The sequence below is a fragment of the Autumnicola aciditolerans genome (assembly GCF_041679265.1).
Taxonomy (GTDB): Bacteria; Bacteroidota; Bacteroidia; order Flavobacteriales; family Flavobacteriaceae; genus Autumnicola.
Genome location: NZ_JBGFSM010000003.1, coordinates 230,119 through 287,789 on the forward strand (window position 1 = coordinate 230,119; position 57,671 = coordinate 287,789).

At 37.9% G+C, this 57,671-nt stretch carries 57 protein-coding genes and 1 pseudogene (2 of these 58 only partly in view); 2 read left to right on the plus strand and 56 right to left on the minus strand.

The annotated features are described in order from the left end of the window. The 43 genes from AB8M93_RS04470 to AB8M93_RS04675 all read right to left on the minus strand — a co-directional run. Positions 1-1,051 carry the 5' portion of a type IV secretory system conjugative DNA transfer family protein gene (locus AB8M93_RS04470; RefSeq protein WP_373056373.1) on the minus strand. It extends 536 nt beyond the left edge of the window, so only the first 1,051 of its 1,587 coding nucleotides appear in the window; it begins with the start codon at positions 1,049-1,051; its stop codon lies beyond the left edge, outside the window. 10 nt (positions 1,052-1,061) lie between these two features. Next, positions 1,062-2,093, minus strand: a complete 1,032-nt coding sequence (mobB, locus tag AB8M93_RS04475) for a MobB family relaxase (RefSeq protein ID WP_373056473.1) — start codon at positions 2,091-2,093, stop codon at positions 1,062-1,064. Between the two features lie 10 nt (positions 2,094-2,103). Continuing rightward, complete coding sequence (locus AB8M93_RS04480) at positions 2,104-2,454, minus strand: BfmA/BtgA family mobilization protein (protein WP_373056374.1); 351 nt, start codon at positions 2,452-2,454, stop codon at positions 2,104-2,106. 500 nt (positions 2,455-2,954) lie between these two features. Beyond that, on the minus strand, positions 2,955-3,407 hold the full coding sequence (locus AB8M93_RS04485) for a JAB domain-containing protein (RefSeq protein WP_373056375.1): 453 nt from the start codon (positions 3,405-3,407) through the stop codon (positions 2,955-2,957). A 119-nt stretch (positions 3,408-3,526) separates the two neighbouring features. After that, on the minus strand, positions 3,527-3,883 hold the full coding sequence (locus tag AB8M93_RS04490) for a single-stranded DNA-binding protein (protein WP_373056376.1): 357 nt from the start codon (positions 3,881-3,883) through the stop codon (positions 3,527-3,529). Positions 3,884-4,631: 748 nt separating this feature from the next. Continuing rightward, positions 4,632-5,624 (minus strand): transposase, encoded by a 993-nt coding sequence (locus AB8M93_RS04495; RefSeq protein ID WP_373056377.1) that lies wholly within the window; start codon positions 5,622-5,624, stop codon positions 4,632-4,634. Positions 5,625-6,370: 746 nt separating this feature from the next. Further along, positions 6,371-7,594 carry an MFS transporter gene (locus AB8M93_RS04500; RefSeq protein ID WP_373056378.1) on the minus strand — a complete coding sequence of 408 codons (1,224 nt, stop codon included), beginning with the start codon at positions 7,592-7,594 and terminating at the stop codon, positions 6,371-6,373. Further along, positions 7,594-9,633, minus strand: coding sequence for a copper-translocating P-type ATPase (locus AB8M93_RS04505; RefSeq protein ID WP_373056474.1), 2,040 nt, complete (start codon positions 9,631-9,633; stop codon positions 7,594-7,596). The genes AB8M93_RS04500 and AB8M93_RS04505 overlap by 1 nt, the downstream gene beginning before the upstream one ends. 159 nt (positions 9,634-9,792) lie before the next feature. Continuing rightward, positions 9,793-10,086, minus strand: coding sequence for a phosphoribosylpyrophosphate synthetase (locus tag AB8M93_RS04510; protein ID WP_373056379.1), 294 nt, complete (start codon positions 10,084-10,086; stop codon positions 9,793-9,795). Between the two features lies 1 nt (position 10,087). Continuing rightward, positions 10,088-10,663 (minus strand): hypothetical protein, encoded by a 576-nt coding sequence (locus AB8M93_RS04515; protein ID WP_373056380.1) that lies wholly within the window; start codon positions 10,661-10,663, stop codon positions 10,088-10,090. An 83-nt stretch (positions 10,664-10,746) separates the two neighbouring features. Further along, positions 10,747-11,640, minus strand: a complete 894-nt coding sequence (locus AB8M93_RS04520; RefSeq protein ID WP_373056381.1) for a ribose-phosphate pyrophosphokinase — start codon at positions 11,638-11,640, stop codon at positions 10,747-10,749. Between the two features lie 11 nt (positions 11,641-11,651). Next, positions 11,652-13,154: a thymidine phosphorylase family protein gene (locus AB8M93_RS04525; RefSeq protein WP_373056382.1), complete on the minus strand. Its 1,503-nt coding sequence runs from the start codon at positions 13,152-13,154 to the stop codon at positions 11,652-11,654. A gap of 28 nt (positions 13,155-13,182) precedes the next feature. Continuing rightward, on the minus strand, positions 13,183-14,559 hold the full coding sequence (locus AB8M93_RS04530; RefSeq protein WP_373056383.1) for an MBL fold metallo-hydrolase RNA specificity domain-containing protein: 1,377 nt from the start codon (positions 14,557-14,559) through the stop codon (positions 13,183-13,185). A gap of 15 nt (positions 14,560-14,574) precedes the next feature. Next, entirely contained in the window at positions 14,575-14,829 is a 255-nt protein-coding gene (locus tag AB8M93_RS04535) for a hypothetical protein (protein WP_373056384.1), read from the minus strand. A 39-nt stretch (positions 14,830-14,868) separates the two neighbouring features. Beyond that, entirely contained in the window at positions 14,869-15,711 is an 843-nt protein-coding gene (locus AB8M93_RS04540) for an ATPase (protein ID WP_373056385.1), read from the minus strand. Between the two features lie 2 nt (positions 15,712-15,713). Next, positions 15,714-16,544 (minus strand): universal stress protein, encoded by an 831-nt coding sequence (locus AB8M93_RS04545; protein WP_373056386.1) that lies wholly within the window; start codon positions 16,542-16,544, stop codon positions 15,714-15,716. Positions 16,545-16,662: 118 nt separating this feature from the next. Then, positions 16,663-17,724 carry a class I fructose-bisphosphate aldolase gene (locus tag AB8M93_RS04550; protein ID WP_373056387.1) on the minus strand — a complete coding sequence of 354 codons (1,062 nt, stop codon included), beginning with the start codon at positions 17,722-17,724 and terminating at the stop codon, positions 16,663-16,665. A gap of 11 nt (positions 17,725-17,735) precedes the next feature. Next, positions 17,736-18,749, minus strand: a complete 1,014-nt coding sequence (locus AB8M93_RS04555) for a type II glyceraldehyde-3-phosphate dehydrogenase (protein ID WP_373056388.1) — start codon at positions 18,747-18,749, stop codon at positions 17,736-17,738. Between the two features lie 18 nt (positions 18,750-18,767). Continuing rightward, a complete protein-coding gene (locus AB8M93_RS04560; RefSeq protein WP_373056389.1) occupies positions 18,768-20,129 on the minus strand; it encodes an NAD(P)/FAD-dependent oxidoreductase in 1,362 nt (453 codons plus the stop codon). 23 nt (positions 20,130-20,152) lie between these two features. Further along, positions 20,153-20,365 (minus strand): universal stress protein, encoded by a 213-nt coding sequence (locus tag AB8M93_RS04565; protein WP_373056475.1) that lies wholly within the window; start codon positions 20,363-20,365, stop codon positions 20,153-20,155. Beyond that, positions 20,359-20,625 carry a universal stress protein gene (locus AB8M93_RS04570; RefSeq protein WP_373056390.1) on the minus strand — a complete coding sequence of 89 codons (267 nt, stop codon included), beginning with the start codon at positions 20,623-20,625 and terminating at the stop codon, positions 20,359-20,361. Before AB8M93_RS04570 ends, AB8M93_RS04565 begins: the two co-directional genes overlap by 7 nt. A 25-nt stretch (positions 20,626-20,650) precedes the next feature. Next, complete coding sequence (locus AB8M93_RS04575; RefSeq protein WP_373056391.1) at positions 20,651-21,163, minus strand: hypothetical protein; 513 nt, start codon at positions 21,161-21,163, stop codon at positions 20,651-20,653. Between the two features lies 1 nt (position 21,164). Further along, positions 21,165-21,887 carry a lycopene cyclase domain-containing protein gene (locus AB8M93_RS04580; protein ID WP_373056392.1) on the minus strand — a complete coding sequence of 241 codons (723 nt, stop codon included), beginning with the start codon at positions 21,885-21,887 and terminating at the stop codon, positions 21,165-21,167. A 4-nt stretch (positions 21,888-21,891) separates the two neighbouring features. Continuing rightward, positions 21,892-22,674 carry an AlbA family DNA-binding domain-containing protein gene (locus AB8M93_RS04585; RefSeq protein ID WP_373056393.1) on the minus strand — a complete coding sequence of 261 codons (783 nt, stop codon included), beginning with the start codon at positions 22,672-22,674 and terminating at the stop codon, positions 21,892-21,894. Positions 22,675-22,706: 32 nt separating this feature from the next. After that, the gene (locus tag AB8M93_RS04590) at positions 22,707-22,982 is read right to left on the minus strand and encodes a DUF5676 family membrane protein (RefSeq protein WP_373056394.1); all 276 of its coding nucleotides are present in this window, start codon (positions 22,980-22,982) and stop codon (positions 22,707-22,709) included. Positions 22,983-22,999: 17 nt separating this feature from the next. Beyond that, positions 23,000-23,218, minus strand: coding sequence for an SHOCT domain-containing protein (locus tag AB8M93_RS04595; protein WP_373056395.1), 219 nt, complete (start codon positions 23,216-23,218; stop codon positions 23,000-23,002). A gap of 5 nt (positions 23,219-23,223) precedes the next feature. After that, positions 23,224-23,454, minus strand: a complete 231-nt coding sequence (locus tag AB8M93_RS04600; protein WP_373056396.1) for a heavy-metal-associated domain-containing protein — start codon at positions 23,452-23,454, stop codon at positions 23,224-23,226. A 64-nt stretch (positions 23,455-23,518) separates the two neighbouring features. Next, positions 23,519-23,752: a hypothetical protein gene (locus AB8M93_RS04605; RefSeq protein WP_373056397.1), complete on the minus strand. Its 234-nt coding sequence runs from the start codon at positions 23,750-23,752 to the stop codon at positions 23,519-23,521. Between the two features lie 36 nt (positions 23,753-23,788). After that, a complete protein-coding gene (locus AB8M93_RS04610) occupies positions 23,789-24,373 on the minus strand; it encodes a WG repeat-containing protein (RefSeq protein ID WP_373056398.1) in 585 nt (194 codons plus the stop codon). A gap of 207 nt (positions 24,374-24,580) precedes the next feature. Next, the gene (locus tag AB8M93_RS04615) at positions 24,581-25,162 is read right to left on the minus strand and encodes a helix-turn-helix domain-containing protein (protein ID WP_373056399.1); all 582 of its coding nucleotides are present in this window, start codon (positions 25,160-25,162) and stop codon (positions 24,581-24,583) included. A gap of 173 nt (positions 25,163-25,335) precedes the next feature. Further along, positions 25,336-25,755, minus strand: a complete 420-nt coding sequence (locus AB8M93_RS18760; protein WP_489671753.1) for an HYC_CC_PP family protein — start codon at positions 25,753-25,755, stop codon at positions 25,336-25,338. 300 nt (positions 25,756-26,055) lie between these two features. Then, on the minus strand, positions 26,056-26,220 hold the full coding sequence (locus AB8M93_RS04620; protein WP_373056400.1) for a hypothetical protein: 165 nt from the start codon (positions 26,218-26,220) through the stop codon (positions 26,056-26,058). Between the two features lie 167 nt (positions 26,221-26,387). Beyond that, entirely contained in the window at positions 26,388-26,522 is a 135-nt protein-coding gene (locus AB8M93_RS04625; RefSeq protein ID WP_373056401.1) for a hypothetical protein, read from the minus strand. A 104-nt stretch (positions 26,523-26,626) separates the two neighbouring features. Next, a complete protein-coding gene (locus AB8M93_RS04630; protein WP_373056402.1) occupies positions 26,627-27,064 on the minus strand; it encodes a hypothetical protein in 438 nt (145 codons plus the stop codon). 73 nt (positions 27,065-27,137) lie between these two features. Then, positions 27,138-27,650, minus strand: a complete 513-nt coding sequence (locus AB8M93_RS04635; protein WP_373056403.1) for a DUF3347 domain-containing protein — start codon at positions 27,648-27,650, stop codon at positions 27,138-27,140. A gap of 39 nt (positions 27,651-27,689) precedes the next feature. After that, positions 27,690-29,525 (minus strand): efflux RND transporter periplasmic adaptor subunit, encoded by a 1,836-nt coding sequence (locus tag AB8M93_RS04640; RefSeq protein ID WP_373056404.1) that lies wholly within the window; start codon positions 29,523-29,525, stop codon positions 27,690-27,692. Next, on the minus strand, positions 29,509-30,816 hold the full coding sequence (locus AB8M93_RS04645; protein WP_373056405.1) for a TolC family protein: 1,308 nt from the start codon (positions 30,814-30,816) through the stop codon (positions 29,509-29,511). The genes AB8M93_RS04640 and AB8M93_RS04645 overlap by 17 nt, the downstream gene beginning before the upstream one ends. 3 nt (positions 30,817-30,819) lie before the next feature. After that, a complete protein-coding gene (locus AB8M93_RS04650; protein ID WP_373056406.1) occupies positions 30,820-34,644 on the minus strand; it encodes an efflux RND transporter permease subunit in 3,825 nt (1,274 codons plus the stop codon). Positions 34,645-34,749: 105 nt separating this feature from the next. Next, positions 34,750-35,163, minus strand: a complete 414-nt coding sequence (locus AB8M93_RS04655) for an HYC_CC_PP family protein (protein WP_373056407.1) — start codon at positions 35,161-35,163, stop codon at positions 34,750-34,752. Positions 35,164-35,763: 600 nt separating this feature from the next. Further along, positions 35,764-36,489, minus strand: coding sequence for a PepSY domain-containing protein (locus AB8M93_RS04660; RefSeq protein WP_373056408.1), 726 nt, complete (start codon positions 36,487-36,489; stop codon positions 35,764-35,766). Between the two features lie 71 nt (positions 36,490-36,560). Beyond that, positions 36,561-38,009, minus strand: coding sequence for a RagB/SusD family nutrient uptake outer membrane protein (locus AB8M93_RS04665; protein WP_373056409.1), 1,449 nt, complete (start codon positions 38,007-38,009; stop codon positions 36,561-36,563). Between the two features lie 18 nt (positions 38,010-38,027). Continuing rightward, complete coding sequence (locus AB8M93_RS04670) at positions 38,028-41,108, minus strand: SusC/RagA family TonB-linked outer membrane protein (protein ID WP_373056410.1); 3,081 nt, start codon at positions 41,106-41,108, stop codon at positions 38,028-38,030. 131 nt (positions 41,109-41,239) lie between these two features. Then, positions 41,240-41,662: an HYC_CC_PP family protein gene (locus tag AB8M93_RS04675; protein ID WP_373056411.1), complete on the minus strand. Its 423-nt coding sequence runs from the start codon at positions 41,660-41,662 to the stop codon at positions 41,240-41,242. 209 nt (positions 41,663-41,871) lie between these two features. Between AB8M93_RS04675 and hutH the strand changes: the two genes are divergently transcribed. Both hutH and hutU read left to right on the plus strand, forming a co-directional pair. Beyond that, positions 41,872-43,356: a histidine ammonia-lyase gene (gene hutH, locus AB8M93_RS04680; protein ID WP_373056412.1), complete on the plus strand. Its 1,485-nt coding sequence runs from the start codon at positions 41,872-41,874 to the stop codon at positions 43,354-43,356. 51 nt (positions 43,357-43,407) lie between these two features. Then, positions 43,408-45,461 (plus strand): annotated as a pseudogene (gene hutU / locus AB8M93_RS04685) (urocanate hydratase). Positions 45,462-45,791: 330 nt separating this feature from the next. Here hutU and AB8M93_RS04690 read toward each other — a convergent pair. The 13 genes from AB8M93_RS04690 to AB8M93_RS04750 all read right to left on the minus strand — a co-directional run. Beyond that, positions 45,792-47,693 carry a heavy metal translocating P-type ATPase gene (locus AB8M93_RS04690; RefSeq protein ID WP_373056476.1) on the minus strand — a complete coding sequence of 634 codons (1,902 nt, stop codon included), beginning with the start codon at positions 47,691-47,693 and terminating at the stop codon, positions 45,792-45,794. An 80-nt stretch (positions 47,694-47,773) separates the two neighbouring features. Next, positions 47,774-48,676: a cation diffusion facilitator family transporter gene (locus AB8M93_RS04695; protein WP_373056413.1), complete on the minus strand. Its 903-nt coding sequence runs from the start codon at positions 48,674-48,676 to the stop codon at positions 47,774-47,776. Between the two features lie 4 nt (positions 48,677-48,680). Next, the gene (locus AB8M93_RS04700; protein WP_373056414.1) at positions 48,681-49,037 is read right to left on the minus strand and encodes a SpoIIAA family protein; all 357 of its coding nucleotides are present in this window, start codon (positions 49,035-49,037) and stop codon (positions 48,681-48,683) included. A gap of 23 nt (positions 49,038-49,060) precedes the next feature. After that, positions 49,061-49,237, minus strand: a complete 177-nt coding sequence (locus AB8M93_RS04705; protein ID WP_373056415.1) for a hypothetical protein — start codon at positions 49,235-49,237, stop codon at positions 49,061-49,063. Positions 49,238-49,247: 10 nt separating this feature from the next. Then, positions 49,248-50,564: an APC family permease gene (locus AB8M93_RS04710; RefSeq protein ID WP_373056416.1), complete on the minus strand. Its 1,317-nt coding sequence runs from the start codon at positions 50,562-50,564 to the stop codon at positions 49,248-49,250. A gap of 59 nt (positions 50,565-50,623) precedes the next feature. Beyond that, positions 50,624-51,064 carry a Fur family transcriptional regulator gene (locus tag AB8M93_RS04715; RefSeq protein ID WP_373056417.1) on the minus strand — a complete coding sequence of 147 codons (441 nt, stop codon included), beginning with the start codon at positions 51,062-51,064 and terminating at the stop codon, positions 50,624-50,626. Between the two features lie 47 nt (positions 51,065-51,111). Then, positions 51,112-53,646, minus strand: coding sequence for a heavy metal translocating P-type ATPase (locus tag AB8M93_RS04720; protein ID WP_373056418.1), 2,535 nt, complete (start codon positions 53,644-53,646; stop codon positions 51,112-51,114). A gap of 4 nt (positions 53,647-53,650) precedes the next feature. Further along, the gene (locus AB8M93_RS04725) at positions 53,651-53,848 is read right to left on the minus strand and encodes a SpoIIAA family protein (RefSeq protein WP_373056419.1); all 198 of its coding nucleotides are present in this window, start codon (positions 53,846-53,848) and stop codon (positions 53,651-53,653) included. Between the two features lie 3 nt (positions 53,849-53,851). After that, positions 53,852-54,004: a hypothetical protein gene (locus tag AB8M93_RS04730; RefSeq protein ID WP_373056420.1), complete on the minus strand. Its 153-nt coding sequence runs from the start codon at positions 54,002-54,004 to the stop codon at positions 53,852-53,854. An 18-nt stretch (positions 54,005-54,022) separates the two neighbouring features. Beyond that, the gene (locus AB8M93_RS04735; RefSeq protein WP_373056421.1) at positions 54,023-54,457 is read right to left on the minus strand and encodes a Fur family transcriptional regulator; all 435 of its coding nucleotides are present in this window, start codon (positions 54,455-54,457) and stop codon (positions 54,023-54,025) included. An 11-nt stretch (positions 54,458-54,468) separates the two neighbouring features. Continuing rightward, a complete protein-coding gene (locus AB8M93_RS04740; protein WP_373056422.1) occupies positions 54,469-54,807 on the minus strand; it encodes a P-II family nitrogen regulator in 339 nt (112 codons plus the stop codon). Positions 54,808-54,836: 29 nt separating this feature from the next. Next, a complete protein-coding gene (locus AB8M93_RS04745) occupies positions 54,837-56,063 on the minus strand; it encodes an efflux RND transporter periplasmic adaptor subunit (protein WP_373056423.1) in 1,227 nt (408 codons plus the stop codon). Positions 56,064-56,084: 21 nt separating this feature from the next. Then, positions 56,085-57,671 carry the 3' portion of a CusA/CzcA family heavy metal efflux RND transporter gene (locus tag AB8M93_RS04750; protein ID WP_373056424.1) on the minus strand. It continues 2,853 nt past the right edge of the window, so 1,587 of the gene's 4,440 nt are visible here — the last part of the coding sequence; its start codon lies off the right edge, out of view; its stop codon occupies positions 56,085-56,087.

Genomic DNA, 57,671 nt, shown 5'->3' on the forward strand with positions numbered 1-57,671 from the left:
CACTCATTTGCTTGGTAATAGTATGCAGTATAGTTGCTATTACAGGAGAATAGGCTGTTTCGTACTTGGGATTGTTCACCAGGGAAATAACCGCTGGATTTTCCGGATGATTTATATTGAGGGGAACTTCATCTGCAGATAAGGCCATGAAAATTTGTTTAGTACTGATCTTTTTCAGGGCATTGGCCAGCGTACTTTTTACCCCTGCCGTCTGCCTTTCCGAATCTTTCCCACTAATAAATGCGCTGGCCATGGCGCGGGAAGTAGGATTGGTCTCTAAAAAAGCAATCAGGCTATCGGTATCCAGAATTTGATAAATCAGAATTAAATGTGGCAGGCTGCAGTATTGGGGATAGGAAGTCTTAAGTTTCCAAATGAGTCCGCCTACCAGGCCTTCCGCAGCATCATTAAAGAACTTATTGGTACCGGTCGCACCTGATTCTTTTTGCTCCAAAAGATTTTCAATGAGCACCCTGGAAATCTCGTTCACACTCTCCTCATTTTCCAGATATCTGGGTGCGATGGGATTTACTCTATGCAGTATTTTATCAAAGGAAACCACATAAAAGGGAATATCGGGATTATTGAAAAGTGGATAGGCCATTTCCGTAATCTCAAAATTTTTATAATCGTGGATCACCCCACTAAAGGAGTAGTTGCTGAAATGTTTTAAAAAACCATGAACCACACTTTCCGTTTTACCACTTCCGGAAGCTCCAATAATTGAAGCTCCTCGCATGATATTTTTAATTTGAAATTTTCCGTGATTTATTTTAAAAACCACCTTGTATTTTGCTTCAGAAGCCCCATCATCGTCCCTATTAATGAATACATAAAGGGCGGTATTTCCCAATAATAGCGGACAGCCATAATAAAGCACGAGACTAGATAAATCGCTTAAATCCAGACCCGGGTATGCCATAAGAAATATCATAATGACGGTGATCATTAGGTTAATCATAAAAGCAAACTTGGAGATCCTGTAAATCAGAAAAAACAGGATATGAAGTACTAACAGTATGGCAATTATAGTGAATAGCGTCGTTATCATAATTCTTAAATTAGATTCCTATTGAACCAGAGCGGATAGCCGTATCTACCCCTTGTTTTATTTTATTGAATACTTTTAAAGCCAACTGTACTTTGTTGGTAGGGATCTTTGGTAGCATGGGCATCCCGGATTCCCTTAACATCTTAACTGCGATTGCTTTTTCACTGGTCGGTAAACCAATAAGTGCGGAGAAATACATTTTCGGATTTTTAATAAACTCTTTCCTGGCCTGATAGGTTTCGACAAAATTTCGCTGATACTGAAAGGTTCTATCAAAGGTTTGTTCTGCCCTGGAAAAAAACTGATCACGGTCAAAACCCCTTTTCACCAGTTTCCCGTTCATTTCCACTTCCGAAGACTTGTATTTGCTTCCCGGGGACAGACTATAGGAATTGGAGACATCCTTTCGGCTAACAATAATGTGGATATGGCTTTGGTTACCTTCCTTGGGCATCCCCTGAACAATTCGTTCCCCACCCTGCTGATGTGGTGCTTGCTTTTCCAATTTGATGATCTTTTTTTCAAGGCTTGGAATATTACCCTCTATTTCACCACGTTTAATTTTTTGAATGTCGTCTTTACATTTTAGAATTCTGGTGGCATAAGGCTGGTTTTCTTTTACCTGACGATCCGTTCCTTTAAAAGCACGCTGATGTTCGATTTTTGCATAATATTTAATATCATTTGCTGTAATGGCCCTACCATTGATTTCACGGTTAAAGCAGGCCGCATAATCTTTTATGAGCTCGCGGGTATAGCGTTTGAGATCTTCACTACTGTTTTGCAATCTTTTTAGTTCATATGGAGACGGGCTTACGGTAATGGCATAAAACTTAGGCTCGACTTTTTTCAATTTTGCAATATTTCCGTCAATTTCCTGAACTACTTCCCTCGCAGAAATACCCTCCCTGTCCTGATTAAAGAAATGTTCCAGATCCTCCTGTTCCACACCTTCATTCTCTTTTTCCAGATAATCCACATAATCTCCTGAACTCTGTGAAAACGTGCCGCCTAATTTTTGAGCTGAAATAGTGATATACATATTTCGATTTTTAATATTTATTCTGATCATCCTTCCGAGAACTATTTTTTTCCAGTATCAGGGTTTTCTTTTTTGGTTCATTCCCTTCCAAAAGGGATTGCAAAATCGCCAGGGTGGGATTGGCTTTATTTTTTTCCACATCCTTCATAATGGCGATAATGGCGTTCATTCTTTTTTTCAATGAGTTCTCTATTTTTCTTCCAGTTGGACCTAATTTTTCTTTCGGAGAAATCTCGTTGTAGAAGAAAAAATCAAGCATGGTAGCCAGGGCTTCTGAATGGGTTTTAAAATGGGTACGTGAGAATTCCTGAAAACGTTCCGCGGTTTTTTTCTTAAATCGAATATTCTTAAAAGGCTCCATATGTTCGCTGTTTTGATCAATTTGCCGCAAATACCTGCCTGTTTACTGGGGTTTCAAGCCCATTTGCCGCAAATACCTGCCTGTTTACTGGGGTTTCAAGCCCATTTGCCGCAAATTTTAATTTTCAGGAAGTCTTAAACGATTTTAAATAACTGATTTACAGTGTTTTAAAATTAAAAGGCAATGTCTAACATCGCATAGCGTGTTACCCTCTTGCTATTCCTTTTTGTCCCGCCAGGCGGACAAAAAAATTATACAATCTGGCTAAACGCCAATTGCCTTTTTCTTAGAATTCAAGATTCCTTATAAAATAAATTGATGGGTATAGGGAGCAGCGAAAGTCAAAATAATAGGCTCACTATACGTAAATATAAACGCTGAAGATCAGCATTTTAAAGATAAGGAATTTTTATCAATTGAAATTTTCAAAGCATAAAAAAACATCTATGGAATTTCAGAGATGTTCTTTAGGTAATTTTTGCGATTATATATAATAGCATTTAAAGTATGCCTTCATCTGCAAAACTAAAATAATCACCATCGGGGGTCAGGATTAAATGATCAAGGATTTTAATGTCTAAAAGTTCCCCTGCCTTTTTAATTTTTTCGGTCAGGCGTTTATCTGCCTCACTGGGTTTTAAAGTTCCTGAAGGGTGATTATGAGAAATTATCAAATTCACCGCTAATGACTTTAATACTACCGCAAACAGGATGCGCAGATCTACAAGGGTGCCCGTAATCCCTCCGGTAGAAACTTCAAAAATACCCTTTACTCTATTGGCATTGTTCAAGAGCATGACTTTAAAACATTCCTGCAGTCCTATCTGGTCTTTATTCCACATATCAAATAATAGCTCTGCGGCATTTACTGAAGAAGTTATTTTTGGTGCCTGTGAGATTTTAAAATTACCCTGATATTTTATCGATATTTCATTAACTTGTGCTTTACTCATAGCTTAATATTTTTAAGGAAATCGTGAATCTTCGATTTCATTTTAATTTGATTTAAAGGGTTGAAATGAAAAAAGAGGGCGTTACCGTGAGCAAGTTCCAGCCCTCTTTTATTTAACTGCTAATGAGTATCATTATTAGCATTCCCACCTCCCAGCAAAAGAATTTCACTTACTACCACTTCGGTTACGTATCTTTTTTCTCCTTCCTTATTTTCATAGGAGCGATTGGTTAGTTTACCTTCAATGGCAATTTCTTTGCCTTTGGCCACATAACTTTCTACGATTTCAGCGGTTTTGCCCCAGGCTACGATGTTATGCCATTGGGTATCCTGTATTTTTTCGCCCTTTGAATCTTTATAAAATTCATTGGTGGCAATGGAGAAACTGGCTACTTTTTTGCCACTTTCAAGATTTTTGATTTCCGGGGTCTGCCCCACATTTCCGATTAACTGAACTTTGTTTCTAAGCGTTCTCATAATTAAAAGATTTAAAGATTAATAATTGATTTACTTATTATATCCGGAGCTTTTCTTTTTTGATTTTTTTTTGTTCTACTTCCGGATAATTTTGTTTTTATTGATTTCATCACGTTTTTATTTAGATTTACTTCCTATAGAGCCGTATGCTGTTTCCTTTTTGATGCTGATACATTTTCAGCATATAGAATTAGGGAGGACTTATAAAAGGGCAGACGAAGTCAACCGGCTTATGTATCCTATGATAATTCCAAATTTCCTGTGATAATTTTTTTCTATTATTCTGTCTTTCCGCAACTCGATTAAATCGACTTACTTTTTATATCCAAAGCATTTTCCTTTTTGATTTTTTGTGCTCTTGTTATTTTTTGTATCTGTTTCGATTTCATAATTTTTTAAATTGACTTACTTCTTATAGAGCCCTCACATTACCTTTTTTGATGCATTTTTTCTACAACATCCGAGATTGGTAAAGCGTATAAAAAGAGTAGGCGAAGCCGGAACGGCCTTATGCCGCTGTCCAAGAAAGAATGTTGTTTTTTCGCAGTTTAAAAAAGGTGTTGTGGGAACTATGGATAGAGTAGGTCAAATATTAGCTATGTAGAGAATCGGCATGCAAAACAAGAGCACAAATAGCGTTAAGGACTTCCTAATAGGCATTGATAGTTAACTACTAGGCATGATCTTCCTTATCCACTTTTCTTAGAGAACTTAAGTAGTTAATGAATTCAGTAATTAAGATATACTTTTAAGAGGCGTACTTCATAATATCAACATAGGGCGTTCCTCTTCCCACAATAGAGAATGCTCTAGACAATAATTTATTTCTGATAATATTTAAAGTACTCATTTTATTTTTTCCTTGACTCACTCTATTTTCGTAATAAGCCTTTAATTCAGGATTATACTGGATGGAACCAGCAGCACATAAATGCAATAGCGCCTTACCTTCAGTGTTTGCTAATCGACTTACCTTTGTTCTTCCTCTAACACTTGTACCTGATCTATAAGGAAATGGTGCTATACCACAATAAGAAGCAAATTTTCTCCAGGTTTTAAAAGTGGTAAAACCATTAGTATGGATAATCAAAAAACGCGCAGTTACTTTTCCTATTCCCTTGATGCTAAGCAACAGTCGAAACAGCTTGTTAAGCTCTGCATCTTCTAAAATAATATTGTCCATTTCTTTTTCAATAGTTCTAATCTCTTGGGTAAGTAGATCTATAATTCTTTTCTGAACTTCAAAGAGTATGGTTTCATTTTCTAATACTCTTTTTTGCTCTTTCAAAGTTGCCTTATGACCTGCTCGTTGAGAAATCAATTTTCTACGCATAGAAGCCAGGCGTTTCAGCCGAGCTAATGGCACACTCATTATTTTTGCTGGTTTAATTTCCTCCCTTCTTCGATAGCCATATAAGGCAATTCTCTTAGCATCGGTTTTATCATCCTTTCCACGCAAAATACCCAAGGATCGCTTAACCTCTAAACCAGATGCTATATAGAAGATACATTCTTTTCTGCTCAAAACTGCTGATAACTGATTTGTATAAAGCCCTGTGTGTTCAAAAACAAATAATATGTCATCTTTAAACAATTTAGTGCTATTCATTACCCATTCAACCATTTGATCAATCCCATCAGGATCATTGCTGAATGTTAACTGCAATTCTTTCATATGAATACAACAGTCCAATACTAGCTTGCTGGCATCAATGCCGATAACCTCCTTTATTTTCATCATTATAATAAATTAAAGGTTGCCTAAACTAAAACCTTTAAAAGCAAAGGCTATAATCCTATTTGGTTCTTAGCAACCGGTTATAAAGAATGAGGACTAATACATAAGAGAGGTCATTAACCTAGCAGTCCGGAAAGTTCACCTCATTCTTTTTAATTCTAAAGTTATACACAATTTTCATAAGTTATCAGTCTCCCCCAGCCCCCCTCTTTTCAACATTATCATTATAAGTTTTATTTATTTTACAAATCTAAAGGCAGTCCGGCTAACTTATATATGCTGGTATTTTGCATTTATAAAAAGGAAAAAACAGTAACGGCTGAGAAGTAAATGGAGAACGGGAAAATGAAAAACAAAACGGGTAGGAGAATAATGAGCTAATATTTAAAATCCTAATGAATCAAAGATGTTAGATACTTACTATAAAAGATATGGTGGTTTTGAAATTTTAGGTTTTAGGGTAGAGACAGCGATAATATTTTACCTTGAAAGGAATATATTATTCATTAAATTTTGGTTTAAAAAAATATCAAATTTTGAAATTATATTTTATTCTGGAGGACATCTGATAAAATGTCTCTATACTCTTTAAATAAAAAACTCTCCTTTAAAGGTCCAGAGGTTTGTCTGACATGGTTCATAAAGTCCATGAATGGTTATTCTTCATAAAACATATATCATCATATAATAGGTTTAGGGTATAAATTTCTATAGAACTAAATTTCATATGGTGATAATCTTCATTTATTCTAATTTGGAGATTTAAAATGTTTTAAAAAATACAATACTCCAATAGCGGTCAATATGATGATCCCTGCAATAATAAATGGATAGTAAAAACTACCAGTAATCAGCCAAGTTCCTAAGACCGGACCTAGAATCTGACCAATACTATTAGTCGAGCTCTGAATAGAAATGTTTCTGCCTGTGTTTTTCTTTGATATTAATGAAACCGCAGAAAGTAAATTTGGCGTTACCATAGCACCTCCAGCAGCAAAAACAACAATTAATCCATATACCAAAAATTCATTTTTAAAAAAAGGAAATGCAATTAAGGATAAACCAGATATTAACAATCCTAGAGCAATTTGTTTTCTGGCGGCTAAGACTTTCTCTCCGTAAGTCGCAAATACCGGCTGCATAACAGCCATTATTGATCCACATAGCATAAATCCAATACCAACTTGTTTACTATTAAATCCTAATTCATCTTTCCCATATATTGAAAAGACAGTTTCAAACAACGTCACTACAAATTGGATGACAAACGACAGAACTAGTAAGACGATAAAATATTTGGTAAACGTAAATTGTAAGCTCCCCTTTTGTGTTGTAAACTTATGTACGCGAATGGTGTTTTTTAACCATTTCATTACAACAAATAGGACAATCAATCCTAGTATGGCTGCAAACAAAAAAGGTACTGAAAATCGGTCTAAATGTAGCAGACCAATTGTGTATTTTAAATGAAGGTCAGTCTGGGACAGAAAACTACCAATAACAGGTCCAAAAATAACTCCAGAACTAATGGCAACACCAGACCAGGCCATTATTTTTTTTCTCCGTTTTACAGAAGTAATATCACTTAAATAAGCATTACTAACCGGAATAACCGACGATGTGAATATTCCACCAAATATGCGAGCCACATATAACATTGTCAAGGATGTAGCAAGACCAGTGAGTAATTGCATAATTACAAAACCGATAAGACCATAAATAATAATAGGTTTCCGACCATATTTATCTGAAAGGTTTCCCCAAACCACTACAAACAATAACTGAAAAAGCGGATAAATGCTCGTGAGCAATCCAATATGGAAATTGATAAGGTCGCTGTCGAGATTGTCTTTTAATGCTAATCTTTCGGTGTAGTAAGGAAGGGTTGGTAATAAAATACCATATCCAAGCATTACCACAAATAAACTTAGCAGGACTAAAAAAATCCTGCTAAGCATCCTATTCTCTTGCATTATTTCTTTCCGATTTTCTTTTTCAACAATTGGGCATTAATAGCAACAATAATGGTACTTAAACTCATAAATACGGCACCAACGGCTGGGCCCAAAACAAATCCGGAAGAATAAAGCACACCCGCAGCCAACGGAATGGCAACAACATTATAACCCGTAGCCCATACCAGGTTTTGAATCATTTTGTTGTAGGTAGCTTTTCCAAATAATATAAGATTTGCAATATCTTGTGGATTACTGTTTACAAGAATAATGTCTGCAGTTTCTGCAGCCACATCGGTTCCTGAACCCACTGCGATTCCTACGTTTGCCTGAGCCAAGGCCGGAGCATCATTTACCCCGTCTCCAGTCATCGCAACAAACTCATTTTTACCTTGTAGCTCTTTAACGATTTCTACTTTTTGATGGGGCAATACTTCAGCATAATATCCATCCAATCCAAGTTTTTCACTTACAGCTTTGGCAGTTTTTTCGTTATCCCCCGTCGCCATCAACACTTTTATTCCATTCTTTTTGAATACGTTGATCGCATCAGAAGATTCCGGTCTAATTTCATCGGCAAGAGCGATGTATCCTGCTAATTTTGCATCAATCAAAACAAAAACAACAGTTTCTGCGGCATCGCTATAGGCATCCTCAGGGATAGTGATTTTTTCATCCCTTAAATAGCCGGGGCTTACAACTTTTATTTGTTTACCTTCTACATTAGCCTCTACCCCTTTCCCGGTGATTGCATTGAAATTCTCGGGTTTTGGGATACTCACTTTATCCTCTTTTACTTTTTTTATGATACCCACTGCAATAGGATGTTCCGAACTTTGTTCTAAAGCACTTGCAAGCCTTAATATTTCGTTCGTTGAAAATTTTTGATTTACAGATTCAATTCGGGTTACCCCGAAATCCCCTTTGGTCAGGGTTCCTGTTTTATCAAAAAGCAAGGCTGAAATTTTACGTGATTCTTCAAAGGCGGTTCTATTACGAATCAATAAGCCGTTCTGTGCAGAAACAGCAGTGGATATTGCAACCACCAGTGGAATTGCCAAACCTAATGCGTGAGGACAGGCAATAACCATTACCGTCACCATTCGTTCCAATGCATATACAAATGGGAAACCTAAAATCAACCAAACTGCTAGTGTTCCAAAACCAATGGTCAAAGCTATATAGGTCAACCATTTTGCAGCTCTATCGGAAAGGTTTTGCATTTTGGACTTCGTCTTTTGGGCTTCCTCGACCATTGTAATGACTTTGTTAAGATAACTGTCTTTTCCCGTATGCTCTACTTTTACTTTTAGCGTACTATTGCCATTAACCGAGCCTCCAATTACTTTGTCATTTTTATCTTTTTTAACGGGCTTCGATTCTCCGGTTAGCATTGATTCATTTAAATAACTCGAACCTTCTGTTATAACTCCATCGGCAGGGACTTTCTCTCCAGGTTTAACTAAAATGATGTCATCTTTTAATAAATCTTCCAATGAAATATCTTCAATGCTATCGCCTTTTACCCGATGTGCTTCCGCTGGCATCATACTTACCAATAGTTGCAATGCTTTTGATGCGCCCAGGACACTTTTCATCTCTATCCAGTGCCCTACAAGCATAATAGCGATAAGCGTAGCTAGTTCCCAGAAGAAATCGACACCTTTTAAACCGAATACCGTGGCCGAGCTATATACGTAAGCCACTGTGATTGCCATTGCAATAAGCGTCATCATACCAGGTGCCCCTTTTTTGAATTCGGACAAAAATCCTTTTAAAAATGGCCAACCACCATAGAAATAGACCACGGAGGACAGAGCAAATAGGATATATTGATTTCCTGGAAGCAGGAACTCATACCCGATAAAGTCCTGAATCATTGGTGAGAAAATTAGTATAGGAACAGTAAGGACAAGCGTTACCCAAAACCGTTTTCTAAAGTCCTCAATCATCATCTTATGGTGGTCGTGTCCCATCTGGCCGTGGCCAGGGTTATGGCCCGAATGATCACCATTGCTGTGGTTCCTTTTTGAATGGTCCATCTTACTATGGTCCATCGCTTCGCTATGGCCATGTTTTGTTTTTTCGGCTAAATTATTTTTTATTCCAGCTTCTTTTTTTAATGCTTCGCTCTTTATTGAACCTTTCTCTTTGTCCTTATGGCTGTGAGAATGATGTTTGTGATTTTCCATAGTTCTATTATTTAAGGTTGATCGTTATCTTAATTTTTTTCTCATCTCGTCTGAAATGTGTTCAGCATAAACACCATAGGCATCAACCAAAGTTCCCTTTATCCCGTTTTTGGAAGAAATACCATATAAAATACTGTTATCATCAGTACTGCTCATTCCTTCAAACCGATAGGTTTCATCTACAATAAAATCTTCCGGGTGTATTTCCAGTTTTAAGGATGGGCATTCCAAACAACGGGGTTTTAAGTTAAAATCATAGGTATAACCCCGACTTTGAAGGTCATTAAGTGCTTCTGAAAGGGTATCGTAATTTTTCATTCTATAAGTTTTTATAAGTCATTGTAAAATAGCTCCTGTCATTCTCTGTAAACTTTTGATAGGTTAAAAATCCAAGGCTGTTTAATTTTTCGGTGACGGTGTAGTTGAGTTGTTTGATCCTGATTCCAAGTGCATAAGCTTTTACATTGACTTTTGATTTGAGTTGTTTATGATTCCCTATAGACTCTAAACGCCTATCATAAATCTTTATCGTACTCTTAGAACCAAAAAAATTCAACAGGCCCGAGTCAAAATTCATTTCCAGTTCGATATCTTTCAGGTTATCCAAATCATACAATTCTTTAAAGTTTTTAGAAGTGGTATTGATTTCGGTTTCATTTGAGTTTGGTTTTGAAAACAGAAAGGCCATTACCATTATGCTAGATTCACTTGGGTCACACCTATAGGTTGTGATATATTTATCAGTAGATTTTCCTTTTTCATCAAAAAGTTCTGTCAGGACATCCAGTTCATAATCTCCATTGACCTCCCTAACTTTTCCTGTGTTGAAAGTTTGTTTATTCAAAAAATCACCTTCCTCATCATAATTTTCACGTATAACCAATTTATTTTCCAATTGCCCTATAAACATTTTATTCTGGGCATTAACACCGAAGCAGTTAAATATAAAAAGAAACAGTGATATGTAATTTAAAAAGCTCATGTATGCTGCATCAATTCTTTAACTTCTTTTGTAATCACATCACTTAAATCAATAGTATTTGAAGGATGTGGAATAGTATTGCAGGTTACTATCTTTTCTACTCCAGAATCCAGTAAATTTTGATATGCATTATCTGAAAATACAGCGTGAATACCAATACAAATAGGAGGCTTCATACCCGCTGTCTTCAAATGGCTCACCGTTTCAATCATTGTACGTGCCGTAGAAATAATATCATCGACCAACACCGGTGTAGCATTTTTATATTTATCTACATCTGGAACCGATACTTCCACATCACGATCACCATGACGCACTTTTTGCAATACCGTAAAAGGTGCTCCTGCATTTTTAGCAACTTCAGAAACCCATTGTTCACTTTCAGAATCGGGGCCTATAAGCACCGGGTTTTCTACATTGCTTTTAATCCATCTTGAAATGTCGTCTGCTGCATGAATGACTGTATTTGGAATATGATAAACTTGACCCAAGGAGTTTATCCTGTGCAAATGAGGGTCAACCGTGGTAAGGCTATCTGCAAAACCTGAAATCAAGTTTCCGAAGAAACCAGAAGTAATACCTTCCCCTTCATTAAAGATTTTGTCCTGCCTCATATAAGCCAGATATGGTGCCACCAAACAGGTACACATTGCACCCAGTGATTTGGCTGTATGGCTTAAAAAATAAAGAGGTAATAGTTTTTCATCTGGTTCGTGGAGTGTGCAAACCAGTACCACACATTTATCTTTAACATGAGATAAAATACGTGTATAAGATTCCCCATCTGGAAATTTCCGTAAGGTAGCCTCGCCAATTTCAGCATCCATTTTTTTTGCTAAAAGTGCTGTGAGTTCTTCATTTCCCGGAAGGCTGAATAATATCATTTTCATGGCATACTTTCTTAAATAATGGTTATAATATTATTGTGGTAATTTTTATATTCCAAAGCATAGTTAAGTTCGCCTTTGGATTCCGCATAAATGGTATATAGTACCTGGTTCTCTTTAATATTTTCTCCCAAATGGGTATTTAAAAGAATCCCTGCAGATTTAGATTTAGGTGCGCCCGAAAGTTTAGCGAGTTTTGCAATCTTTCTGTTATCGATTCGTTCTAAAATACCTGACTTTTCTGCTTTGATATCAAATGTGTAAGGTGCTAGAATCGGTTCTGTAAAACGCCCTTGCGCTTTGCAAATGGCAAGGAATTTTCCATAAGCCTTACCAGATTCGAGTATTTGTTGAGCGGTTTCCATTCCTTTTCCTTTTTCAACTTTTCCAGAAAGTTCTAATAGTCCTCCTGCCAAAAGCAAGGCTCTTTCCGCTAGGTCATTCGGTGCATCCACTTCATTTTTTAAGACCTTTAATATATCGATAGCTTCCAAAGTAGGGCCAATACCTCGTCCAACAGGTTGTGTGCCATCTGTAATAACAACTTTCACATTCAGCCCGACAGCGTTGCCTACAGTTTCCATATGATTCTTTAGTTTTTGCGCCATTTCAGTACTACGTACTTTTGCGGTTTCACCCACTGGAATATCAATGACTACGTGTGTGGATCCTGCAGCAGATTTTTTTGAAAGCACCGAAGCAATAAGCTGCCCTTCGCTATCAATATCTAAGGCTTTTTCAATTTTTATGAGCACATCATCCGCAGGACTTAATTGAGCTGTCCCGCCCCAAACAAAACAACCCCCTTCTTTTTCAACCACGGTTTGTATCTCTTCGGCAGAAAGCGTCACATTGGTCAATACTTCCATCGTATCTGCTGTACCTGCTGGCGAAGTAATGGCTCGTGACGAAGTTTTGGGCATTGTAAGTCCGTACGCAGCGACAATGGCAACCACTAATGGCGTCGTTCTATTGCCCGGTAATCCACCAATACAATGTTTGTCGACCACAACTTCTTTATCCCAATTCAGTTGCTTTCCAGAGGCTATCATTGCCTTGGTGAGATCTGATATTTCATCTATATCCAGACGGTCTCCTGCGCAGGCTGTTATAAAGGCGGAAAGGTGGATGGTGGAATAATCACCTTCAACAATATCGGTTATGATTTCATTGAATGCTGAATAGTTCAGTTTTTGATTATAAATTTTAGCCCGCACGTAGCTTAATGAATCAATAGGCTCCAAATGTGAAACATACAAGGTGTCATGTGGGGAAGCATTCAATTTTTTTGCAGCAGAATCCGATAATCCAATTTCATTAGGCATCAGAATATCTGAATTTAAAACATTAAGACTTGCTACGATTGAAGTATTTGCATTGGATATTCTAATTCGGGTAAGAGCCTCAAATCCTTCAGAAATACAGACATGGCAATCTTCTCGCATATAGACTACGTTTTCGTTTTGGGTATAAATACCGAGATGTTTGTATTTTAATATATTCGAGGGCTGTTCCATAATATTCAATTTTCGTGATTTCCAAAACCTATTCTATTTCTTCAATGCTATATAGTTGCGGGATTTCCGCATCCCAACCATCGGTGTCCTTTATTCCTTTTTGTAGGGCTTCCGCACCTTCTTTCTCGCCGTGAACAATGAAAATTCTCTCTGGCTTTTGCTTGATTTTGCTCATCCAATCCATAAGTTCAGCATGGTCTGCGTGTGCCGACAGTCCTTCAATTTCAGCAACCTCCATGTTAAATGGCACCCATTTTCCGTACACTTTTACTTCTTTATCGCCTTCTAGCAATTTTCTTCCACGAGTGCCTTCAGCTTGATACCCAACAAAAAGCAAAGTGTTATTCGGGTTTTGCGCTTGTGTTTCAAGATAGTTGAGCATTCTTCCACCAGTAAGCATTCCGCTTCCGGCAATTACAATTTTTGGTTTATTATCTGTTCGTAATTCCATAGTTTCCCGATAACTGCTTACTACTGTAAAGTGGGAACACATTTCATCACACTCATTATCTTCCAATCTGTGCCAATCCCGCGTACGATGGAAGAGTTCTAGAACACTAGCGCCCATTGGACTGTCCATTATCATAGGTATTTTTGGAATTTTCTTTTCTTTCAGTAATTTCCAAAAAATGAGCATCATCAATTGGGCACGTTCTACCGAAAAGCTTGGGACAAATAAGCTTCCTCCTTTATTGATGGTGTCGTTGACCAATTTTTCAATCTGCGGAATGGCTTCCACTTCATCAGGATGAAACCTTCCACCATATGTTGATTCTATGAAAAGTACATCAGCTTTTTTTGGTTTCAGTGGTGGATAGAGCAATAAATCATTTGTTCTTCCAATATCTCCTGAAAAAACAAAACGTTTTCCGTGTACATCCAACTCGATGTAGGTAGCACCTAGAATATGTCCGTTATATTGAAAACGTGCCTTGATATCATCATATAATGGAATCCATTGTGCTTGCGGAACACCCTTAAAATGAGGAATGGTTTTTTCTACATCCTTTAAATCGTATAGTGGTTCTGCCGGGCTGTGTTTGGAATAACCTTCCTTATTGGCCCGCTCAGCTTCCTGTTCCTGTATTTTTGCACTATCGTTAAGTATAATTTTTGCAATGTCCAAGGTGGGATTGGTGCCGTAGATTGGCCCATTGAAACCTTGTTTGACCAATCTCGGCAGATAGCCCGTATGGTCCATATGGCCGTGGGTGAGCAAAACCATATCAATTTCTGAAACCTCTACCGGCGGATATTCCCAGTTTTTAAGGCGCAGCTCTTTCAGGCCTTGAAAAAGCCCACAGTCGATAAGTATTTTTCTATCCCCGGTATCCAGAAGGTATTTTGAGCCGGTAACCGTCCCTGCTGCTCCCAAAAAGTGGATGTTTATTTTATCGTTTTTCATTTTTATAGTATTTATTTAATGGCCACTACAGCAGGAAGGGGTATTTCCCATGTTCTGGCTCGATATGTACAACTCCACAATCCCATTGTATAAATTGCGGGAATCCTTTTTGATAAGTAGGGCCAGCTTATTTATGGATTTTGGCTCGGAGTTTACCATTTCCAACAATATTTCCAATGCTTCTTCAAGTAGCCGTGGGTCATCTTCCAAGGCCTGGTAAAATGGTTCGAAATCAATGCTGTCCTGGGGTTTCAATTCTTCAGTTTTCATAAGTTTTGTTTTTGAGATTATTAAACCTTTTATTATTCATTAAGTACTTTTACATAGGGCCTCTGAGTCTTCTAAAATCTTTTTGTGTCTTTTTTTATCAATTTCTATTTGCTCCAATAACCCAGGGTTTTCGTGAAGCTCTTTGCAGAGTACAATGCCTTTATCCAATAGTTTTGTTTTTTCGGCTTTCGTTATAGTTGTTAAAGCAGTTAGTGGGTGTAAGCCAGATTTATCTATTCTATCTTTTAAACCGTTTCCCACAGGGTAATCCCAACTTGTCAATAATAATCCTACACATTTACCATATTGAATGGCATCTTTGGTAAAACGGGTATTGGTATAAAGCCCTCCATGATGGGATTTAGTTTCGTAACCTTTTTGATGTTTCCACTGTTTCTCCACATCCAAAAATCTTGAGTGTATATACAAGGGAATCTTTACATTACAAAACCTACCTTGATCACTATGGTATTTACATTCAATCATATAATGTTTCTCCTCTTTTTGTGCTATCACATCTACTTCGTGTTGTACGCAATTGCCCTGGACAATTATCCCAACCTCGGTATCAAAACCTTCATGTTCCAATAGTTTGCCTACCAATTTTTCAAAAGGAAAACCAGTTGGCCCCAATTCCATCAAGGCTTTTTTTAGCTTATATTTTGAAGCACTTACTCGTGATTTACCTTTTAGCATCTTGAAAGCCAATTGATAGATTTTTTTAGTGGACATTCCTTCTTCAATCTGCCCTTGCACCTTCCGGGCTATATCCTGAATAATATCCTCATCTGCCCGTGAACGCCGTAGGGAGTTGATGAGTTTGTTTATATCAAAAGCCTGGTACTCACCGGAATATTTTTTTACTAGAACTGATTTCTTCATTGTTATACTTTAATAGTCATCACCGGCAATTCGGAATGATTGGTTACGCCCTCGGCGATACTCTTAGAAAACAAGCTTAAAAAACCTGTGTGGCCATGGGTACACATAGCGATCAAGTCGGCATTCCCGTACTTTAAGAAATTGTTTATACCAATTTCTACGGTAGGTTCATTATAGACGTTCATTGAATACTTATCCAGATCCGGGAATTTTTTTAGAAACTCTTTGATGGGGTTTAAACCTTGTTCAATACTATTAAAATCGGTTTGTGTGTTGATCCTCAACAAATGGATATGTGCACCACATTTTTCAGCAATAGAAATAATGTGCTTAAATGCTTCGCTTACATCTTCTCTAAAATCTGAAACAAAAACAATATCCTTAAAAGGAAAGGATACTTCTTCATCCTTGACCACAATTACCGGTACATCAGCTTTTCTCACAATTTTCTCCACGTTGCTTCCCAGTAATTCACGTACTCCACCTCGGGTACCGCTGCTTCCCGTAACTATAAAATCATGATGGAAGTGACCAGAATGTTTAAGGATATTTCCCTGACCACCATCAAACTCCAAAAAGGTCCTGCATTCAAGCCCTTGTCTTTCAGCTTTTTTCCCCAGTTCCCTCAAATCGGCTTTTGCACTTCCTATTTGTTTTACTGTTTCCGGATACCGCTTTTCTTTTTCTTTATCAAGCTGTACCCATTCTACCGGGGTCTTCATTAAATGGAAAAAATGAATTTCAGAATTATAAAGCTTGGCCATTTTAATTCCAAGTTCAGCTGCCTTATTGCAGTTTTCTGAAAAGTCTGTTGGTACGAGTATGTTTTTCATAATTTACTGAATTTTAGTTGCAATGGTATTGTCAGATTTTCTCTTTGTCTAAACCGTTTAAATTATAAAGGTTAGGAGGTTTAAGCCTATTCCTGAATTTTAAATTATTAGCTTATAATCAAGCCACCGTGATACTATTTTCCAGATACACCTGTTGCACGGCCTGTAATAACTCCACACCGTCCTTAAAAGGTCTCTGAAACGCCTTCCTTCCCATTATCAACCCGGAACCTCCGGCTCTTTTATTGATTACTGCTGTGGTTATGGCTTCCTCCATATCTGAAATTCCTTTAGAGCCACCGCCTGAATTGATCAATCCTATTTTTCCCATATAACAATTGGCAACCTGTAGCCTGCACAGATCAATAGGATGTTCGGTTGCAAGTGTCTCGTACATCGCGTCATCATACTTACCAAATCCTATTTCTTTAAATCCGAAATTATTGGTTGGTAATTTTTGTTTGATGATATCTGCCTGAATGGTTACTCCAATATGGTTGGCCTGCCCCGTTACATCGGCCGCTGCGTGATAATCTTCTTTGTCGGTTTTAAAAGCTTCGTTCCGGGTATAGCACCATAAAATGGTAGCCATACCTAAATTGTGAGCTTCTTCAAAGGCTTCGGCAATTTCTTTAAGCTGCCTGTTGCTTTCCTCCGAACCAAAATAGATGGTGGCACCCACGGCAACGGCTCCCATATTCCAGGCATCTTTAACCTTTCCGAACAAGGTTTGGTCATATTTATTTGGATAGGTTAGTAATTCATTATGATTGATCTTAAAGATAAACGGGATTCTGTGGGCATATTTTCGCGAACTTAAACCTAAAACACCAAAGGTCGAAGCAACCCCGTTGCAACCGGCCTCAATGGCAAGTTTTATAATATTCTCCGGGTCAAAATAGTCAGGGTTTTTATAGAATGAGAAGGCTGCGCTATGTTCAATCCCCTGGTCCACTGGAAGGATGCTCAAGTAGCCAGTCCCACCAAGGTTCCCGTGTTCATATAATTGGGAGAGACTGCGCAATGCTTGGGGATTACGATTACTATTTATAAATACCTTATCAATAAAGTCTTTTCCTGGCAATTGCAATTCGTCCTTGGTTATTTTTTCGCTGATGTGATCTAGATAGAAAGAAGCTTTATCCCCTAAATGGTCAACAATATTTTTGTAAGGTTCCATAATTTCTTTTGTTAATTAACACCTAAACTATTATTGGTCAAGGCAATAGATTTTGCCCCATCGGTTTCAATTCCGGTAAGTGCCCTAATGGCATCGATGGTCTCCGGTATTACGATGGCCTGGTTATCGACAACGTAGGCATAAAAAAGTTCGTCTCCCTGTACCTTCAGCATATCCTCCCAGAGGGCAACTTCATACATGTCTCCCCAAGGCCTGCCCATATCCAGGAACATTTCCTTAATGGTATTGTTGGAAACCAAACCTTGATCATAGTGTATTAGTTTAATACGGCTGGAAGTCTTAAACGCATTCAGCACTTCTTCTTTCGTGGCTTGTTTTTTTAACTTCACGTTCCAGTAGTGCATATGGCTTAAGGTTTCAGGTACTTTTACTGCGGAAGTGATGACATCCAAATCAGGATCGACACTTTTAGCGTCAGGACCTTGATGGCTCGGAATATCTTTTTCGGGCACCATGGTGTTCATAATACCACCTAAATGACTTTCCCAGGGATCTGTAGCTCTTCTTAAAAGCGTACCTCTCGCATAATCCAATAAACCGGCTCTTTTTAAAGCAGTCAGCGTTCTTAAAATAGAGGTGGTGTTGCAGGAAACAACCCTTGTGGCATCCAGATTTATAGCCGATTGATAATTGTTTTCAGCACTAAAGGAATGCCCGGTGGTTTCGTGTTTTTCACCTCCCTGTAGAATGAATTTTATCCCTTGTTTTTTATAGAGTTCTACATTTTTCGCCGCGATGTTCTTTGGAGTACAATCCACCACCAGGTCCACTTTATCCAACAGGTCCTGCATAGTGCCCTTTACCGAAATACCGGAAGCCTTCATTTGTTTTTCGGCTTCGGCCGTTGCCGCATAGATATTATATTCTTTTCTCACGGCGTTCTGTATGCGCCAATCACTAATGACATCGCACACGCCGACCAGATTCATATCATCTTGTACATTTATGGCATCGGTCACTCTTTTCCCTATGACTCCATATCCTATAACTGCTATATTTTTCATTCGTTTTTTATTTTAATGTTATTTTTTAGTTGAAGGTTTCTCTATTTTTTTATTTGATTTAAAATCCCTAATAATCAGTCGGTTACTCTTTTCATAAGTGAAATAGCTTATCGCCCAATTAAAACCAACCATCAATTTATTTCTAAACCCGCTTATGGACATAAGGTGCACGATAGACCAAAGCAACCAGGCGAAATAGCCCGTAAATTTGAATTTACCCAAGTCTGCAACAGCTCTACGTTTTCCTACTGTAGCCAACGAGCCTTTGTCTTTATATTCGAAGGGTTTTATGGGTTCGTTATTTAGAATATTGAGTATTGAATTGCCGAGGTATTTTCCTTGTTGAATAGCTGCCTGTGCTACTTGTGGATGGCCATTTGGGGTGTCCTTGGAAATAAGGGCTGCTATATCGCCTATAGCAAATATATTTTTATAACCTTCTACTTTTAAATTGACAGTTGTTTTAATGCGGTTGCCCCTAACCACGTGTTTTTCATTAATACCATTTGGAAATTGTCCTTTAACACCCGCAGTCCAGATCAGGTTTTTGGCCAAAATGTTCTTGCCACTTTTGGTAGTGACTTCGTTACCATCATAATTGCTTACGGCTTCATTCAGCAGTACCTTTACATTTAAATCCTTCAAATATTTAAGGGTTTTTGAAGATGCTTTCTCAGACATTGTACTTAACAATTCATCAACGGCCTCTATTAAATAAATGTTCATAATGGAAGAAGGGTACTCCGGATAATCCTTGGGTAGAATATATTTACAGAATTCAGCCAAAGCTCCTGCCATCTCCACACCAGCCGGGCCACCACCAACAATTACAAAGTTGGTGAGCGCATCACGTTCTTTATCATCACAGGTAATGGCTGCCTGTTCCAAATTTTGCAGCATCATATGGCGGATGTTCAGGGAGTCGCGAATGTCTTTCATCCCAAGACTGTGGGACGCAACGTTATTCATCCCAAAAAAATTGGTGGTTGTTCCCGTTGCCAATACGAGATAGTCGAAGTGAACCTTTCCCTTATTGGTTATAATGGTGTCTGTAGAAGGCTTGATTTCTTCGACTTCGGCCAAACGAAACAATACATTTTTATATCCATTGATTTGTTTCCTAAAAGGAAATACAATACTGTCAGGCTCTAAAGCACTCGTTGCCACTTGATAAAATAAAGGCTGAAACTGATGGAAGTTATTTTTATCGAACAGTACCACCTGCACCTTTTTATGTTTCAGTTTTTTAACCAAGGCTAAACCTGCAAATCCCCCGCCGATGATAACCACACGAGGTAGGTTAGAATCCGGAAGGCAGATTTCATCTGTTATCTTGCAAGCAGTTCCTGTAATAGTATTATTTGAATGGTTGACGTTCATATTTATTTTTTATATCATTGGTATTAGCCATAGTTTACTATGCGTTCTTGTCTTTTCCAATCATTACTGAGCATTTTGCGTGTGTTGCTAAATACTGGGGAAACAGAACCCAATAAAAGACGTGAAAATGCTCCTTGCCCCTGAGAACCCACTACAATTAAATCGGCATTAAAGGATTCAGCTTTTTCTAAAATTTCTTTTTTGGGAAGACCGCTAACTACACTCGTTGTTATAATAAGCGAGCCTTTTTTTCATTTAACACCTTGATGGCTTCAGAAATAATTTTATTTCCTATTTTATTTGCGTTTTTTAAAGCTTCATCAGGGTATTTGCGGAATGTTGCTTTTGTTGAATGTAACCCTGATGTTGGCAACGCACGATGGTCATAAACGTTTATGACGCAAATTTCACTATTACTTGGTAAATGCAATTTTGCAAGTTCTTTTACTGCTGCGTTACTAAAATCAGAACCATCTATTGCTAACAGTATTTTCATAATTTGAAACTTTATTTGAAGGTTTCTATCCTTCATTCTTATTTATAAATGATTGAGCACCTTCTTGAGAGGCAAAGTAAAAAACACTTCCGCTGTCTTTATCTGGAACAATAATTGCTAAAGCTTTATCTACTTTTTGAACATTAAGAGGATTACTTCCGAAGCGGACATCATCCAGATTCCTTTGTAATTTTTCAAAACAGTTCTCATAACAACCATAGTTGGTAGTACCGTTGGCTTCAATAGGGATTTGAGACACACCCATGTATCTATCGTTGACCATACAAACTTTTTCGTTGGGAACGATTTCATAATTTTGGACTGATGCAATTGCTTCTTTTGCTGTTTGGAATATTTCAGCATTTAAATGTGTTACGTTTTCTACAACTTCTTTTTTTCCTGAACAGGATAGAAGCAATAGCGACAGCAATGAGAGCATCAATGTAAAAATTGCCAATCGATAAATCTTATCTTTAGGATTTTTACTAGCAATAACTTGAGCTTTGCTGTTTTTTTGAAAGGAAGGTTTTTGTTTCATTTTATATTGATTTAAATTCATTATGTGGTTTGTTGAATGTTATAAGTTTTCGCCAATAGACGTGCTCGTAAAGGCCAGACCAATACATCCCAAAGGTAAAGGCGAACAATAATTCTTCCATGGGAATGCCCAAAACAAGAATATGGGTCAGGTTGGCAAGCTTCCAGTATAGCTCTACATATTGGGGATAGAACGGAAGGATGCTTCCGAAATAAATGAAATACAATATGGAAAACAAGATTCCCCCAACCCATATTTTACCTTTTAAATCTGGGCGGCAGTAAAGTGTTGCCAAACCACCCAAAAACATTGCAATGATGCCGCAATAAATGTGATTGAGCGACGTAGATAGCGCCAAAATGATGAAGACGTATGCTGGTATAAAAAGTATGTAAATATGCAATCTATGCCTTTGGTGACTTCGTTCGCTATATGGTATTTCAGCAAGCCCTCTTTTAAAAATCAGGTTGTACAGTACCGTGCCAATGCCGCCAATGGCAAAAGAAAAGATAAAGCTCTCAATATCGAAACCTGTTTTTTCTGCCAAATCAAATAGAGACGGCGGAAACCAATATTCTGGCACAAAGAACGGTTCCGTTAAACCAAAGGGCATAGTAATCAGGCTCATTTTAAGCATTTCTTTTCTATTCCTTTTTTTAGATATATAGATAACTACCCAAAGAGCAAGAATAATCAGCGACCATATAAACCATACGTACTGCATACTTTTATGTTTTTTGAGTTTTTAAATAATCTACTGTCTCTTTTACGGTTAAAGGATAAGTAGCGTTTCCTGTTCGTACATAAAAAGTTGTATTTTCACCATTGTTTACATACACCGGTTTTTTGGATGGTTCAATATCTACAACACAGATGTTCTTTTCGTCCAAAACATAAAATGATATGTGATTGCTGAAACAGGCTTTGTGGCTTAACTGTGTTGAAATGATCCTAAATATCTCACGCTCGTAACCATCCTTGTTTTTGTGCTTGAGGGTCTTAAAATCCTTTTCAAGTCCCAAGATCTTTCCATCATCGTCAACACCTAAGATTAATCTTCCGCCTTTGGCATTCATAAAACCTACAATGGTTTTGGCAATGACCAACTCCAGTTCCCGGTTGGTTATTTTACGGTAATAATCATAGCGTATGGAGGATTTAAATTCCACCCGTTCATTTTCACCAGCTTGAATCAATTCTTCAATATCACGAACGAGCAGCCGCTGTTGTGTGCCAATAAGTTCATTTTTCTTTTTAAGATTTATCCAAAACAAACCAGAAACTATCCCCAAGAACGCTCCTAATAAAGTTAATAGGCCGCCCATTCCCTTCATATTGAAAGTGAAGGATTCTAAAAAACGTTCTATCAAGACTTTCTGGAACAAAGAGAATGAAAAGGCCGTGTTACTGAATTCAAACCAATAGAGTACCATAGTAAAAGGATGTACCAGGAAATAAAACACGCCTGCTCCCAATAATAAATGAACGAATATGATTTTTATTTTTGCCATAGCACTTTCTCAACTTTCACAACTTTCACAATTTATTTGTTTTTTAATTGGGCATTATAAAATGCTGCAATGCACGCACCAACCAACCAGCTTATAATGAAGGTTTGAACAATTCCCAAAAAGGCTTCCAATAATGGCACGTCCATTCTAATAATTTTGCTTGTGTCCAGACCATGTAAAAGACTGTTGAAAAATGTAATTGTTCCTTTTTGTCCTGCTGTAGCCATAACGATCATACAGCCTAGGTAAATTAGTGCTCCTGTTAGACCAAGGGCAAAACCAAATTTTTTTACGTTTAACCGATACATAATATTATAGTTTAAGATTAGTTTTCCGAGTTTAGGATTTTCTTGGATTCTTCAAATTCTTCCCTGGATATTTCGCCTTTTGCAAAACGCTTTTTCAAAATTTCCAGTGGGCTTTCTTTCTTTGCTTTTTGATATGGAATATCTATTGGGATAAAGAAAATCCATACGATAAACGCTAACCAGATGAACCACCATATAAGGTGCATACCCCCGAAACTTCCGTCGTAAAAATGCATAGTGTTTAGTTTTTAGGTTGTTTTTTAATTTCTTCTATAGTAAAGCCCTCTAAAATGTTGAGTTGCTTTTGTAGTTCATCAACTGGAAGTGTTTCCTTCATAGTGATGATAGTGGCTCCTTTCGGAATTAAAAAAACTTCTGTTCTTTCAATAGTCGGGTGCGTTTCCAAAACTTTTTTTATCCTGGTCACGCATCCGCCGCACCCTATTCCATTGATGTGATATTCCCGTTTCATTGATTTTGTATTAAATGCCCAACACCGTAAATGCTTTTAATTTATAGGCTTTTATGATTTGTGTTTAATGATCATGTCCTTTTTGACCTTTTCCTTTATTTTCTTTCTTTAAATTTTCATTAGATAATCCATGTGTGTGGTTTCCATGCTGCATGGGCATTAGTAAGTGCATGGCGAACATTATTATAATGAACGCAAAAAGCCAATTGCCTCCTCCAATCCCAATTGAGGGTGCTAAAAAGATTAATAATAGTGGAAGCCCACAACCGATAACCATCCATAACCAGTGATTTTTCATTTTTTTTATTTTTGAAGTTGATATTATACCTGACTATTAATTGATGTTTTTGATCCTCCATTTTTTATTGTTGTCCCTGATCGCAATTAGGTTAGCAGAAATAAATTTGGACGTAATTCCAGGAGGCTTATTTAAATACTCTTTCGAAAGTGTGATGTGTGTGGGATCCTTAGTTAAATATTGATCTATTTCCCCATCACTATCAATAACCACTTCGAAATAATGATAGTTCACTACATTTTTCATCAGCACATCATTGACACCAAGATTTTCCTTAATTAATTTTAGTACAATGGTTTTATTTTTTTTGAAATTGGTAGCATTTAAAAACTGCGGTTCGATGACCGTCTTCCCCAATTTATCTATATATCCGAAATATGAGATGCCATTTTTTTTATTAACGATCAGGCTTCTTTCATTGCTGAATATTGGATAAGTAGCACTGTCTGTTTTGGTAAGTACCAGGTCGTCTCGATAATTGATGACCAGGGTGCCTTTTTCATCGATAAAACCCCATTTAACCCCTTTTTTAACTGCTGCATATCCATTATTAAAGGGCGAGATATAATCAACATTTTCAATGCTTTGTGTCAATCCTAAAAGTGGACTAAGCAAAATCATGATTAATAATTTTTTCATTGTTTTTATTTTTTAAGTTGGTTTATATTCTTCGTTTATATGATACTATTCAAACTGTATCCCTGTTTGTGAGTTAACTGCCCAAACAAAAGAGAATGTTCACATCTAAAACCTACTGCCTAAAAATTTATTCATATTGTTAATTTACCTGCTTTAGAACATCCCCTCCTTCATAATTTTCTATCTTATTTATATAATTTCATCATAGAAATTTCTTTTCCATTCTCTTAAATTTTTATAATCGGTCATAGGCATTCCAGCGATCTCCTTAAATTGTCTTGATAAATGGTTTATACTACTATAATCAAGCATATAGGCAACATCTGAAAAAGAGTATTGCCTTAATTGAATGAGCTCTTTTACCTTTTCGACCTTAAGCTTGATAAAATATTTTTCAATAGTGGTCTCTTGGTTTTTAGAAAATAGTTTGCTTAATGTTTTATAGTCTTTGTTTAGGTTTACCGATAAATACTCTGAAGTATTTACCTTTAGCTGAAGGGGTAATTTATTAAGCAGTTCTATCAATATTATTTTTATTTTTTCTACAAGTATTTCCTCGTCACTTTGTACTATTTCAAAACCATTGGAATGAAGTACTCTAGCCACATTTTTAGTAATATCTCTATCCGTTTTTTTTGACGCTTCCACTAATAATTTGCCCAATTCCAAAGAGAACACGATTATTCCTAGCTCTTCCAGTTCTTGTTTTATAACTTTTAAGCAGCGGTTACATACCATATTTTTGATCCAGAATTCTTTCTGTAAATTCATAGTATTATATATTGTATTTTAGAAGATGTTGTTCTAACAAATTTTGACAATTTGTTCTTTTTCATCCAACTGAGAGTGCAAAGCATTCAGACAGTGCTGAGCTAATAGCTAGGCCGGTTCTACTGAAGATTGGGAAAAGTGCAGGATATTTAAATAGCCTGCTTCTGAGGAACTCAAATTAAATAAACCTCGTAAAATACATGAAGGTTTTTCGCTAGGCGGGGCGGATTATAATTTAAAAAAGGGGAGGTGTTTTCCTCCAGGCCTTCGAATAAATCTATGTACCTGTAATAAAATATTTGGGGAGAAATCAGATTTTGATTTTCCCCTTCAAATGAAGTAATTTGAAGATTGTCTGTACCTTTTTTTACGAAAGATTTATTATCACAGCAGCCTTTTTTTTCAAACGAACATTTTTGTGTAGGATTATTTTGAGCCTGAAAAGGGGCCTCACAAACCTTTACTTTAGTAAAAACAGCCATATCTACAAGTTTATTGCTGCAGAAATGCATATTCACAGTAAAGGACGAGGTGGCGAACATTACGGCGAATATTAGAATGATAGCTGTTATTTTACTTATTAAGTGTTTCACTTTTAATAATAAAATTCCTATTTGTAAAAAGTTTGAGGCAATTCATTGTAAATGTAGATTGCTTCTGATCGAATAGAGGAGATATCTATATCTTTTCTCAAACTTAACCCAGAAATACGAGATGAAATATGATAATTATCATGTTTAAGGATTATCGCAATATATTCATTGATATTAAAATAATTCATTATAATTTATCACGTTATTTTTAATTAATTAGACATAGTGTTAAAATATCCTAAACATCTTTAACAGTGAAGTAGTATCGAGGCAAGACCATATATACATAATTATGAGTACCTAATTTATAGCCATTATTACTGCTAAATAGGCCGCCAAAAGAAATACTCCAACAAAAGCTATTATAGCAATGAGCTTATCTTTAAGGCTAATACTGGTGGTAGTTTTTTTGGTTCTTCTTGATCTTTTCCTGTAACCTTTTCGGTGTTTTTGGTATGATTTCATGATTCATACTTTTTGCGATTTATGTAATTGTTTGGATTTTTAGAACCTATTTAAGGTTTTATTGGTCAATAAACTGGTAAAGAATTTCTCTGGATATAACGAGATTTCAGTTTTAGAGTTACTCACTATTATCTTCTCCTGTCATGACCTTGAAAATATGCTCCACTTCAGAAACATACTAGTTTGCTCATTTTACTATGGGTAAGTGGAAATTTTAAAGAAGGCATGGCATTACGGCTGGTATACCTGCCGGTTCCTTCCACTTCGGTTACCGTAATGCTTATAAAGTCATTGGCACGCAAAGCTTTGATTACTTCGTTGGTACGCTTCCTTCTAACAAATGCTTTTATTTCTTTCCGTATTGGTTTACATCCTTAAACAGGCTTCATATATAGTAGTTCCTCCCCTAAGCTTTTTCGCGGTGTTCCAGGTAATTCTTTTTGGATTCGTAATATGTTACATTTCCCTTATGGTCTCGCAACACGATATAAGCCTGGGATTTATCTATCACATTTCCACTAAAAGGGTCAATGACCATTCGGGCTTCATCTTCCGTGGTCAACTTCTTTACGCACATGTCGCAACAGCCGTAATAGGTTTTATCGTCCACCGGAATAGGTATTTGCGGCTCTCCCATATAAGCATTGTTGACCATACAAACCAGTTCATAAGGTATCTGGTCCCCTATCTGGTAACCACTTGTTGCTTTTAAGCTATTTGCGGTTTCTACAGTAGTTTCCATTCTGGTGGTAGCTTTTTCTTCTTTTTCCTCTGTGTAATTGCAAGCTGATAAAATTACTGCACCCAATAGTGCAAGGATGAAAAATTGAATATTTGTTTTCATATTTTTTGTGCCTGCCGTATGGGCGGAAGAACCTTGGGGATGATTTTACCGCCCATATCCTGCAGGGCTTTATTTAATTTATTGTCTCTTTTATGCTGCCACATTTGAGCATTCTATCACCCAAATATGGATTCCTGATGTCCTTTTGATTGGAAAGCCAAAAAGCACCTTCATTATTATTGGCCATTGGGCAGTATTCCAGATAAATCTCCCCCATGGAGAGCTTTCCGTTTTTTACCAGATCGGCCATTTCATTACTTAGGCCATTAAAAGCAAGTCGCTGATCTTCCAGGGAAGTAGCATTCGATATTTTTCCGGCTTCTGTCTGCGCCTTTTTACTACCTTCAACTTTTTCTAGTGATTTGTCAAGTTGTGAGGCGGTTTGCTTTGCTTTCTCTTTATCTGATGCTACTAAGGCATCTTTAAGGCTCAGGTAATTGAAATAGGCTATTCCTAAATACTTATTCTTAAATTTAGGTTCCATTTGCATATTCCCATCTTGCATCGCATGGCCACCATGATCGTGTTGCGCATAGCTTCCTAGGCTCATTAGGGCCAGGGAAAGCATCATCATTGTTTTTTTCATTTTTATTTATTTAAAAGATTACTAATTAATTATTCAATACTATTCTATAGTGTCCCTAATTTCCCCGCAAGTAGACATAGCCTGTCCCATATAAGGGTTCTGGATTTCTTCTGAAAGACTCAGCCAGGTAGCACCTTTGTTATCATCGGCCATAGGGCAAAACTGCTCATAAACCTTTTTGTTCACTCCGAATAATTTTACGGCTTTGCTGAAATGGGCAGATAGATGTTTAAAATGTTTTCTTTGTGCTTTTAATTCTGAAGTTTTTGAAATAGAATTGGCCGAGGCTGAAATTTCTTTTTCAATGGTCATCCAGTGGCTATGTGCCTCAGGGCTGTTTAAAAGTTTCATATCGATCTGGGAAACTGACTGGTACAAATCCCTTGCAGAATTTGCAGCATTAGTTGCATTGTCCTGGGCAAAGGCATCCTTTAAGTTGAGATAGATTTTAAACGCCTGGTTTAGCTGATCTTTAAACTCCTTTGCCACCTCGTTCCTTTTTTCCATTTTAGAATGGTCCACCTGGCTTTGTGGCATGCCGGTGTTCTTTTCCATTTCCATTAGGGCATCGGGACTATCCATATCCCCATGGTTATGGCCTGTATTTACCTTTCCTCCTTCAGCATTCATCATACTTCTTTTTCCACCTAATTGGGCGGCGGCATCTACTTTGAAAACGCCATTTACCACAACTTCTTCTCCTGCATTTAAGCCTCCCAGGATTACATACTGGTCACCGGCTTCAGGACCTAAGACCACTTCCCTGTACTCAAAAGTAGGTTCATCCCTAGATTGGTCCTTTACATATACAACAGCATTTTTACCTGTCCAGAGAATAGAAGATTTTGGCACCACCAATGAATTCTCCAGGACTTTCAATTTACTAGTGAGAATCCCTTGCACGAACATATCGGGTTTTAGGCTCCCGCCTGGATTATCAACCTCTGTCCTTACCAGGGCTACCCTTGTTTGGGGGTTGATCACCGGGTCTATAAATGTCACCGTACTGGTGAAGGTTTGGCCGGGCATGGAGGCAGCAGAGAATTCCACTTTATCTCCTTTTTTGATCCATGGCAAATCGCTTTCATAAGCGTCAAAAAGAACCCACACCTTCTTTAAATTTGCGATATCCAGTAATGCCTGCCCTTCGCTTAAGTAATCTCCTTCACTTACGTTCCTGGAAATAACGGTGCCAGACTGTGTGGAATAAATATCGAAATTATACTGGACTTTTCCATTCTTTTCGATATTGGCAATTTGACCATCTGTAAGGTTCCATAATTTCAACTTATTTATTGCAGCTTCGTAGAAGGATGGGTTGGTTTCTCTAAAACTTACCGCTTCCAGCAGTTCTTTTTGCGCCTGGACCAGCTCCGGGGAATATATAGAAGCCAGTCTCTCCCCTCTTTTTACTTGCTGGCCAGTAAAGTTTACATACAGCTTTTCTATACGACCTGGAAAACGGGAAGTAACATTGGAAACCAATCTTTCATCTGCTTTGACTTTTCCAGGTAAGTATACTTCTTTTATCGGGGAAGATTCCTGTACCCTAAACGTTTCAATATCGGCTATCTTCATTGCCGCTTCGGTCATCTGAATTTCTCCTTCTCCAACCATTTGCCCACCTGAAGCTACCGGAATAAGTTCCATGCCACATATTGGACATTGTCCCGGACCGTCTTCTCTTATCTGGGAGTGCATGGCACATGTCCATACTTCTCCTTCTCCTTCATGGGAATGAAGTTCTTCATTACTATTGGCTTCTAAGGTTGTTTCCGTACCTGAAGAGCCGCCAAAAAAGAGCCATCCAAGGATTAAACCAGCTAGCAAAAAGCCAATAGCGATATATCCTGTTTTATTATCTATTCGTTTCATATTGTTGTCCCATTAAATAGTTAATCCTATATATACTGTTGTTTTGTTCTGTTTGGGCCCGGACTAATTCAAGGTTGTACCCTAGTAATTGCCTTTCCATCCTTATAATTTCAAAAACATTATTTTGTCCGGTGGAAAGTTCAGTTTGCAATAATTCCAGGGATTGCCGTGCAATATTAGTGAGCCTATCATACAGCAACACTTTACGTTGCGCATCCAGATAGTTTCGGTAGAATTCTTCCATCTCCGTCAGGAGCTGGTTTTCCAGGTTTTTTTTCCTAAATATAGCTGCCTCTTGCTGTAACAAGGCTTGCTGCCTCATCGCCTTGTATTTTTTGCGATATAAAGGCAGCCGGATCCCTACCTGGGGAAAAATAAACGCGTCACGCCCATTATCCTCCAATCCTACCTGCGGATCAATATCGTTTCTGGGTGATATATTGGTATAACTTGCGCCAAGGTTAATAGAGGGAAATCCCTGCTTTCGGGCCACTTCCACCTGCTCTTTAAAACTTTTTGCTTCATATTCAAGCTGATCCAGCCGTGGATTTTCCTTTAAAATGTTCTGAAAGATCTCCTGCTTTCCTAACAGGAGTTGTTCTTTCCACAACACTTCTGGCAAAAAGACAGGTTCTTCCAGACTTATGTTCAAAAGCTGTTCGAATTGTGTTTCTAAAGGTTGCCGGCTATCCTCCAAATAAGCGAGCCGGGTTTGCAGTTCTTCTTCCTCCATTTCTACCTGTAACACAGAGGAGAAACCGGATCTTCCGCTTTCAAACTGCACTTCAGCCAGGCCTTTAAAAGATGCTAAAAGACCTAGGTTCTCTTTTGTAATCCTAATGGCCTCATTTAAATAATACAATTCATTATATGTGGTTTTCACATCCCTAAAAAGTTCCAGTTTTGCATCTTCAAAAGCCTCGAATTTTGATTTGGCCTGTTCTACAGCAACCTTTTCCTGCGCGTCAAGCGTTCCAAACCATGGAAACATCTGGCTAAATGAAGCGGATCCCCGTTGCGCACCCAACCTTGTTTCCACAGGCTGGATAAAATAGCCTAGATTGAGCTGTGGATCCGGCAATGCACCATCCCTCGTCACCTGTTCCAATGCAGCCTGATATTGGTTGTACAGCGATTTTAACTCCGGGTTATTCTCTGCTGCAATAACCAGGTATTTGTCCAAATATTGCTTTTCCTGACTGTTCTCCTGAGAATAAATACTCGTAGTAAGAAAAAACAAGCAGATTAACATTAGCCAGTAAACCTGTTTAATATATGTTCTATTTTTCATCTCCTATTTTTTTTCTTTTAGCTTTAAGGTCTTCTTTTCCCATTTTTTCTCTTGCCACATGCTATATAAAACAGGTACTACAAACATGGTAATGATCTGGATAAGCATCCCTCCAAAAGTAGGGATCGCCATAGGGATCATAATATCCGAGCCTTTACCTGTGGAAGTCAATACGGGCATTAGGGCAATAATGGTGGTTGCGGCAGTCATCATTGCAGGACGAACCCTCTGGCTCCCCGCAATCAGTACCGCCTGCCGTATATTTTCTTTTCCTTCAGGACTTTCCCTTTCAAAGACCTGTTTTAAATAGGTTCCCATAATTACCCCATCATCGGTGGCGACCCCAAAAAGAGCGATAAATCCAACCCATACGGCCACACTAAGATTAACCGGCCCTATTTGGAATACATTCCGCATACTATCCCCAAAAAGGTCAAAATTCAAGAACCATTCCTGGTTGTAAAGCCAAAGCAGGATGAACCCGCCGGAAAAAGCTACAAACACCCCAGAAAATACCATTAATGTACTCTGGACATTGCCAAACTGGAAATAAAGGATCAACAGGATAACCAGCAAACTAATGGGGATTACGATCGAGAGGGTTTTAGCCGCTCTTATTTGGTTCTCATAATTACCCGCGAACTTGTAACTTACCCCGGCCGGCACGTTAAATTCACCGTGGGAAATTTTCTCATTAATAAGCTCCTGCGCATTCTCCACCACTTCTACTTCAGCATACTCGCTCTCTTTGTCAAAGATCACATATGAAAGCAGGAAAGTATCTTCACTTTTAATTACCTGTGGTCCCTGGACATATTGCACTTCAGCAAGTTCCCCCAGTGGGACCTGCACACCTACCGGGGTTGGTACCAGGATATCTTTTATATCTTCCGGGTTGTCCCTGAACTCACGCGCATAACGTAAACGAACCGAATAGCGCTCCCTGCCTTCTACAGTGGTTGTCATTGCCATACCACCCACGGTGGCACTTATTATTCGTTGTACCTCTCCAATAGAAAGGCCATAACGGGCGATGGCCCGCCGGTTTATGTCCAGCTCCATATAAGGTTTACCCACCACGCGATCCGCAAAGACTGAAGCAGCTTTTATACCGGATACTTCCTTTAGAATATCCTCCAATTGTAAACCAACCTCTTCTATAGTTTCAAGGTCTGGTCCAAATATCTTTAATCCCATTGGTGCCCGCATTCCAGTAGAAAGCATCACAAGGCGGGTAGCTATGGGCTGTAATTTGGGTGCCGATGTTACCCCCGGCAAACTGGTAACTGTTACAATTTCCTCCCAGATATCATCAGGTGACTGAATATGATCACGCCACTGTCTAAAATATTTCCCGTCAGAGTCAGGAATGAGTTGTGAAATATCAAGGTTCTTCCTTTCCATGTTTTCAGGATCAAAAACTTTCCCGTTCTTTAGCACGTATTGTTCCTCATCATTTACTTCGTATGCTATACGGTATCCATCCTTGTCTCTAACATATTCAGATTTATAATTAATCACATTTTCAAACATCGAAATAGGAGCGGGATCAAGTGCGGTAGCGGCACGACCCCACTTTCCCACGGCGATATCCACTTCCGGGATAGAAGTTAAACGCTTGTCCAGTTGTTGGACAGTTTCTATATTTTCTTCGACTCCGGAATGTGGCATCGTAGAAGGCATAAGTAGAAATGAACCCTCGTCCAGTGGAGGCATAAATTCTTCACCCGCACCGGGAAATTGTTCTTCTAAAGCAATCCATGAATCTGTTTTTCTTATATCCCACCCCACTTCATCTGTGGCTATGGCTACAAAACCAAAAATTGTATTAAATCCTTGCCAGGCAAGGATTCCAAACAGAAAGATAAGAATGGGGAGTGCCAGAAATTTTTTCTTGTTATTAAGGCACCAGGTCAAAATATTTTGATAGAATCTTGTTACCATTAATAAAGCACCGAGAACCAGAAAAATAATGCCTGCAACAAAAACCAGGTTGGTGAAATAACTATTATCAGCACCAAGTGGAAGCCATTCTTTTGTCAGGAAATACAACACTCCAATCAAAATGACTGCTATATTAATATAGTTCACATATTTCTTCTTCCCATCTGGCCATCGCGGTTCCAATAAATTGTTTAAGGCTAGCAATATAAATAGGATACCTACCCATGGGACGTAGAAAAACATCAAAATCCCGAGCGCAAAGAGACTGTAATTCCAACCTCTCCTGGTTCGTGTAGCACCAAAATTCAAAGAAAATAGTGCGTGGGCCAAAGCTGGTATTACCACGATGCCTACAAAGAGGGCAGCTAACAGTGCAAAGGTTTTAGTAAAAGCAAGGGGTCCAAAAAGCTTTCCTTCCTGTCCTGTCATAGCGAAGACGGGAATAAAGCTCACTACGGTTGTTGCCAGGGCGGTCAAAACGGCCGAAGCTACCTCTGTAGTGCCTTCGTAGATTACCTCGAGATTTCTCCTCCCCTTGTTTTCTGGCATTTCCAGGTGCCGTATTATATTCTCGGTGAAAATTACACCCACATCAACCATCACCCCAATAGCAATGGCAATACCGGACAGAGCAACAATATTGGCATCCACACCGGCATACTTCATTACGATAAATGTAATAAGCACACCAATAGGAAGTAAGGTAGAGATTAAGATGGATGCCCTGAGGTTTAATACCAGTACGATCACCACAATAATGCTTATGAGAATTTCCAGGCTCAAAGCTTCTTCCAGGGTACCTAATGTTTCATGGATAAGACCTGAGCGGTCATAGAAAGGGATGATGGTTACTTTTGAAACGGTTCCGTCTACCAGCGTTTTACTAGGGAGCCCAGGTGCTATAGCTTCAATTTCATCCTTAACATTATTAATCACTGCCAGAGGGTTGGAACCGTATCTGGCTATTACCACGGCTCCTGTTGCTTCGGCCCCGGCTTTGTCCAAACCTCCTCGCCGGGTTGCCGGACCCATCTGGATCTTGGCTACTTCTTTAAGACGAATGGGGGTATTTTCATTTACAGTCACTACTGCCTCTTCTAGGTCTTCCAGACTTTCAATATAACCAAGGCCACGTATCAGAAATTCGGCACGGTTAAACTCTATGGTACGCGCTCCTACGTCCATATTGCTTTCCTGCACGGCTTTCATAATTTGCTGCACATTAACCCCATAACTTTTCATGGCGGTAGGGTCAATTTCCACCTGATACTCTTTCACATAACCTCCAATAGATGCTACTTCTGAAACGCCTTCAGCCGCAGATAAAGAGTATTTTATATAAAAATCCTGGATAGATCGGAGTTCCTGGGGATCCCAGCCTCCTGTAGGTTCCCCAGTTTTTGGATTTCGGCCTTCCAGGGTGTACCAGAAAACCTGTCCTAGCGCAGTAGCATCTGGACCGAGTGCTGGTTGAACATCAGATGGTAATGTTCCCGCAGGCAGGGAGTTGAGCTTTTCCAATATTCTTGAGCGGCTCCAGTAAAATTCAACATCTTCTTCAAATATGACATAGATACTGGAAACTCCAAAAATAGAACTACTCCTTATAGTCCTCACACCAGGAACACCCAGTAGGGCCGTGGTAAGGGGATAAGTGATTTGATCTTCAATATCCTGGGGCGACTTCCCCATCCATTCGGTATAAACAATTTGTTGATTTTCGCCAATATCCGGAATGGCATCAACGGGTACAGGATCACGAGGAAGCAAATCACTCTCCCAGTTGAAAGGTGCTGTGGAGAATCCCCAGGCAATCAGGGCAACAGTAATTAAAACCGTTACCAGTTTGTTTTCAAGGAAAAACCTTATGATTTTATTAAGCATATCTGAATTACAATTAAATTAGTAATCTTAAAAAGACTATAAGTATTCTTACACACTACCCTTAGAGAGGCAGCGTGAAGTCTTAGGAGAAATTTAATCGTACAATCAGATTAAGAAAACCTGGTTCAGGGTGGGGATATCATAAACCAAGAGAGGAGGTGAATAATTTTTAAAAGGAACGGCTTGCCGGGTCTGTTCTTTGAATATATGCACCCAAAGAGACGGAGAAACAACCAGGAATACCTGTTGGAAAAGCTCGTGTTTAGCAATGGAGGACTGTAATTCATCCTGCCCATCCACTATGATCTTTTTCTGGTTACAGCACAGGTCCCTAAGATCTTCCTTTTGGGAAGATGACTGTTCGTGAAAGTGCACTCCACAGCTTTCGGCTTTAGAAAATACAGCCGAATCCACTAAGAATTTTCCGCAGAAATGTTGATCAACCACAAAAGAACTTGTAGAAAACAGCACCAGCAGCGCTAATGAAAAAGCAGATATTTTTTGTAAAATTGTTTTCACCTTAAACAGAAATAGCCTTCTCCAGTATTGGTTTTAATCCAAATGACCCTGACCAGAGATAAATTATTCTTATCGAATTATAAAAACAAAACTATGTTACTTACGACTGTCAAAACATGACTATAATCATGTTTTGTTCATTTTTTGAAGTTTTAAAGGATTCTACGCTCATAATTTAATCTTAAAGAAAAGATTATTGCTTTGATATTAACCCTTCCTGATGAAAAAAGGATAAGTGATCGGTTTAATTCAGCATTATCCAAAAGAAAGGATTTGAATTAAGAATAAGCTACCTTATTGCCAAATATCGAGTTATCCTTAAATGCTGGCGTACATAATTAATAACCATAATGGAATTCTGTAGGATCTCATAGAAAACGTTTTAAAACCTCTCAGTCTATATAATTATATACTTATAAATATTTCTGATAAAAAATGGCTATAAAAGAATTAATATTTTAGTCTTTTATTGAGAAATACGAAAAATAAAAAAAGGCTATCATAGTTATGATAGCCTTTTACCCAGACCCAATTTTATACAATATTCATATTTATAAACGGAGGTTATAAATGAACTTGAAATGATCAAAACCTATTTACTTAAATCTTCTTCTTTTTCTTCTTCTTTTTATTGGTGAACTTTCTAATTGTAGGTGAAGAAGTGTACCATAATAGGAACCCACTTAAAACTGTAATTAAGCCAAGCCAAGAAAATGCTCTTAGTATTAAATTATTAAAATCGTCCCTACCTTCGTAATCCATCGTATGTGTCATCCAGAGAAAATCAAACCAACGCCAGTCACGGTGTCTTAATGTTCTAAAAGCTCCATCAGCTTCAGAGACATAAGCTCTAATATCTTCAGATGTATTATAAGAGATCACGTATGCTGGAAGTGGTTTACCCCGATATTCATGGTGGTCTCCGGTTGAGGTTATTCTTTTAACTCCGGTCACTTCTAACTCATCTATCATATGTTGATTGGCCACTGCAACTGCTTCAGTTTCAGATAGTGTTTCTTTAATTTCTCCTGTCCTGGCATTCTGAAGGATATTTTCATTAATCCAGTAATAAGGTTCACCTGCAACATCTTTTAACTGTAAAGAATTAATCTCAATTTCAGGATTAAGTTCTGTAGGACTTCCAAGCCCGGAGAAATTAGGATCTTTTATTTCTGTTTTAAGAAATTGATCACCATGTATCTCATCAATGTCGGTCCAGCTGAAGTATAAACCACTTACTGTCCACATTATAAACTGTATACCTATAAAAATACCCAGGTATCTATGCGCCTGTCTTATTTTAAGCGCTGTTTTTCTTTTTACCATAATTGTTTGATAATAAAGAGATAGTCATTGATTTCGAAGACTATCTCTTTTCTGATTCTTCTTAAATTATTTTAGTATCCTTCAGTTTGTTCCATACCCGATGCTTCAACTTCGCTGGCAGGAATTGGACAAATGGTTCTATTATCTGTGGCCTGAATATCCAGATTGGATACATCTACTCCGGTATTTACATGCTCATCAACGGGGCGATTTATATTTTTACCTCTACGTATATAGTCATAAATACCGTGACCTTCTAAAGCTAATTCCCGTCTTCTCTCTTCGGCGATCCTTTCTTTTAATTCTTCACCAGTTTCTGTAGCCTGACTAGAAGAGAAGTTAGTAGTTCTTTTCTCTATAAGTGAATTCAGAAAGTCTTGTGCTTCTGTCTCTCCTCCTCCGGCACCATTCGCCGCAGCTTCAGCTGCAATTAAATACATCTCAGAAAGTCTTATTACTGGAATATTGTGAGCACTTAAACCGCCTCCATCACTCCTATTGATGTATTTAACGAAGGCCTGCTGGGTACCCTCTTTATCTTCCTCAAGCAATGCCGCCCTAGGGTCGCCTTCATATTCACTCAATAGTTCAACAAAAGTTTGGGTAGCAATAATATCTCCCTGACCTCCGTTTTTAAAATCAAACTGAGCTCCCAGTCCGTTACTACCTAGAGAATTTTGACTGGTAATACTTAATTCAAAAATAGATTCAGAATTATAATCTTCAAAAACATAAGAATCAACTGCCATAAGATTTTCTTCACCTCTGGTAACAATTACCTCTTTAGCATACTTAAGAGCGTTATCCCAATCTTGTTTATATAGGTGCACTCGGGCTAATAGGGCCTTAACTCCAGTTTTAGTCAAATACTGGGTGCTTCCCTGGTTCCATGTGTTTTCCTCTAATAAATCAAGAGAGCTTTGCATATCACGAATAATCTGATCATAAGTTTCTCCAAGGCTACTTCTCACTGTCACAATCTCATCTGAAGAAAGTTTTAAAGGTAGTCCCTGGGCTGATGGACCTTCCTTTATCCAAGGGTAGGAAAAAGTTCTGGCCAGATCAAAATATATCATACCTCTTAGACCCAAAGCTTCTCCAAGTATCTCTTGTTTTTGAGCTTCGTTTCCTTCAGCCGCATCAATATTATTAATGATTAGGTTAAGGTTGTTTATTGATTTAAATGACTGAATCCACAAATCTTCGCAGCTTCCGCTACTATTGCTACTCTCTTCATATTTATAGGCAATTAGCTCATAATTTCTAGGATTAAAAGTAGTTTTCACAAATCTAAAATCGGTGCCTTTTACAGCCGCTCTTTTATATAAAACCCTTCCCAGATAAGTATTACGTGATATTTCATTGTAGGTTCCTGTTAATAATTTATCCAGTTTCTCTACAGAATTAAGCACGAGGTTCTCTGAAATTACATGATCTGGTGTTTGATCCAGAACATCACTACTGCAACCTTGAAGCCCCAAAAGCCCTAAGATTAAAATGCTATTTCTTAATATTTTCATTTGAATACGTTTTAAGTTCTAAAATTGTAATTGAAGTCCTAACAGAATAGTTCTAGCTGTTGGCACCTGAAAAAAGTTTACCCCATCAACCACAGCTTCTGGATCGTAGCCATCTAACTCAGTTAATAGAAATAGATTATTTCCCTGAAGGTGAACAGAACCGCCTTTTATAGTATTTCCTAAGTTTGGAAGGTTATAACTCAATTTGACGTTTTTCAGCTTGAGGTAATCTGAATCATATAAATGTCGTGTAGATACATCATTTGAGAATGTTGGATTACCATTAATCCTGATAGGTACAGTTGCATCAGTATTATTCGGATTCCATGGATTTAGCTGAGCCACAGTATTGGTATATTGGGGAGCAAATCCATCGTCATCACGTTTAAACGCCGTTCGATCATATACTTTTCCTCCCAAACCGAATGTAAGCTGGAAATCGAATGTGAAGTTTTTATAAATAAATTGATTGAAAACTCCACCCTGGAAATCCTGCAAAGCATCTCCAAAAATTCCAAATCCGGCTTCCTGAGCATCTGTAGTGAGATCACCTGTTCTTTCACCGTTCTCCAGCACATGGTATTGCGCATAACCGGTTGAAGGATCTACACCTGCATAATCCCTTAAATAAAAAGAATAAATACTTTCCCCTTCTTTAATAATTAATGGATCCTGCCCGTATCTGGAGCTATAGGTTGGAACTATATCATTTTTTAACTTGGTAATCTCATTATCAAGAACCGTAAGGTTTGCACTGGTACTCCAGGAAAAATCTTCGTTAGAAATAGGATTGAATCCAATTTCAAATTCCCATCCTTTATTAATCATCTCTCCAAAGTTCTGCAACTGAGTCAAGAAACCCGTTGTAGGAGAAACGGGCACATTCAATAATAAATCTTCGGTTTTTTTACGGAAGTAATTTACAGTCAGATCCAATTCTCCCATCAAATTAATATCCATTCCTACATTAAAATTTTTACTTAACTCCCAAGAAAGATCCGGGTTTTGAAGTTGTCCATAAGACAATCCAGATTCTCCGCCATAGCCTTTCCCATCGGTTTCAAAAAATGCCAGGGCTGCATAATACTGGGGAGGTAAATTTCCATTTGTACCATAACTTCCTCTGAATTTAAGATATTCTAACCCGTTTATATCCAGAAAATTTTCTTCTGTCGCTACCCATGCTCCAGAAACAGACCAAAAAGTCCCCCAACGAGAATCCTTTCCAAACCTTGATGAACCATCCCTTCTAAAACTTGTAGATAGATAATATTTCTGATCAAAATTATAACCAACCTGGGAAAAATAAGATAAGAGAGAATAATTTTCCCCAAACCCAGTATGGGACCATAAGGTTCCAATACTGCTTGCAGATAATAACTCACTATCTAAAACATCATATCCATAGACATTAATAGAATTCATTTTAGAAACCTGAGATTCCTGCCCTAATAAAATATCTAAACCGTGACTTCCAAAGTCGTCATTGTAATTTAAAATATTGGTAACAGTATACTGAAATACTTCACTCTTCACACGATTAAGCACTCCATTCCATATTCCACCCCCTGCACCGAATTCTTTATTATCATAAAGCGTTTCGTCAATAGCTTGCTGATCTACACCAAACGTAGTTTTAAAGCTCAGAGGTTCCATTATCTGAAATTTAGCATAGGCGTCACCCCTTACGCGGAATTCAGTATTTTCATACTCTCCAACTTTTAAAACTCCAATAGGATTAGCATTTTTTTCAATATCATTTGGAAGGTTTGCAAAACCTCCATAGCCTTCCGGATCATAAATAGGAGCCGCAGGTGGAAGAACACGTGCCATGTATAATGGATTTAATCCTCCTGCATAGGAGCCATCAAAATTTGCCGCATTTCTTTCGGTTTTTGCTACCGAAAGGTTTACTCCAAGAGTTAACCAGTCTTTTGCCTCGTTCTCTAAATTTATTCTACCAGAATAACGTTTAAGACCTGTTTCTATAATAGTCCCTGTTTGATCAAGATAATTTCCGGAAATGTAGAAGGAAGTTTTCTCATTACCTCCTCGGGCAGATAAATTATATTTCTGGGTTAAACCATTCTGATAAATAGCATCCAGCCAATCTGAATTTGTATTGGTGGTTCCGTAGATTCCTTCATAATCGCTTATCGCTTGATTTTCATAATCGTTATAAAGGGTATTATCAGCGTATACTCTGGAAAATTCAGCATTCTCATTATTTTGTATATATTGATTTATCTGGCCTTCAATCCAAAGATCCTTAAACTGTTCATTATTAATAAGTTTTTCTTCTGTTAGATTCTGGCTCCAGCCTGTTTCAACTCCTAAAGTAATTTCTGTTTCACCCTTTTTTCCGTCTTTAGTTGTTATTATAATAACACCGTTGGCTGCTCGGGAACCATATAAAGAGGATGCTGCTGCATCTTTTAATACAGTTATACTTTCTATGTCCTCAGAGTTGATAGTAGATAATGGGTTATATCCAGTAGTTCCTTCCATGAAGTCGCCTGCTCTAAGGTTTGAATTAGTATTGATTACCACTCCATCAAGTACATATAAAGGTTGTGTATTACCGCTAATGGAACCTATTCCTCTTATTTGGACATTAGATTGACCTCCCGGTTGTCCAGAGGTAGAAATATTGATTCCGGAAACTTTACCTTGTAGAGCCGTTTCAAAACTAGCTGTAGAACTACGGGTAAGAGCCTCATTATTTACTGATTCGGCGGCTCCTGTAAAACTTCTTTTATCGGAAGATCCATAAGCTACAACCATCACCTCATTCAGTGATTCTGCGCTCTTTTCCATGTTTACATTAATTACTGTTTCAGCTCCTACAGTGTGGTTTACAATTTTCTTTCCAATAAATGTAAAACTCAGGACATCCCCCACATTCGCTTTTAAAGTATATTTTCCATCAAAATCGGTTTGTGTACCAGTCTGAGATTCCTTAATTGTCACATTCACTCCTGGCATTGGGATTCCGTTTTCATCTATAACAGTGCCCGTAATGGTCTTCTCTTGTGCAATGGTTATCTGCACTAATAACACTAAAAATAGTGTCAAAATGATTTTTAAATTATTTTTCATAAATATTTGATTTTAGATAAATATGTTTTGCAGGCAATTAGATATTGGAATACCAATACCTGCCTTATGGAAATAAAATTATATTTCCATTCAACGCATAGCCTTTTAAGAAGCTACCTTTTCAAATAAAATCAAATGAGGAATACCTGGTACATAACCTGGACATCAGAAGCCAGGAGTGGAGGTTTATAAAATTTGTGAGGAATTGCCTGACGCTCTAATTCTTGAAGAATATTTCCTGAAATAAACAATACAGGAATAATGAAGGTTTGTGAAAGTAGATCAAAAGAAAAAGAAGATGTCTTTAATTCATCCTGACCATCTATATTCTCTTTTTCATTGGAGCAGCAAGAATCCTTTTTTGTAGTATTGTGGGAATTCACTTCCACCCCACACGAATGCATTTCAGTTTTACATTTTTTAGCTGATGAAAAAACTCCTTTCCCTACCAAAGTGTTTCCGCAGAAATGCTTATCCACCGTAAAGGAAAAAGTGGAGAATATTACTAAAACAGCTAGTAAAAATGAAACTGTATGAAGGGCTTTCGTTTTCATTAAAATCAAATATAAACATATGTTAATACAATTAACAATGTTTGAAAAAATTTTTAACCTATATATCTAGCTTTCAGGAAAATACAGATTATTTTTATTGAAATCACAAAAATCATCTAATTTTTACCTAAAAACTGAATAATATTAAATTAATTTTGCAATTATTGAATTTATTCCTAATTATAATCAAAAAACACTTAATTAAAATCATGGCGTTTCACCGTATATCATCTTCGAACCTTGAAATAAAGGAGATATCCAAAATATTAAAAGACAAGAAAAAGTTAAAATTAAGCGATAAATCTATAATAAAAATTATAAAATCTAGAGAATATCTGGATGAGAAAATGAGAGAGAGTCCATCTCCGGTTTATGGAATAAATACGGGATTTGGATCTTTATGTAACGTTAAAATTTCTCCTAGTAAATTGGTCGAGCTACAGGAAAATCTGGTGATGTCTCATGCTTGTGGAACAGGAGATACGATTCCAAAACCGATTATTAGATTGATGCTTTTATTTAAGATACAATCTTTAAGTTATGGTCATTCCGGTATAGCTCTGGAAACTGTTAACCGATTAGTTGATTTTTACAATAATGACATACTCCCTGTAGTTTATGAACAAGGATCGTTGGGAGCTTCGGGGGATTTAGCACCACTTGCCCATTTGGCTTTACCCTTAATAGGAAAAGGTGAAGTATATTTTAATGGGGATAAAATAGAATCTTCGGTCGTATTAAAAGAGTTTGGTTGGGATCCTATAAAACTGAGGTCTAAAGAAGGACTAGCATTATTAAATGGAACTCAGTTTATGAGTGCATATGGAATTTTTATCTTGCTGGAGGCTAATAGATTATACGAGTTTTCAAATATTATAGGTGCAACTTCAATTGACGCTTTCGATTGTAATTTATCTCCATTTGATGAATTAGTTCATTTAGTGCGCCCTCATAGAGGTCAGATTAAAACAGCGGATAGAATACGAGAGCTGTTGAAAGGGAGTGAAATTGGTAAAAGAGAAAAGACAAATGTTCAGGATCCCTACTCTTTTCGGTGCATTCCTCAGGTTCATGGTGCCAGTAAAGACACTATTTCCTTTGTTGAAAACACTTTTATAACGGAGATAAATTCGGTCACAGATAATCCAAACATCTTTGTAGATGAAGACAAGATAATTTCTGGAGGAAATTTTCATGGTCAGCCACTTGCCCTGGCATTGGATTATCTTAGCATTGCCATGGCTGAAATTGGAAACATTTCGGAACGGAGAATTTACCAGCTTATTTCCGGCTTAAGAGGTCTTCCTCCATTTCTTGTAAATAATCCCGGCTTAAATAGCGGATTTATGATCACCCAATATACTGCAGCAAGTATTGTAAGTCAAAATAAACAATATGCTTCTCCTGCGAGTATTGATTCTATTGTTTCTTCTAATGGGCAGGAAGATCATGTAAGTATGGGGGCAAATGCAGCTACGAAAGCTTTAAAAGTGATCAATAATGTTTCCACGATTCTGGCAATAGAACTATTCAATTCATCACAGGCGCTCTATTTCCGAGAAGAAAATACCTCGCCTTTTTTAAAGGATTTTATAGAAAAATTTAGATCTAAAGTACCGATACTAAAAGAAGATCAAATTATGTCTTACCATATTCAAAATTCAAAGAATTTTATTTCCGGTTTTCAAGTTTAAATTACAAGTTCAGTTAATAATCAGAAATTTAGAATTAAAAAATTACTTCCAATGGATTTTAAAATGCAAGTTTTAGAGGGTATTCCGAATAGCATACCTGTATATAAAAAATACGCTCCAGACATCAATCATGCTCCAAAACGAAAAAAGATTTTAAATGAACAAGAAAAGAAACTCGCATTCAAAATGCTCTTAGATATTTTGAATCTAAAGACCATGCTACATTACTTCCGGAGTTTTTAGATGAATTGAATACCTATGGAAGAATTTATATGTATAGATACCGTCCTGATTACAAAATATATGCTAGACCTATAGATGAGTATCCGGGCAATAGTTTACAGGCCAAAGCTATTATGCATATGATTCATAACAATTTAGATCACAGAGTTGCCCAGCATCCGCATGAATTAATCACTTATGGAGGAAATGGCGCTGTATTTCAGAACTGGGCACAATATAGATTGGTAATGCAATATTTGGCTGAAATGTCTAATGAACAGACTTTAGTTATTAATTCTGGTCATCCTTTAGGGCTTTTCCCCTCCCATTCCAATGCGCCAAGAGTGGTTGTAACAAATGGGATGGTAATTCCTAATTATTCAAAACCAGATGATTGGGAAAAATTTAATGCCCTGGGTGTAACACAGTATGGACAAATGACAGCAGGGAGTTATATGTATATAGGACCTCAAGGAATCGTTCATGGAACTACGATTACAGTGCTAAATGGATTACGGATGGTGGCCAAAAAATTTAATTTATCAACCGGAGCAAATCTTGGAAAAGGATCTGTTTTTGTGACTTCTGGATTGGGTGGCATGAGTGGAGCTCAGCCAAAAGCAGGAAATATAGCTGGTTGCATTACGGTCTGTGCCGAGGTGAACCCTAAAGCTGTAGAAGTAAGACATTTCCAGGGATGGGTAGATGAAGTAGTAAAAGATATTAAAAGCTTGGTTTTAAAAGTAAGAAAGGCAAAACAGGAGAAGAAAATAATATCTTTTGCATATCAGGGAAATGTGGTTGAGGTATGGGAAGAATTTGATAAGGAAAACATTCATATTGATTTAGGTAGTGACCAGACCTCACTTCATAATCCTTGGTCGGGTGGATATTATCCGGTAGGCCTTTCATTCGAGGAATCAAAAGAGCTAATGTCTAATAACCCCAATAAATTTCGTGAAAAAGTACAGGAAAGTCTTTGTCGGCATGCTGAGGCAATAAATCAACATACTAAAAAAGGAACCTACTTTTTTGATTATGGTAATGCATTTTTATTAGAAGCTTCCAGGGCTGGTGCCAAAGTTTATCAAGATAAGAATGGAAATTTCGTTACTGCCTCAGAAGCCGTCAATATTGAAAAATTTGCATACCCAAGTTATGTACAGGATATTATGGGACCCATGTGTTTTGATTACGGGTTTGGTCCCTTCCGTTGGGTATGTGTTTCAGGTAAAGCAAAAGACCTCGAAAAAACAGATTCGATTGCTGCAGAAGTCCTTCAAAGACTTAAAAATAATGCACCTGATGAGATTCAACAGCAAATGCAGGATAATATCAAATGGATTCAGGAAGCACAAGAAAATAAGCTAGTAGTTGGTTCTCAGGCTAGAATCCTATATGCCGATTCATTGGGAAGAATTGAAATTGCCAAAGCTTTTAACGACGCCATAGCTAAAGGAGAAATTGGGCCGGTAGTTTTGGGTCGCGATCATCATGATGTTTCGGGAACTGATTCCCCCTATCGCGAAACTTCCAATATTTATGACGGTTCTCGATTTACAGCAGATATGGCCATTCAAAATGTTATAGGTGATGCTTTTAGGGGAGCTACCTGGGTAAGTATCCATAACGGTGGAGGTGTAGGTTGGGGGGAAGTTATTAATGGAGGATTTGGTATGGTTTTAGAAGGTGACCAGGCCTCCGAAAGACGACTCCGATCGATGTTGCATTGGGATGTAAATAATGGAATTACCAGAAGATCGTGGGCTCGAAATGAAGGAGCCATAAATACCATTAGAAGAGAAATGGAAAGAGAGCCTCAATTGAAGGTTACTATTCCAAATTTAGTTGAGGAAAAGCTTTTAAAAGACATAAATATTTAAACTTTCTTATAAGAATAGCTTTAAGTTTAAATATTAATAGATTCTAAAAAATATTGCAATTTGCTAGTTTATAAATCCGTGAAATGTTAGAGGAAAGAGAGTAACTTTATTAGTATTCCAAAGGAGTATTAAAAATTTGTAAATCCGCGAATAGCAATTTTCTGGAGTTTTTATAGAAACGAGAAGATATAGAGTCCTTTGGTGTTGATATTAAAATATTTATACCGATTCATCTTTTTGATATTATAATACAAGCAGTCTAATTCATCCAAATCGAATAAATTATCTATATATTTTCGCCCGTAAAAAAGCGTCAAATAAGATCTAATTTTATTTCCAGTTCATATTCTGCAAACGAATTGCGTTGAGGATAGCTAACATTGCAACTCCAACATCGGCAAATACGGCCTCCCACATTGTTGCCATTCCGAAAGCACCTAAGACCATAACGGCTATTTTAACACCAAATGCCAAAGCGATATTCTGCCACACAATTTTTCTAGTGGATCGGCCTATTTTAATGGCCTGTGCGATTTTAGAAGGCTGGTCTGTTTGAATGATGACATCTGCAGTTTCAATAGCTACATCGCTTCCCAGACCACCCATTGCTATCCCAACATCACTTGTTGCAAGGACGGGCGCATCGTTAATACCGTCACCTACAAAAGCAACTTTAACTCCTACCTGTTTTTTTAAAGATTCTACTTCATCGAGTTTATCTTCCGGTAACAATCCACCTATGGCCTGATCTAATCCCATTTCTCTACCAAGCTCTCCGGTAATAGAATCCTTGTCGCCAGAGAGGATTATAATTTTCGATATTCCGGTTTTACGAATTTCTTTGATCGCTTGATGTGCATCTTCTTTCAGCTCATCAGCTATAGTGACGTAACCAGCAAAATCACCATCAATAGCCACCAATACCACAGATTCTACAATATTATTTATTTCAGTTGGAGATATGATATCGTGGGAATCCAATAGTTCTTTATTGCCAATCAAAACAGATTTACCTGTAACTATTCCTTTTAATCCCTTTCCTGCAACCTCACTTACTTGGGATGCTTTATAAGCTGAATTATCTTTTTTATACTCCATGATAGCCTTAGCTATAGGATGAGTTGACTGTTCCTCTATCGCCCAGAGGTATTTCATTAATTCTTCTTCCGTAATTTCAGGGCTACTTACAATTTCCTTTATTTTAAACACTCCTTTGGTGAGGGTCCCAGTTTTATCCATCACAACAGTATTTATTTTGGTCATGGTATCCAGAAAAGATGCGCCTTTAAAGAGGATTCCGTTACGAGACGCTGCACCCAAACCTCCGAAATAACCCAATGGGATAGAAATTACGAGGGCACACGGACAGGAAATTACCAGAAAAATTAATGCCTTATAAAACCAATCCTGGAATATATAATTATCAACAAAAAAGTAGGGTAGAAAGGTTAGGCCAATCGCAAGGAATACAACTATTGGCGTATAAACCCTGGCGAATTTTCGGATGAATAATTCTGTTTTTGACTTACGGGCTATGGCATTCTGAACCATATCCAGGATACGGGCAATTGAACTGTCCTTAAATTCCTTTGTGGTTTCAATTTGAATAACATCATTCAGATTAATGCTTCCGGCAAATACGGTTGAGCCTTTTGCGATAGTATCTGGTTTGCTTTCCCCTGTAAGGGCCGCCGTATTTAAGGAGGCTTTATCAGATAACAGTTTTCCGTCCAATGGAACTTTCTCCCCTACCCTAACTTGAATTTTTGAACCAATTTTCACAGATTCAGGTGGCACCGAAACATAATTATTATTTTGATACAGTAAGGCTTCATTAGGTCTTACATCCAACAAGGCCTTGATATTTCCCTTAGCTTTTTTTACAGCAGAAGCCTGGAATAGTTCACCTACCGTATAGAATAACATTACGGCTACCCCTTCGGGGTATTGACCTATAATAAAAGCACCAATTGTAGCAATGGACATTAAAAGAAATTCTGTAAAGAAATCCCCATTTTTGATACTTTTCCAACCTTCCTTCATCACAGGTAAACCCACGGGTAAATAGGCCACAGCATACCAGAGGATTCTGATCCAGCTGGAAAAACGGGAAAATGTTCCCAGGTAATCTAATAGAATTCCTATAATTAAAAACAGGAAGCTAAAAATAGCCGGAATGTAAACAGTAAAACTTGGTTTGTTTGCAACCAATTCTTCCTCATTACCAGCCATACTTCCGCAACAATCTTCTGATTCCTGAATGGAACAGGAAGTTTCCTCTGAAATAACTGAATTCTTTTCTTTCATAACTTCTAATTAGTATCTAATTCCTGATAAGGCTGGTATTCTTTATCTCCAAATTCTTTTTCTATCTGAATGGTAGTATGGGTTATTTTAAATTTATCGCATAGCTGATCACGGATGTCATATAGAAATTGGTCATCATATCCTTTAGGAACCACTAAATGGGTAGAGAGGGCAGTTTCAGTTGTACTCATAGCCCATATATGTAAATCGTGAACGTCCTCTACCCCTTTAAGGTCTGATAAAAATTCCTCAACTTCGTCAATATTAATATTTTTTGGAACCGCGTCTATCGCTATTTTAACCGAATCACGAAGAAGGCCCCAGGAACTATATAAAATAACCAGTACAATTATTAAACTTAGCGCGGGATCTATCCAGGTTAAGCCGGTGTATTTGATGGCGAGACCACCAAGCAGCACTCCCAAGGTAACCCCGGCATCAGCTGCCATATGGAGAAACGCACCCCGTATGTTTAGATCCCCTTTTTGTCCTTTCCAAAAGAGAAAGGCCGTACCAGTATTTACTACCAGGCCAATGGCTGCAACGATCATTACAAGGTTACCTGAGATTTCAACAGGATTTTGAAACTTTTGAATCGCATCCCAGGCAATCAACCCAGCAGCTGCAATAATAATTAGCCCATTGATCATCGAGGCCAGAATAGTCGTTTTTCGTAAACCGTACGTGTAGCGTTTAGAGGGTTTTTTTGTGGCAATAATAATTGCAGCCCAGGCAAGTATAAGACTAAAAACATCGCTGGCATTGTGACCCGCATCCGCCAAAAGTGCTGAAGAATTTGCGACAAATCCGTAATATAGTTCTACTGCAACATACATGGTATTTAGGGCTATCCCTATACCAAAAGCTTTTCCGTGATTTTGTGAACTATGTGAGTGATTGTGAGCCATAGAATTATTTTTTTATCCAGTCTTTCGCCCTTTCATTGTCTTCTAAATCAAAATATTTTATATCTGCATTCGTAAATGGTTTCATAAATTGGCTTATCCAATCCTGCCATTTTTTATCTCCAACCATCGCAATTTTCTCATAATCTTTTGCGTGGATTGTATCCATTTTCAGGTCTTCCCATAATCCGGGAAAATCCCAGCCCGTAAATTTCTCCATCTCAAAATACCAACGAACCTTTATTCCCTTGTCCAGTATATTGTGAACCAGTGGATGTATTTTTTCAATATCTTCCTTTCTTAGTTTGCCGGAAGCTTTTGTGGCAAGAATATTTTTTCCTTGTAACTCGATTATTTGTAACATTTTATATCGTTTTTAATTAATTATTAACCCTCTAAATCGTAAAACCACTCTTCAGCCCTGGGAATAGCCTCTGATATAGCTTTTTCCTTTGAGTAATTTTTCTCCTCAACTAATTGCCTGGCAATTTTCAATGCTTTCTTTTTAATGGCCGGATTCAGGGAATCAAGCTCAGTTTTGAAATCTTCAAACATCCAGTCCATATTAAAATTTTTAATGGTTAAACAATTTTTTTTCCTTTTCCGGGTCTATATCTTTTTTTTCCCTTTTATCTAAAAAATAATCTAGCACTATGCCCACCACTATGGCTCCTACAAAGGCTGCATATACCTGCCATTCATATTGAACCACCAATGCTAGGCTAATAATTATGGCAAGAATGGGAAGGATGGGAACTTTCCCTATTGATAATGGAACCTTGAATGGCCTTTTTTCATTTGGAGATTTAAAACGTAATATGATGAGAGCCACATTAACGGCAACAAAAACAAGCAAAGCTCCCAGCGAAGACATGCCGGCAACGATCTTTATATCTCCCAAAAGCAGAAATCCGGCTACAGCGACCATTACAATTAGAGTAGTTGCCCAGGGTACTTTTTGAGCATTAGTTTTGGTCATAAATTTGGGCAGCTCTCCAGCACTTGCCATCCCAAACAGTAATCGACTTATAGAAATGATACCACTAAAAGCGGCATTTGCTGTAGCAAATAAGGCTGCAATACCCAAGGCAACCGGTAACCAGTTATTTAGGTTAGATGCGGCTAACGACAATGGCGAATCAACACCTGCGAGTTTTGAAGGATCGCTTATATTAAGTACAGTAAATGAAATAAGCAAATAGATAATCGTTGTAAAAAGCATTGTCAATAAAAAAGCCTTTGGAATAGTTCTGCCCGGATTTTTTACTTCAGAGCCTAAGGCCGCCATATGCTCGAACCCAGTATAAACAAAAAACAGGGTTGCAGTAGCCGCAATAGTATTTGAAAAGGATTCAATCTTAAAAAATTCAGCTTTAGGCGGTCCGGTTTCTGCTAATCCTATCGCTATAAGTATAAAAAGGCCTAAAAGTTGAATACTGACCATTATAATATTTGCCGTGGAAGATTTTTTAATCCCGGTAATACTTATGAGCGCAAGAACCACTAATGCCCCATAACTAACCAGTAAAGCCGGAATATTTAAAAAGACATTTAAATAACCTGAAAATGCCAGCAATACAGCTGCAATCGTGGCAGAGCTGTGAAAAGCTATTGTCCAACCTGTTAGGAAGGAAGGAATATCTATTTTAGGAAAGGCTTTACGGACGAAAATGAATTCAGCCCCAGCATTGGGGTAGGTGGAGGATAATTCTGCATAGGAAAGTGCTGAAAAACTGGCCGCCACCGCAGCCAAAATAAAACTTAACCATAGATCGTAACCGGCTTGGCCGGCTGCAGCACCAATTACAGTATAAATCCCGGCGCCTACAATGGTACCCACGCCGTAGAAGGTTAGGCGAAGTGTACCCAATGATTTTTTTAGTTCTGCCATAATATTTTTTAAGTTAGAGAGGGTCCCCTAAGCTGTATAGGTTCAGAATTCTAGAACACTCACCTGTTATTTTTTTTGCATTTTTCACATATCCCTTTTAATACTAGATTCACATCACACACTTCATAAATGTCCGGCAAACTTTCTTCCGATATTTTGTTCGGTAAACAGATTGTTTTTCTACAGTCTGTACAATAAAAATGCATATGTAAATCTGTACCATATTTATTTCTGGCATTTTCATCAGAAATCGCATATTTTGCTACTCCAGTCCCATCATTAATCTGATGAATCAGGCCTTTATCCTCAAAAATCTTGAGATTACGATAAAAAGTCGTTCTGTTTGCTGTTTTATTGGTTTCACTCCTTTGTACAAAAGCCTTTTTCAAATCGGAAAATGACACGGCACTTTGCTTCCTTTTCAGAAACTTGTAAATTTTTAACCTCATTTGAGTAGGCTTAATCTCGTGATTTGATAATATCTTTTCCGTTTTGGTCATGGCAATTTCATTTCAAAAACAAAATCTTGTAAATCATCTTTTTAATCCTATTTTTTATAAGCTAAAAGCCTTAAAGCGTTAAAAACTACCAAGAGTGTGGAGCCTTCGTGAATAACTACCGCAATACCTATATTCGCAAAACCAAAGATGGTAGCTGGTATAAGTAAGGCTACAATACCCAGGCTTACCCAAAGATTCTGCTTGATAATGGACTTTGCTTTTCTACTCAATCCAATTGCAAATGGCAGGGTTTCGAGTTTATCGGCCATAAGTGCTATATCTGCCGTTTCCAGGGCAACATCACTTCCTGCTGCTCCCATTGCAATACCTACGGTACTATTTGCCATAGCAGGAGCATCATTTACCCCATCACCTATCATCGCCACTTTGCTTTCCTTCTCTTTTAATTTTTTTATTGCATCTACTTTTTCTTCCGGTAACAGACTTCCCCAGGCATCGGTTATTCCTATTTCTTTTGCCACAGCATCTGCAACTTTTTGATTATCCCCTGTTAGCATTATCATACGTTTAATGCCAATTTCCTTTAATTGTTGCAGTGTAGATTTGGCAGCTTCACGTGGGGTATCCATCAATGCAATGATGCCGATATAGTCCTTGTTCTTTCTTATAAGCATCGTAGTGTTTCCCCCACTTTCGAGCCCTTTTACTTTAGTGGATATATCTTCTGACGGTTTTTCATCATCAAGGTCATCGTATAGGTCAAGATTACCAATATAGATTTTATCATTTCCCAGGGAGGCTTTGATACCTTTTCCCAGGACAGCTTCCAGATCGGAAGCATTTGGTATTTCGGCACCTTTCAGTCGCACTTTTCCATCCCTTACCACGGCTTTGGCCAAAGGATGGTCGCTCAGGTTTTCAACAGCAATGGCTATCTTTAAAAGTTCATTTTCTTCAATATCACCCAATGGTACTACTTCGGTAAGTTTAGGCTTACCCTCTGTTAGAGTACCTGTCTTATCAAAGGCTAAAGCCGTTAATTCTCCAAGATCTTCCAATGGACGACCACCTTTAATTAGCACTCCACCTTTTGCTGCCCTTGCCACACCACTTAAAACGGCACTTGGGGTTGAAATTGCCAGGGCACAGGGACTTGCAGCTACCAATACTGCCATCGCCCGGTAAAAACTAGCACTAAATGGTTCATCAATGACCAGAAAAGCAAAAAGCAGGATACCGACCAATATCAGTACAGATGGTACAAAGTATTTTTCAAATTTATCAGTCAAGAGCTGAGTTGGAGATTTCTGGGTCTGTGCCTCGTTGACGAGTTTGACCAGTCGGGACAGGGTAGAGTCTTTGGCTTCTTTTATTACCTTTATTTCCAAGGTATTATTACCATTGATCGTACCGGCGAATACCCGGTTTTCATCCTTGATTTCATCGTCTTCAGAATAGTCCCTGTTTTTATCTTCTACGGGAATCTTATCAACGGGAACACTCTCCCCGGTAATTGGGGCCTGGTTTACGCTGCTTTTTCCGTTGACCACCACACCGTCTGCAGATATTTTACTATTGGGTTTAACCACGATGGTATCGCCAATACTCAATTCCTCAATTCCAACTTCTTCGGTTTTACCCTCTTTTTTGAGTAATGCCGTTTTGGGTGCTAGGTCTGCAAGCGCGGCAATAGATTTTCTAGCTTTATTCATTGCATAGTGCTCCAGGGCATGTCCCAGACTAAATAGAAATAATAATAAAGCTCCTTCTGCCCATTCTCCCAGGATGGCAGCTCCAACAGCAGCTACCAACATTAAAAAATCAATTTCGAAACCTCCTTTTGCCACAGTTTCAATAGCTTCTTTCGCAGTAAAATAACCCCCAAAGAAATAAGCCCCTATGTATAAAGATAAACTAACCCAATCAGGTATAGTCTCCACAAAAGAAAGTCCAAAACCAATTCCTAAAAGTACACCGCAAATAATTGCAAAGATAAGTTCAGTGTTTTTCCCAAAAACTCCTCCATGGGCATGGGAATGATCTTCTCCGGCAGCGTGACCATCACCCTCTTTGTGATCATGGTTCGCTGCGGAACTTTGTTTCACTTTATCTTCCTTTTTTGAGCTTCCGCGATTTTTTTGGGATGCTTCGGCGTAATCATTTTCGTTTGAGGAACTTCGCTGAACCTTAAGATCTTCCTTCTCAATTTGGTTACTTATATCATCAAAATTTGTTTCTTTTTTATTGAACTCAAGCCTTATTAATCCTGAAGCAGAAACAGAAGCCTCCAATATCCCGCTAACTGCCAGAAGGTTTCTCTCTATGTTTCGAGCATGGCGGGTATGCCTCAGCCCTTCTACTTCCAGTAGCAAATGACCGTATTTCTCTGTAATGGCAGCGCCGGTGTGTTCAGCCAAAGATTGTATGCGGCCTATCGAGATTATGTCAGGATCATAGTGAAAGCATAATTGTGGGACTTCATCTGGCTCTTTATCGGAAATATGAACTTTCTCTACCCCATTTTCTGCCTCTAACTCTTTAATAAGTCTATTTACACAAGAATCTTTCTCATTAGGTACCTGAGGTAATAGCACCGGAATTTTTATTTGTAGTTTTTTCATAATGTTAGGCGTTTATTATCCATTCTTTGGCCGATGCTTTTTCGTTATCTCTAAAAAGTTTAATCTGTGCCTTAGTAAACGGCTTCAGTAATTCAGTAAATTGTTCCTGCCATTTTACTTTACCTACAAAAGCGACATTTTTTAAATGTTCTTCCCTGGAGAATTCAAATATCTTGATTTTGTTTAAGACACTTTTTGCCAAGTATTAAATGTCCTCCATTTCGACATACCAGCTGGTTTTTGTATGGTTTTTTATATGATCCTGTAATGTCACATATAGCTTTTCAAAATCTTCCTCGTCAAAATTATTTTTAATGACCGTATATAACGTCTTGTCTCTTTTATAAACTATGATCATATCCCAATATTGGTAAATTTAAATCCTGGAGTTAGTAAAATCACCATTACACTTTTCACAAATTCCTTTTACTACTAAGTTTACATTTTCAGCTATATAACCTTCCGGTAAATTAATATGAGGAATTTTATGATCTGTCAAACAAACTGTTTCATCGCAACTGGTACAATGGAAATGAATATGTAAATCCTGTTCTATCTCGCAATTGCAATCGCTTTCACAAAGCGCATATTTTGGTATTCCTGTCCCGTCATCAATTTGATGCACAATTCCGCTGATTTCAAAGGTCTTAATTGTACGGGATAAGGTAGCTCGATCAGCCTTTACAAATGCATTCTCTATTTCGGTAAGTGCCACGGCCCGTTCCATTTTTCCCATAAATCTATAAATCAAAATACGCATTGCCGTAGGACGAACGTCATGCGCTTCCAATATTTTTTCTATCTCATTCATTTTTCAACGTATTACGAGTCATGTTTCTTTAAAGACATTCCGGTTTTAATCTGAAAAGCATCTTCAATATTTGATAAATAAATAATACCATCACCTGGATCTGGCGTTTTACCGTTTTCAAGGATTATAGCTATGGCCGATTGCGCTTCTTCGTTCTGGCATACCAGCTCAAGTTTTACTACAGGACTATCGGTAATATGAAAATCCAGTGATGGAGAAGCTCCCTTTGCTTTGAAGGAGCCAGTACCCTCCCCCTGTGAAATAGTCATACTTTTAAATCCCTTTTCACTTAAAGCTTCAATTACCTTCTGAACCCTTTTTGGTTTTATAAATGCTTTGATTTCTTTCATGTTTGAATCTTTTTATAGTGTTTTCAATTTTAATGACCGTGGGAAGTTTGACTCTTTTGCATTTCAGAAACCAGATAATAGGCATTATTGTAGGCCACCATCGTACCTTCCGGTAATGATTCCAAAAGTTTAATTTCTACCCAGCCATCTTCGGTTATTCCCGTTCTCACCTGAACAGGTTTCAGTTCCCATTCCGTTTTACCTTCCTCCTGATGTTTCTGGGCGGTAAAAATATATGGGTTCCCATCTTCTTCAATGACCGCTTCTTCCGGCAAAGCAGGGACTGGTGCTTCACCAGTCCTTATTTTCCCCTGTATATACATTCCCGGAATCAGGTAGTCCTCTTTTTTGTCAATTTCGGCGTGTACATGAACGGCTTTCGGATTTTGTTCAAATTGTTTTCCTACGGAATATATTTCTCCTGTTAAATTGCTTCCAGGGACAGATTCCAGCGTAAAAGAAATTTTCTGACCCTCTTTCACCTTATAAATATCTTTTTCAAAAACCATTAAATCGGCATGGACGTGCTCATTATCAACGACCATGAACATACTGGTTTGTGGCTCCACATATTGCCCTATTTGCACCTTTACCTTTTCTATAAAACCCGCTATTGGACTAACCACAGGAACATATTCGTAAAGGTTTCCATTTCTTACTTGTGTAGCATTTATATTTAATTGTCGCAATTGAGATTCATACCCACTCACTTCTCCTTTTACCGACTGAAAATCTGCCTGGGTTTGTTGAAACGTCTTTCCAGAACCGACTTCTGCTTCATATAAACGTTGTTGTCTTTCAAATTCTTTTTCTAAAAACTGCATCCTGTTATATGCATTAATATAATCTGTTTGCATCTTTGTTAAGTTAGGATGGGAAAGGTATGCAAGGACTTCTCCTTTCCTAACCTTATCACCTTCAATAACCTTTATAGAAGTAACATTACCTCCTAAAATTGCAGTAACGGTAGCTTCGTACTGAGGCGGCACTTCCAATTGCCCATTTGCTTCTACTATCCCAGAGAGTGCTTTGGTACCTAACGAATCTACTTTGATTCCCAGGCTGTTAAATTTTAATTCAGAAAGGTGTACTGAACGCATCCCACTTTCTTTTTCATTGTTCTCCTTATTTTCTTCTTCTGAATGAGAAGCTGTTTCCCCGGAGCTGTTTTCTTCTGTATTAGAGTCTTCCTTACAACCTATAAACAGCGTAAGTGAAAAAGCAAGCATCAGGAGATTTATAGTTTTAATATTCATATCGTTTTTATGTTTAATTTTTTACTTTGAATTTTTCAGATAATATTCGAGTTGGTAACGGCTATCGAGATAATCATTGAAAGCGCCCCACGCATTCACCTCGATACGAATTGCATCCCTTATATTTTGAAGAAAAGTCACATAATCTATAGCTCCTTCTTTAAATGCCAGCACAGATCCGTTCTGTTGCTCCTTAGCCAAAGGAAGAGCTTCCTCTTTATAATAGTTCCAGGAATTTCTCCATTTTATAAATTCTTCCCGCATATTCATATATTCTGTTTCCAGTTCCAGTTTATCCTGATAAAAATTCTGTTCTGCGATCTCCCGGTTGATTTTTGCTTCCTGTGTACGTCCCAATGTGGGACCAAAGAATAATGGAATCTGTATACCTATTTGGTATTGATAAAACCCCGATTGTCCATTTATTTCCTGCATGGCATATTGTCCCTGAAGTTTAGGCAAGAACTCAGATTTCCGTTCTTTCGTAATAGCCCTGGCTACATCTACCCTCTGCTCAGCTACATTTAGAAATGGATGATTTTCTAGTGATTCCACTAAAAAATTTAATGGTTCATCTAATGTTTCAGCCGATACCTCGGGAACGTCGTATAAGGTATCGCTGGCCAGCCAGAGATTTAGTTGTTGCAATGACTTTTGATAATTTCGAAAAGATTGCTCTAACTGTATTCTAACCTCGTTTCCCTGATTGGAGGTGGCCAGGTATTCCAGTTTGGAGGTGGCTTCTGTTTCATATCTAATCCGGGCAGCGCGTTCAATATCTTCAAATATTGAATCCATTTTCTTATATACCTGATATATCTTTTTTTGAGAATAAACCGAAGCCCAGGCCCGGCTTACCCGGCGTTCAATTTCTATAGTATTAAGATCCAAAGCGTTTTCTGCAAGAGCTACTCTTTCTTTTTGCAACTTTAAGCGGGGTGCAATTCCGAAGATATCAATGCCCTGTTGTTGAACCCCTATTTTAGTATAAATACCGTCAGATCCATTTCCTACTTCTTCTTTTCCTGTAAAGATTTGAGTATTCCCAAAATCAAAAGCTGTTTTGCTTAATACTTCTTCACCTTCTATTGCGAGCTGAGCAGCTTTTAACTGAGGATAGTTTTTAACCGCCATCTCTTTCGCATTTTCCAAACTAATAGTTTGCAAACTATCTTGTAAATCCTGGCTACTTTCCTCCGTGTTTGATTGAGCGGAAGCTGAAAAAGTCCCGCCCAGAATGCAACCTATAACCAGGATGGTAGCCAAAGATCCTGAATAGGTGTTTTTAAGCTCGTTGGACTTTTGTTTTTTCTTTTCCCGTTTCCTTTCTACAAAAGTATAAAGCACCGGTAGCACAATGAGCGTTAGCAAAGTCGCTGTAAGCATCCCACCAATTACTACCGTAGCAAGTGGTTGTTGCACTTCTGCACCCGCCGAAGTAGAAAATGCCATCGGCAAAAAGCCAAAAATATCTGTTGTCGCTGTTAACATAATAGGTCTAATTCGTTCTTTGGTTCCTGTAAAAATCCTTTCTCTTATACTGGTCACTCCTTCTTCTTTTAAGGAATTAAATCTATTGATAAGTACCAGTCCGTTTAAAACTGCTAC

Excerpts from the sequence above, each read along its gene's own strand:
- AB8M93_RS04530 (WP_373056383.1), bottom strand. The coding sequence starts at position 14,559 with ATGAAAAACGATAAAATAAACATCCACTTTTTGGGAGCAGCAGGGACG.
- AB8M93_RS04730 (WP_373056420.1), bottom strand. The coding sequence starts at position 54,004 with ATGATCATAGTTTATAAAAGAGACAAGACGTTATATACGGTCATTAAA.
- AB8M93_RS04520 (WP_373056381.1), bottom strand. The coding sequence starts at position 11,640 with ATGAAAATGATATTATTCAGCCTTCCGGGAAATGAAGAACTCACAGCA.
- AB8M93_RS04735 (WP_373056421.1), bottom strand. The coding sequence starts at position 54,457 with ATGAATGAGATAGAAAAAATATTGGAAGCGCATGACGTTCGTCCTACG.
- AB8M93_RS04570 (WP_373056390.1), bottom strand. The coding sequence starts at position 20,625 with ATGAAAATACTGTTAGCAATAGATGGTTCTGATTTTAGTAACGCAGCA.
- AB8M93_RS04660 (WP_373056408.1), bottom strand. The coding sequence starts at position 36,489 with ATGGTAAAAAGAAAAACAGCGCTTAAAATAAGACAGGCGCATAGATAC.
- AB8M93_RS04580 (WP_373056392.1), bottom strand. The coding sequence starts at position 21,887 with ATGCAGTACGTATGGTTTATATGGTCGCTGATTATTCTTGCTCTTTGG.
- hutH (WP_373056412.1), top strand. The coding sequence starts at position 41,872 with ATGGCGTTTCACCGTATATCATCTTCGAACCTTGAAATAAAGGAGATA.
- AB8M93_RS04535 (WP_373056384.1), bottom strand. The coding sequence starts at position 14,829 with ATGAAAACTGAAGAATTGAAACCCCAGGACAGCATTGATTTCGAACCA.
- AB8M93_RS04650 (WP_373056406.1), bottom strand. The coding sequence starts at position 34,644 with ATGCTTAATAAAATCATAAGGTTTTTCCTTGAAAACAAACTGGTAACG.
- AB8M93_RS04615 (WP_373056399.1), bottom strand. The coding sequence starts at position 25,162 with ATGAATTTACAGAAAGAATTCTGGATCAAAAATATGGTATGTAACCGC.
- AB8M93_RS04545 (WP_373056386.1), bottom strand. The coding sequence starts at position 16,544 with ATGAAAAACATACTCGTACCAACAGACTTTTCAGAAAACTGCAATAAG.
- AB8M93_RS04675 (WP_373056411.1), bottom strand. The coding sequence starts at position 41,662 with ATGAAAACGAAAGCCCTTCATACAGTTTCATTTTTACTAGCTGTTTTA.
- AB8M93_RS04670 (WP_373056410.1), bottom strand. The coding sequence starts at position 41,108 with ATGAAAAATAATTTAAAAATCATTTTGACACTATTTTTAGTGTTATTA.
- mobB (WP_373056473.1), bottom strand. The coding sequence starts at position 2,093 with ATGTATATCACTATTTCAGCTCAAAAATTAGGCGGCACGTTTTCACAG.
- AB8M93_RS04575 (WP_373056391.1), bottom strand. The coding sequence starts at position 21,163 with ATGAAACAAAAACCTTCCTTTCAAAAAAACAGCAAAGCTCAAGTTATT.
- AB8M93_RS04495 (WP_373056377.1), bottom strand. The coding sequence starts at position 5,624 with ATGATGAAAATAAAGGAGGTTATCGGCATTGATGCCAGCAAGCTAGTA.
- AB8M93_RS04630 (WP_373056402.1), bottom strand. The coding sequence starts at position 27,064 with ATGAAAACAAATATTCAATTTTTCATCCTTGCACTATTGGGTGCAGTA.
- AB8M93_RS04500 (WP_373056378.1), bottom strand. The coding sequence starts at position 7,594 with ATGCAAGAGAATAGGATGCTTAGCAGGATTTTTTTAGTCCTGCTAAGT.
- AB8M93_RS04525 (WP_373056382.1), bottom strand. The coding sequence starts at position 13,154 with ATGGAACAGCCCTCGAATATATTAAAATACAAACATCTCGGTATTTAT.
- AB8M93_RS04720 (WP_373056418.1), bottom strand. The coding sequence starts at position 53,646 with ATGAAAAAACTACAAATAAAAATTCCGGTGCTATTACCTCAGGTACCT.
- AB8M93_RS04740 (WP_373056422.1), bottom strand. The coding sequence starts at position 54,807 with ATGAAAGAAATCAAAGCATTTATAAAACCAAAAAGGGTTCAGAAGGTA.
- AB8M93_RS04690 (WP_373056476.1), bottom strand. The coding sequence starts at position 47,693 with ATGGCTGGTAATGAGGAAGAATTGGTTGCAAACAAACCAAGTTTTACT.
- AB8M93_RS04505 (WP_373056474.1), bottom strand. The coding sequence starts at position 9,633 with ATGGACCATAGTAAGATGGACCATTCAAAAAGGAACCACAGCAATGGT.
- AB8M93_RS04600 (WP_373056396.1), bottom strand. The coding sequence starts at position 23,454 with ATGAAACGGGAATATCACATCAATGGAATAGGGTGCGGCGGATGCGTG.
- AB8M93_RS04555 (WP_373056388.1), bottom strand. The coding sequence starts at position 18,749 with ATGAAAAATATAGCAGTTATAGGATATGGAGTCATAGGGAAAAGAGTG.
- AB8M93_RS04605 (WP_373056397.1), bottom strand. The coding sequence starts at position 23,752 with ATGAAAAATCACTGGTTATGGATGGTTATCGGTTGTGGGCTTCCACTA.
- AB8M93_RS04540 (WP_373056385.1), bottom strand. The coding sequence starts at position 15,711 with ATGAAGAAATCAGTTCTAGTAAAAAAATATTCCGGTGAGTACCAGGCT.
- AB8M93_RS04560 (WP_373056389.1), bottom strand. The coding sequence starts at position 20,129 with ATGAACGTCAACCATTCAAATAATACTATTACAGGAACTGCTTGCAAG.
- AB8M93_RS04610 (WP_373056398.1), bottom strand. The coding sequence starts at position 24,373 with ATGATTTTGCTTAGTCCACTTTTAGGATTGACACAAAGCATTGAAAAT.
- AB8M93_RS04510 (WP_373056379.1), bottom strand. The coding sequence starts at position 10,086 with ATGAAAAATTACGATACCCTTTCAGAAGCACTTAATGACCTTCAAAGT.
- AB8M93_RS04645 (WP_373056405.1), bottom strand. The coding sequence starts at position 30,816 with ATGAAAAATAGAACATATATTAAACAGGTTTACTGGCTAATGTTAATC.
- AB8M93_RS04595 (WP_373056395.1), bottom strand. The coding sequence starts at position 23,218 with ATGCATTTTTACGACGGAAGTTTCGGGGGTATGCACCTTATATGGTGG.
- AB8M93_RS04590 (WP_373056394.1), bottom strand. The coding sequence starts at position 22,982 with ATGTATCGGTTAAACGTAAAAAAATTTGGTTTTGCCCTTGGTCTAACA.
- AB8M93_RS04485 (WP_373056375.1), bottom strand. The coding sequence starts at position 3,407 with ATGAGTAAAGCACAAGTTAATGAAATATCGATAAAATATCAGGGTAAT.
- AB8M93_RS04745 (WP_373056423.1), bottom strand. The coding sequence starts at position 56,063 with ATGAATATTAAAACTATAAATCTCCTGATGCTTGCTTTTTCACTTACG.
- AB8M93_RS04665 (WP_373056409.1), bottom strand. The coding sequence starts at position 38,009 with ATGAAAATATTAAGAAATAGCATTTTAATCTTAGGGCTTTTGGGGCTT.
- AB8M93_RS04710 (WP_373056416.1), bottom strand. The coding sequence starts at position 50,564 with ATGGCAGAACTAAAAAAATCATTGGGTACACTTCGCCTAACCTTCTAC.
- AB8M93_RS04550 (WP_373056387.1), bottom strand. The coding sequence starts at position 17,724 with ATGGAACCTTACAAAAATATTGTTGACCATTTAGGGGATAAAGCTTCT.
- AB8M93_RS04480 (WP_373056374.1), bottom strand. The coding sequence starts at position 2,454 with ATGGAGCCTTTTAAGAATATTCGATTTAAGAAAAAAACCGCGGAACGT.
- AB8M93_RS04705 (WP_373056415.1), bottom strand. The coding sequence starts at position 49,237 with ATGGACTGGATGTTTGAAGATTTCAAAACTGAGCTTGATTCCCTGAAT.
- AB8M93_RS04635 (WP_373056403.1), bottom strand. The coding sequence starts at position 27,650 with ATGAAAAAAACAATGATGATGCTTTCCCTGGCCCTAATGAGCCTAGGA.
- AB8M93_RS04620 (WP_373056400.1), bottom strand. The coding sequence starts at position 26,220 with ATGAAATCATACCAAAAACACCGAAAAGGTTACAGGAAAAGATCAAGA.
- AB8M93_RS04640 (WP_373056404.1), bottom strand. The coding sequence starts at position 29,525 with ATGAAACGAATAGATAATAAAACAGGATATATCGCTATTGGCTTTTTG.
- AB8M93_RS04585 (WP_373056393.1), bottom strand. The coding sequence starts at position 22,674 with ATGGCAAAAATAAAAATCATATTCGTTCATTTATTATTGGGAGCAGGC.
- AB8M93_RS04695 (WP_373056413.1), bottom strand. The coding sequence starts at position 48,676 with ATGGCTCACAATCACTCACATAGTTCACAAAATCACGGAAAAGCTTTT.
- AB8M93_RS04715 (WP_373056417.1), bottom strand. The coding sequence starts at position 51,064 with ATGACCAAAACGGAAAAGATATTATCAAATCACGAGATTAAGCCTACT.
- AB8M93_RS04700 (WP_373056414.1), bottom strand. The coding sequence starts at position 49,037 with ATGTTACAAATAATCGAGTTACAAGGAAAAAATATTCTTGCCACAAAA.
- AB8M93_RS04490 (WP_373056376.1), bottom strand. The coding sequence starts at position 3,883 with ATGAGAACGCTTAGAAACAAAGTTCAGTTAATCGGAAATGTGGGGCAG.